This window comes from Pseudomonas sp. D(2018) (assembly GCF_005502555.1).
Lineage (GTDB): Bacteria > Pseudomonadota > Gammaproteobacteria > Pseudomonadales > Pseudomonadaceae > Metapseudomonas > Metapseudomonas resinovorans.
In genome coordinates this window covers 1-57,671 of sequence record NZ_SCOK01000008.1, presented here as the reverse complement: position 1 = coordinate 57,671, position 57,671 = coordinate 1, and the positions used below count along the sequence as shown (strand labels likewise).

Annotated in this window: 51 protein-coding genes and 2 pseudogenes (1 of these 53 running past the window's edge); 9 read left to right on the top strand and 44 right to left on the bottom strand. The window is 59.0% G+C overall.

Annotated features, from left to right (window positions below; all coding sequences use genetic code 11):
* The 5 genes from flgF to flgB form a co-directional block, all read right to left on the bottom strand.
* Positions 1–241: the 5' end (the start) of a flagellar basal-body rod protein FlgF gene (flgF, locus tag FFS60_RS07945; RefSeq protein ID WP_028626515.1), read on the bottom strand. The gene continues 503 nt to the left of window position 1, outside the view; the window shows 241 of its 744 coding nt (coding positions 1–241); its start codon is at positions 239–241; its stop codon lies beyond the left edge, outside the window.
* 361 nt (positions 242–602) lie between these two features.
* Positions 603–1,940 (bottom strand): flagellar hook protein FlgE, encoded by a 1,338-nt coding sequence (flgE, locus tag FFS60_RS07940; protein ID WP_028626514.1) that lies wholly within the window; start codon positions 1,938–1,940, stop codon positions 603–605.
* A 45-nt stretch (positions 1,941–1,985) separates the two neighbouring features.
* Positions 1,986–2,669, bottom strand: a complete 684-nt coding sequence (gene flgD, locus FFS60_RS07935; RefSeq protein ID WP_028626513.1) for a flagellar hook assembly protein FlgD — start codon at positions 2,667–2,669, stop codon at positions 1,986–1,988.
* A 16-nt stretch (positions 2,670–2,685) separates the two neighbouring features.
* Entirely contained in the window at positions 2,686–3,132 is a 447-nt protein-coding gene (flgC, locus tag FFS60_RS07930; RefSeq protein ID WP_028626512.1) for a flagellar basal body rod protein FlgC, read from the bottom strand.
* 14 nt (positions 3,133–3,146) lie between these two features.
* Positions 3,147–3,554, bottom strand: coding sequence for a flagellar basal body rod protein FlgB (gene flgB / locus FFS60_RS07925; RefSeq protein WP_137821659.1), 408 nt, complete (start codon positions 3,552–3,554; stop codon positions 3,147–3,149).
* 66 nt (positions 3,555–3,620) lie between these two features.
* Here flgB and FFS60_RS28645 point away from each other — a divergent pair, with 66 nt between their 5' ends.
* A complete protein-coding gene (locus tag FFS60_RS28645) occupies positions 3,621–3,785 on the top strand; it encodes a hypothetical protein (RefSeq protein ID WP_218570591.1) in 165 nt (54 codons plus the stop codon).
* 101 nt (positions 3,786–3,886) lie between these two features.
* Here the strand turns inward: FFS60_RS28645 and FFS60_RS07920 are convergent, their stop codons facing one another.
* The 11 genes from FFS60_RS07920 to FFS60_RS07870 form a co-directional block, all read right to left on the bottom strand.
* Positions 3,887–4,591: an NAD(P)H-dependent oxidoreductase gene (locus tag FFS60_RS07920; RefSeq protein ID WP_137821658.1), complete on the bottom strand. Its 705-nt coding sequence runs from the start codon at positions 4,589–4,591 to the stop codon at positions 3,887–3,889.
* Positions 4,592–4,680: 89 nt separating this feature from the next.
* A complete protein-coding gene (locus tag FFS60_RS07915) occupies positions 4,681–5,871 on the bottom strand; it encodes a pyridoxal phosphate-dependent aminotransferase (protein ID WP_137821657.1) in 1,191 nt (396 codons plus the stop codon).
* A gap of 21 nt (positions 5,872–5,892) precedes the next feature.
* Positions 5,893–7,503, bottom strand: a complete 1,611-nt coding sequence (locus FFS60_RS07910) for a 5-guanidino-2-oxopentanoate decarboxylase (RefSeq protein WP_028626508.1) — start codon at positions 7,501–7,503, stop codon at positions 5,893–5,895.
* Positions 7,504–7,608: 105 nt separating this feature from the next.
* Positions 7,609–9,696 carry an acetate--CoA ligase family protein gene (locus FFS60_RS07905; protein WP_137821656.1) on the bottom strand — a complete coding sequence of 696 codons (2,088 nt, stop codon included), beginning with the start codon at positions 9,694–9,696 and terminating at the stop codon, positions 7,609–7,611.
* A 13-nt stretch (positions 9,697–9,709) separates the two neighbouring features.
* Entirely contained in the window at positions 9,710–10,870 is a 1,161-nt protein-coding gene (locus FFS60_RS07900; protein WP_028626506.1) for an acyl-CoA dehydrogenase family protein, read from the bottom strand.
* Positions 10,871–10,898: 28 nt separating this feature from the next.
* Positions 10,899–11,681: an enoyl-CoA hydratase/isomerase family protein gene (locus FFS60_RS07895; protein ID WP_137821655.1), complete on the bottom strand. Its 783-nt coding sequence runs from the start codon at positions 11,679–11,681 to the stop codon at positions 10,899–10,901.
* A gap of 811 nt (positions 11,682–12,492) precedes the next feature.
* Entirely contained in the window at positions 12,493–13,890 is a 1,398-nt protein-coding gene (locus tag FFS60_RS07890) for an amino acid permease (protein ID WP_028626504.1), read from the bottom strand.
* A gap of 181 nt (positions 13,891–14,071) precedes the next feature.
* Positions 14,072–16,318 (bottom strand): ATP-binding protein, encoded by a 2,247-nt coding sequence (locus FFS60_RS07885; RefSeq protein ID WP_137821654.1) that lies wholly within the window; start codon positions 16,316–16,318, stop codon positions 14,072–14,074.
* Entirely contained in the window at positions 16,315–17,088 is a 774-nt protein-coding gene (locus tag FFS60_RS07880) for an ABC transporter substrate-binding protein (protein ID WP_137821653.1), read from the bottom strand. Before FFS60_RS07880 ends, FFS60_RS07885 begins: the two co-directional genes overlap by 4 nt.
* 4 nt (positions 17,089–17,092) lie before the next feature.
* Entirely contained in the window at positions 17,093–17,812 is a 720-nt protein-coding gene (locus tag FFS60_RS07875) for a response regulator (protein ID WP_028626501.1), read from the bottom strand.
* Positions 17,813–17,890: 78 nt separating this feature from the next.
* Complete coding sequence (locus FFS60_RS07870; RefSeq protein WP_028626500.1) at positions 17,891–18,541, bottom strand: TetR family transcriptional regulator C-terminal domain-containing protein; 651 nt, start codon at positions 18,539–18,541, stop codon at positions 17,891–17,893.
* Between the two features lie 150 nt (positions 18,542–18,691).
* On the opposite strand from FFS60_RS07870, the gene FFS60_RS07865 reads away from it, so the two are divergent.
* From FFS60_RS07865 to FFS60_RS07850, 4 genes are all read left to right on the top strand, one after another.
* On the top strand, positions 18,692–19,786 hold the full coding sequence (locus FFS60_RS07865; RefSeq protein ID WP_137821652.1) for a polyamine ABC transporter substrate-binding protein: 1,095 nt from the start codon (positions 18,692–18,694) through the stop codon (positions 19,784–19,786).
* Positions 19,787–19,817: 31 nt separating this feature from the next.
* Positions 19,818–21,236 carry an aminotransferase gene (locus FFS60_RS07860; protein ID WP_137821651.1) on the top strand — a complete coding sequence of 473 codons (1,419 nt, stop codon included), beginning with the start codon at positions 19,818–19,820 and terminating at the stop codon, positions 21,234–21,236.
* Between the two features lie 43 nt (positions 21,237–21,279).
* Complete coding sequence (locus FFS60_RS07855) at positions 21,280–22,131, top strand: LuxR C-terminal-related transcriptional regulator (RefSeq protein ID WP_137821650.1); 852 nt, start codon at positions 21,280–21,282, stop codon at positions 22,129–22,131.
* A gap of 86 nt (positions 22,132–22,217) precedes the next feature.
* Positions 22,218–22,643 carry an organic hydroperoxide resistance protein gene (locus FFS60_RS07850; RefSeq protein WP_137821649.1) on the top strand — a complete coding sequence of 142 codons (426 nt, stop codon included), beginning with the start codon at positions 22,218–22,220 and terminating at the stop codon, positions 22,641–22,643.
* Between the two features lie 75 nt (positions 22,644–22,718).
* On the opposite strand, the gene cheR is transcribed toward FFS60_RS07850, so the two are convergent.
* Both cheR and FFS60_RS07840 read right to left on the bottom strand, forming a co-directional pair.
* Positions 22,719–23,546 carry a protein-glutamate O-methyltransferase CheR gene (gene cheR, locus FFS60_RS07845; RefSeq protein WP_028626495.1) on the bottom strand — a complete coding sequence of 276 codons (828 nt, stop codon included), beginning with the start codon at positions 23,544–23,546 and terminating at the stop codon, positions 22,719–22,721.
* 45 nt (positions 23,547–23,591) lie between these two features.
* A complete protein-coding gene (locus FFS60_RS07840; protein ID WP_028626494.1) occupies positions 23,592–24,524 on the bottom strand; it encodes a chemotaxis protein CheV in 933 nt (310 codons plus the stop codon).
* 76 nt (positions 24,525–24,600) lie between these two features.
* Here FFS60_RS07840 and flgA point away from each other — a divergent pair, with 76 nt between their 5' ends.
* The 4 genes from flgA to FFS60_RS07820 all read left to right on the top strand — a co-directional run bounded on the left by flgA (position 24,601) and on the right by FFS60_RS07820 (position 27,185).
* Positions 24,601–25,362: a flagellar basal body P-ring formation chaperone FlgA gene (gene flgA / locus FFS60_RS07835; protein ID WP_137821648.1), complete on the top strand. Its 762-nt coding sequence runs from the start codon at positions 24,601–24,603 to the stop codon at positions 25,360–25,362.
* Between the two features lie 129 nt (positions 25,363–25,491).
* The gene (flgM, locus tag FFS60_RS07830; RefSeq protein ID WP_028626492.1) at positions 25,492–25,830 is read left to right on the top strand and encodes a flagellar biosynthesis anti-sigma factor FlgM; all 339 of its coding nucleotides are present in this window, start codon (positions 25,492–25,494) and stop codon (positions 25,828–25,830) included.
* Between the two features lie 48 nt (positions 25,831–25,878).
* A complete protein-coding gene (locus tag FFS60_RS07825; protein ID WP_137821647.1) occupies positions 25,879–26,346 on the top strand; it encodes a flagella synthesis protein FlgN in 468 nt (155 codons plus the stop codon).
* An 89-nt stretch (positions 26,347–26,435) separates the two neighbouring features.
* Positions 26,436–27,185 (top strand): flagellar brake protein, encoded by a 750-nt coding sequence (locus FFS60_RS07820; RefSeq protein ID WP_137821646.1) that lies wholly within the window; start codon positions 26,436–26,438, stop codon positions 27,183–27,185.
* Between the two features lie 68 nt (positions 27,186–27,253).
* Here the strand turns inward: FFS60_RS07820 and FFS60_RS07815 are convergent, their stop codons facing one another.
* The 26 genes and pseudogenes from FFS60_RS07815 to FFS60_RS07690 form a co-directional block, all read right to left on the bottom strand.
* The gene (locus FFS60_RS07815) at positions 27,254–27,874 is read right to left on the bottom strand and encodes a TIGR04282 family arsenosugar biosynthesis glycosyltransferase (protein WP_137821645.1); all 621 of its coding nucleotides are present in this window, start codon (positions 27,872–27,874) and stop codon (positions 27,254–27,256) included.
* A 99-nt stretch (positions 27,875–27,973) separates the two neighbouring features.
* Positions 27,974–29,302, bottom strand: a complete 1,329-nt coding sequence (locus FFS60_RS07810; protein ID WP_137821644.1) for an MFS transporter — start codon at positions 29,300–29,302, stop codon at positions 27,974–27,976.
* Between the two features lie 60 nt (positions 29,303–29,362).
* Positions 29,363–30,604 carry a glutamine synthetase family protein gene (locus FFS60_RS07805; protein WP_171016504.1) on the bottom strand — a complete coding sequence of 414 codons (1,242 nt, stop codon included), beginning with the start codon at positions 30,602–30,604 and terminating at the stop codon, positions 29,363–29,365.
* Between the two features lie 366 nt (positions 30,605–30,970).
* The gene (locus FFS60_RS07800; protein ID WP_137821642.1) at positions 30,971–32,977 is read right to left on the bottom strand and encodes a nucleoside-diphosphate sugar epimerase/dehydratase; all 2,007 of its coding nucleotides are present in this window, start codon (positions 32,975–32,977) and stop codon (positions 30,971–30,973) included.
* A 376-nt stretch (positions 32,978–33,353) separates the two neighbouring features.
* Complete coding sequence (locus FFS60_RS07795; RefSeq protein WP_137821641.1) at positions 33,354–34,364, bottom strand: glycosyltransferase family 4 protein; 1,011 nt, start codon at positions 34,362–34,364, stop codon at positions 33,354–33,356.
* Positions 34,361–35,323 (bottom strand): SDR family oxidoreductase, encoded by a 963-nt coding sequence (locus tag FFS60_RS07790; protein ID WP_137821640.1) that lies wholly within the window; start codon positions 35,321–35,323, stop codon positions 34,361–34,363. The genes FFS60_RS07795 and FFS60_RS07790 overlap by 4 nt, the downstream gene beginning before the upstream one ends.
* A gap of 19 nt (positions 35,324–35,342) precedes the next feature.
* The gene (wecB, locus tag FFS60_RS07785; protein ID WP_137821639.1) at positions 35,343–36,470 is read right to left on the bottom strand and encodes a non-hydrolyzing UDP-N-acetylglucosamine 2-epimerase; all 1,128 of its coding nucleotides are present in this window, start codon (positions 36,468–36,470) and stop codon (positions 35,343–35,345) included.
* Entirely contained in the window at positions 36,463–37,473 is a 1,011-nt protein-coding gene (locus FFS60_RS07780; protein WP_137821638.1) for a polysaccharide biosynthesis protein, read from the bottom strand. Before FFS60_RS07780 ends, wecB begins: the two co-directional genes overlap by 8 nt.
* A gap of 30 nt (positions 37,474–37,503) precedes the next feature.
* A complete protein-coding gene (locus FFS60_RS07775) occupies positions 37,504–38,361 on the bottom strand; it encodes an SDR family oxidoreductase (protein ID WP_137821637.1) in 858 nt (285 codons plus the stop codon).
* Positions 38,361–39,593 (bottom strand): glycosyltransferase family 4 protein, encoded by a 1,233-nt coding sequence (locus FFS60_RS07770; RefSeq protein ID WP_137821704.1) that lies wholly within the window; start codon positions 39,591–39,593, stop codon positions 38,361–38,363. The genes FFS60_RS07775 and FFS60_RS07770 overlap by 1 nt, the downstream gene beginning before the upstream one ends.
* Before the next feature lie 2 nt (positions 39,594–39,595).
* Complete coding sequence (locus FFS60_RS07765; RefSeq protein ID WP_137821636.1) at positions 39,596–40,861, bottom strand: glycosyltransferase family 4 protein; 1,266 nt, start codon at positions 40,859–40,861, stop codon at positions 39,596–39,598.
* A gap of 294 nt (positions 40,862–41,155) precedes the next feature.
* Entirely contained in the window at positions 41,156–42,241 is a 1,086-nt protein-coding gene (locus FFS60_RS07760) for an EpsG family protein (RefSeq protein WP_137821635.1), read from the bottom strand.
* 129 nt (positions 42,242–42,370) lie between these two features.
* Positions 42,371–43,786, bottom strand: coding sequence for an oligosaccharide flippase family protein (locus FFS60_RS07755; protein WP_137821634.1), 1,416 nt, complete (start codon positions 43,784–43,786; stop codon positions 42,371–42,373).
* Positions 43,783–44,913 carry a dTDP-4-amino-4,6-dideoxygalactose transaminase gene (rffA, locus tag FFS60_RS07750; protein WP_137821633.1) on the bottom strand — a complete coding sequence of 377 codons (1,131 nt, stop codon included), beginning with the start codon at positions 44,911–44,913 and terminating at the stop codon, positions 43,783–43,785. Before rffA ends, FFS60_RS07755 begins: the two co-directional genes overlap by 4 nt.
* On the bottom strand, positions 44,900–45,472 hold the full coding sequence (locus tag FFS60_RS07745) for an acyltransferase (RefSeq protein WP_137821632.1): 573 nt from the start codon (positions 45,470–45,472) through the stop codon (positions 44,900–44,902). The genes rffA and FFS60_RS07745 overlap by 14 nt, the downstream gene beginning before the upstream one ends.
* Positions 45,473–45,476: 4 nt before the next feature.
* Positions 45,477–46,502: a TDP-N-acetylfucosamine:lipid II N-acetylfucosaminyltransferase gene (locus FFS60_RS07740; protein ID WP_137821631.1), complete on the bottom strand. Its 1,026-nt coding sequence runs from the start codon at positions 46,500–46,502 to the stop codon at positions 45,477–45,479.
* Positions 46,499–47,362: a glucose-1-phosphate thymidylyltransferase RfbA gene (gene rfbA, locus FFS60_RS07735; RefSeq protein ID WP_137821630.1), complete on the bottom strand. Its 864-nt coding sequence runs from the start codon at positions 47,360–47,362 to the stop codon at positions 46,499–46,501. The genes FFS60_RS07740 and rfbA overlap by 4 nt, the downstream gene beginning before the upstream one ends.
* Before the next feature lie 13 nt (positions 47,363–47,375).
* On the bottom strand, positions 47,376–48,434 hold the full coding sequence (gene rfbB, locus FFS60_RS07730; protein WP_137821629.1) for a dTDP-glucose 4,6-dehydratase: 1,059 nt from the start codon (positions 48,432–48,434) through the stop codon (positions 47,376–47,378).
* Between the two features lie 4 nt (positions 48,435–48,438).
* The gene (locus tag FFS60_RS07725) at positions 48,439–49,551 is read right to left on the bottom strand and encodes a DegT/DnrJ/EryC1/StrS aminotransferase family protein (protein ID WP_137821628.1); all 1,113 of its coding nucleotides are present in this window, start codon (positions 49,549–49,551) and stop codon (positions 48,439–48,441) included.
* Positions 49,552–50,136, bottom strand: coding sequence for a UDP-2-acetamido-3-amino-2,3-dideoxy-D-glucuronate N-acetyltransferase (gene wbpD / locus FFS60_RS07720; protein WP_137821627.1), 585 nt, complete (start codon positions 50,134–50,136; stop codon positions 49,552–49,554).
* Positions 50,137–50,143: 7 nt separating this feature from the next.
* Positions 50,144–51,094 (bottom strand): UDP-N-acetyl-2-amino-2-deoxy-D-glucuronate oxidase, encoded by a 951-nt coding sequence (wbpB, locus tag FFS60_RS07715; RefSeq protein ID WP_137821626.1) that lies wholly within the window; start codon positions 51,092–51,094, stop codon positions 50,144–50,146.
* Between the two features lie 74 nt (positions 51,095–51,168).
* Entirely contained in the window at positions 51,169–52,473 is a 1,305-nt protein-coding gene (gene wbpA / locus FFS60_RS07710) for a UDP-N-acetyl-D-glucosamine 6-dehydrogenase (RefSeq protein WP_137821703.1), read from the bottom strand.
* 55 nt (positions 52,474–52,528) lie between these two features.
* A pseudogene (locus FFS60_RS07705) lies at positions 52,529–53,418 on the bottom strand (MBL fold metallo-hydrolase RNA specificity domain-containing protein).
* 225 nt (positions 53,419–53,643) lie between these two features.
* On the bottom strand, positions 53,644–54,942 hold the full coding sequence (locus FFS60_RS07700) for a Wzz/FepE/Etk N-terminal domain-containing protein (RefSeq protein ID WP_137821625.1): 1,299 nt from the start codon (positions 54,940–54,942) through the stop codon (positions 53,644–53,646).
* A 650-nt stretch (positions 54,943–55,592) separates the two neighbouring features.
* Positions 55,593–56,864 carry a Wzz/FepE/Etk N-terminal domain-containing protein gene (locus tag FFS60_RS07695; protein WP_137821624.1) on the bottom strand — a complete coding sequence of 424 codons (1,272 nt, stop codon included), beginning with the start codon at positions 56,862–56,864 and terminating at the stop codon, positions 55,593–55,595.
* A gap of 534 nt (positions 56,865–57,398) precedes the next feature.
* A pseudogene (locus FFS60_RS07690) lies at positions 57,399–57,671 on the bottom strand (calcium-binding protein); the annotation flags it as partial.

The window sequence follows — 57,671 nt, the reverse complement described above, 5'->3', positions numbered from 1 at the left end:
CCACATCCAGGTCACGACCGGTTTCCTGCAAGGCACCCGGGGTGAAGTCGGTACCCGGGCGCTCGGTCATGGCATAGACCCGCGACGGAAAGCTGTCACCAAACACCGGCATGGAGCGCGCCTGCTCGAAGTCGCGACGGAAACCGGTGGTGGAGATGTTCGCCAGGTTATTGGCATGAGCACGCTGGGCCAGGCTGTTCTGGCTGGCTCCGCTCATCGCGACGTAAAGCATCTTGTCCATGAATCTCTCCGAGTGGGCGTTGCCGCCCTTGGCTCTTTGCAGGCTATCCAGCAAGCGCCATGCCAAACTCGAATATCATTCACAAGATACTGAAATAAAAGGATTTTTCAGAAAATAAAAAGACCCTTTGCAGGGCCTTGTCAAAGCGCTGGCGGCCAGCGGCTGCCGCCAGCGGCAAGGGGATTTGCCGCCAGTAGGAGCGGGCTTGCCCGCGAATGGGCAAACCTTCTCCATAGTACGGATGAGCGCGCGAGCTAGAGCCAGGCTAGGCGAAAGTGGTCCGAGGAAGCGGAGTTTACGACTGTAAATGAGCATTCCTCGGATCACTTTCAACGACGCATGGCCGACGCGCAGCCGCTCATCAACGCAGGTTGATGATGGTCTGGGTCACGGCGTCCTCGGTCTGGATGGTCTTGGCATTGGCCTGGTAGTTGCGCTGGGCAACGATCAGGTTCACCAACTGATCCGACAGCTCGACGTTGGAGTCTTCCAGCGCGCCGGCCTGCAGGGCACCCAGTGTGCCGGAGCGCGGCGTGCCGACCACCGGCTCACCGGACTCGAAGGACTGCACCCAGCCCGTCTTGCCTACCGGGCTGAGCCCCTGGACGTTGGCGAAGTTGGCGAGGATCACCTGGCCCTGCACCTTGGACTGGCCGTTGGTGTAACGGGCGAAGATCACGCCGGTGTCGTCGATTTCCAGACCGGCCAGCTGGCCAGTGGTGTAGCCATCCTGGCTGATGCTGTTCACCGCAAAGGCGCTGGAGTACTGGGTGGAACCGCGGATGTCGACGCTGATGCCACCGGCGTTGGCAGTGGCGCCGTTGGCCGACCAGGTGGCCGGGGTACCGCCATCGGAAACCGCGGGCACCCAGTCGTCGAGGTTCATCAGGCCGGTGGCCGGGTCGTAGTTCAGCTCGCCGCCCGCAGCCATGCCGGCCGTGTTCAGGCTACCGTCGGCATTGAACTGCAGGTTGGTGGTGTGGGGATCGGTGCTGGTGGGGTCGGACGGATTCCGGCCATCCACGAGCACGGCCATGGTCCAGTCGTTGGTCACCGGCGGGGTGGCCGACGGATCGGAGTTGTTGATGAAGTACTGGGTCATGACGTGGGCATTGCCCTGGGAGTCATAGATGTTGACCGAGGTGGACGAGGTGTAGGTCGTCGGGTCGCTCGGGTCGAACGGGGTATTGGTCGGCGCCTTGGTGGTGGAGTTCAGGTTGAACTTCTGCTGGATCTCGGTAGTGGCCTTGGGGGCCTGGTTCCCGGTCTGGATCTGCAGGTCGCTGACCACGCCGTTCTGCACATTGCCGTTACCGTCGATACCGTAACCCTGCAGGCGGTAGCCGAAGTTGTTGACGATGTAGCCGTTGCGGTCGGTGCCGAAATAGCCGGCACGGGTGTAGCTGATCTCGCCGTTGTTGCTGGTCTGGAAGAAGCCGTTGCCGTTGATGGCCAGGTCCAGCGCGTTCTGGGTGTAGTTGATGTTGCCCTGGTTGAACAGCTGGGACACATCGCCAAGGGCCACACCGCTACCTTGGGCGTTCTTGCCGGTGCCGAGCACCGAGGCAGCGTAGACGTCGGCGAACTCCGCGCGGGACTGTTTGAAACCTGCAGTGCCCGCGTTGGCAATGTTGTTGCCGGTGACGTTGAGGTCGCTGGTCGCCGCCCGCAGGCCGCTGAGACCGATGTTGAACGCCATTTCTATCTCCTTTGCCGGTGCTTCCCGGCGCTCTGAACCGGGAAGTTATTGACCGATGACCTGGACCTTGGACAAGCCGACGCTGCCGATGCCGGCGAGGTTGAGCATCAGCTCGCCGCCGTTCTGCGACAGGGTGACGCTGTCGACGTTGGCCGGCAGCATGGTGTAGAGGGCCTTGGTTTCGCCGCCGTACTGAGCCTGCGCTTCGAACTTGTAGGTACCGGGCGGCATGACCTTGCCGCTGGAGTCCTTGCCGTCCCACATGAAGCTGACGCTGCCGGCAGGCTGCTCGCCCAGGTTGATGCGATTCACCAGGGTGCCGGCGGTGTCATAGACGTTGACCCAGACGTTACTGCTGGAAATGGGCAGGTTGGCGCTGGCCTTGAAGGTTTCGGCGGTGTCCACCACGGCCTTCTCGGACGGTACGATCACCTTGCGTCCCACCAGGGACGAGGCCTGCAGGGCCTGGGATGACTGATAGCCAGAGAGCAGCGAGCCCATGCTGGTGTTCAGTTTCTCGATGCCCTCTACCTGGCTGAACTGCGCCAGCTGCGCAATGAACTCACCATTTTCCTGGGGCGCCAGCGGGTCCTGGTTGTTCAACTGGGCGACCAGCAGCTCAAGGAATTCGTTCTTGCCAAGATCGTTGCTGGTCTTGGTTTCGTTCTTGATGGCGTATTGATCGAGAAAGGACTGGCCATCGGTGGACGATACGTTGCTGACACTCATGCGGGTTCGCTCCCTGTTACTGACCCAGGGTCAGCACTTTCTGCATCATCTGTTTGGCGGTGTTCATCATTTCCACGTTGGTCTGGAACGACCGGCTGGCGGAAATCATGTCGGCCATTTCTTCGACCACGTTCACGTTCGGGTAGTAGACGTAACCTTCCGCGTTGGCCGCCGGGTGGTTGGGCTCGTAGCGCGGCGTCAGGGTGCTCTGGTCTTCGACTACACCGAGGACTTGCACGCCGGCGCCGGACTGGTCCTGGTCGGCGAACAGCGAGCCGCGATCACCACCGCCCAGGCTGTCCTGGAACATGGTGGCGAACACCGGATGACGGGCGCGGTAGGTCTGGTCGAGGCTGGAGGAAACGGTCTCGGCGTTGGCAATGTTGCTGGAGATGGTGTTCAGCCGAGTGTTCTGCGCACTCATGCCGGTGCCGGCGATGTTGAAGATGCTGGACAGGGACATGGCTTGGCTCTCCGTTATTCGCCGCGCAGGGCGCCGATCAGCCCTTTGAATTTGCTGTTGAGTAAGGTGAAGCTGGCCTGGAACTGCATGGCGTTCTCGGTGTAGTTCGATTGCTCGAGCTGGGCGTCGACGGTGTTCTGGTCGACGGCGGCCTGGAACGGGATGCGGTACTTCAGCGAGGCATCCGCCAGATCGAAGCCTTCGGCGGCGATATGCCGTTCGTTGGTCCGGGCGGCCTGGAAGCCGCCCTGGGCAGCCTTCTCGGACTGCTGGGCCAACACGCTGGCGAAGTCGAGGTCACGAGCCTTGTAGTTCGGGGTATCGGCGTTGGCGATGTTGTTGGCCAGCACCTCGCCACGCTGAGCGCGGAAGCTGAGGGCTTGCTGATGGATGCCGAGGGCCTTTTCGAAACTGATGCTCATGTCCGGAACCTTTGCCAGTGGCAATCTGGGTTGCTTGCCTGACATTCAGCAAAGGCCGTGCCAAATATGTTTTTCCTTTATTTTCAATATTTTATGAAAATTTTGAGCGGCAAAAAGCGGCAATGGACGCTGGACGGGCGGCAAAGCGGCAAGGGCAACTTGCCGCTGGTTGCCGCTTTGCCGGGGGCATCCGGCGATAGAACAGGTAGGAGCGAGCTTGCTCGCGAATGATCGCGCCCGGGACTTTCGCGAGCAGAGCTCGCTCCTACAAAAAGAGCTCAGCGGAGAAAAAAGAAGGCCGCCCTCGGACGGCCTTGGTGCTCTCAGTGCTCTCAACGAGCCAGTGGATACAACCTGTCGTCGAACTGGTCCAGCCGCGGAAACTGAAGTGGCAGGTCCTGTTCCAGCCCCTGCAACCGGTCCTGATAGGCGCGCAGCAAGCCCTGGCGGGCATCGTTGCTGATATAGGGCACGTGCCAGGCCACGAAGGGTGGCAGGACGTCCAGGCCGACATACGCCAGGGTGCCACGCAGCAGGGGACGCAGCATGTCTTCCAGCGGACCATGGATGGCCCCCTCGCCGAACATGTGCTCGCGGCCGCCCAGGGTCAGGGTCACCAGTGCCTTCTTGCCGGCCAGGCCGCCCTGGTCGTAGAAGCGCTTGCCGCCGTAGCAGACGCCGGATACCAGCACCCGGTCGATCCAGCCCTTGAGGATGGCCGGGGTGGAGAACCAGTAGAGCGGGAAGTTGAGGATCAGCAGGTCGGCCCAGAGCAACTTCTCCAGCTCGCGCTGGATATCCGGCGAAATGTTGCCGGCCTTCACGCCTTCGCGCTGTTCCAGGGCATAGACCAGGTAATCAGGGTTTTGCCGCTCGCTGAAATCGGCGGCACTGGCTACCGGGTTCCATTCCAGGGCGTGGAGGTCGGATTGCCGGACTTCGTGTCCCTGCCCTTGCAGGGTTTCCACGGCCAGGTCGCGCAAGGCGCTGCAGAAGGACTGCGACTCGGGGTGGGCGTGGACGATCAGGATCTTCATGGGTGTTCCTTATGGGACGGTCCGTAGGTTGGCGCAGAGCGCAGCGAAGCCCAACAATCAGGGATTCGCCGCGCAACGCAAACCTTCATTCACGCGATTTCCAGTTGACCAATCAGTTCGGCCGCACAACGGGCAATGCGTCGGCAGGCCTCTTGCAGCGGCTCACTGCCCAGCACCAGCCCCAGGCGGATATGCCCGGCCGCGCTCGGCCCAAAGGCCTCGCCTGCCAGTACCGAAACCCCATGGTTGTCCAGCAGCCGGTCGGCGAAGTCTTGCGCAGACAACCCGGTCGGGCGGATATCCACCATCACGAACATGCCACCGTCCGGCTTCAGCGCGCGCAGGCCGGGGCAGCCTTCCAGGCTGGCGCACACCAGGTCACGGCGCTGGCGATAGGCCTCACGCATGGCGCCCAGCTCCGGCAAGCGAGCTTCCAGGGCAATGCAGGCAGCGTCCTGCACGAAGTCCGGCGAACCGTAGAGCATGCACAGGGCAAGGTTTTCCAGGTGCCCGGCCAACGCCTCTGATCCCACCACCCAGCCCACGCGCCAACCGGTCATGGCGTGGGACTTGGAGAGGCTGTTGATGGTCGCCGTACGCTCGGCCATGCCCGGCAGGCTGGCCGGGCTGATGTGCTCGCCTTCGAACAGCAGCTCGCTGTAGACCTCGTCGGAAATCATCCACAGGTCGTGAGCGATGCAGAGTTCAGCCAGGGCTTCCCAAGTGGTGCGCGGCAGGCTGGCGCCGGAAGGATTGTGCGGGCTGTTCAGGGCCAGGGCGCGGGTACGCGGCGTGATGACGGCGGCCACGTCCTCGGCCTGGATGCGAAAGCCGTTCTCCGAGCGCACCGGCACCGGGATCACCTTGGCGCCACAGGCGCCGAACACGGCTTCGTAGGTGACATACATGGGTTCGGCAACGATGACTTCGTCCCCCGGATTGAGCAGGCACTGCACCACGCAGTACAGCGCGCACTGGGCACCGGCCAGCACCACCACCTGGTCGGTGTCGACGTTTTGTCCGCTGCGCTGGTTGTGCCAGGCGGCGATGCGCTGGCGCAGGGCGAACTTGCCGCGTACGTCGGAATAGTGAGTGTTGCCGTTGAGCAGACTGTCGATGGCCGCCTGGACGATGGGCTGCGGTGTGTCGAAGTCAGGGTCGCCCACCGACAACAGGAGAATGTCGTCACCCCGGGCCTGGCGCTCCAGGGCACGGTAGTGAATGTTCCAGGCGGCTGCGCCGTCGCCGGCGATACGTTGGGTGAGGTCGGAAAAGCGCATGGATAGCTCCTTGGCCCGTGCTCAGCGAGCGCAGGCGTGTTTCAGTTCGATCAGGGTGATACCGGGATGGCCGAAGCCTGTGCGCAGGTCGCGTTCCAGTTCGTCGAGACTCTGTGGCTGCTGCACGGCGCAGCCGAAGGCGCGGGCCAGTCCGGCGAAATCCGGGTTGCGCGGCAGTACGCCCAGCGGCTCGATGTCCAGGGCCAGCATGTCGTCACGGATCTGGCCCAGTGCATCGTTGTTCCACAACAACACCACCAGCGGGCTGTCCAGTTCCTCCACGGCAGTGGCCAGTTCCTGGACGGTGTAGAGGAAACCACCGTCGCCCACCAGGACCAGGCCGGGCCGCGTCGGCGCGCCGAACTTGGCGCCGATACCAGCCGGTAATCCATAGCCGAGGGTGCCGTAGCCGGTGGGGTGCAGCCAGCTGCGCGGCGCCCGGCTGGCGAAGGCATAGTTGCCGGTGTAGGCCAGCTGGGTCATGTCGGTACTGATGAAGGCATTCGCCGGAAGCACAGCAGCAATGCGGTCGAGGATCGCCTGGTGGATAGCCTGCAGCGGTCCGTGCCCATTGCGAATTGCCTCGCGCAGCCGGTCGACGCGCGCCACGGCCGCCTCCCCTGCCCTGCCCGCCGCCGGCAGGTGGACCAGCAAGGCCTCCAGGGTCTGCCGGGCATCGCCCTTGAGCGCGACCGTGCAGGGATAGAAGTCGTTGAACTTGCGCGGGTCGATATCAACGCGGATCAGCTCGCCGGTGAGCGGCAGGCGCTCGCGCCAGAAGTCGGTGTCGGCCATCTCGGTGCCCACCGCCAGTACCACATCAGCCTCTGCGATCATTTCCCACCCCGGCGCCATGCAAAGGCTCGAGCCGGCGTTCAACGGTGCCTCAGGCGGTAGCAGCCCCTTGCCGGCAACGCTGGTAAAGACCGGCGCGGCCAAGCGCTCGCTGACGGCCTGGAGGGCATCGGCGCCCCCCAACGCACCGCCGCCCGCGATGATCATTGGCCGCTTCGCCGTAGCCAGTCGGTTCGCCGCCGCTTGCAGTGCATCGCCAGCGGGCAGCCCATGACCGGGTCGGCGGACCACTTCACTACTCCAATCCCTCGAGATAGGCGCCGCCAGCACGTCCAACGGAACCGAGATATGCACCGGGCGTGGACGTTCACCGTCGAATACGGCGAAGGCACGGGCCACCAGCTCTGGCAGGTCCTCGGGCGTCAAGGCCACGGCCGAGAAGGCTGTGATGGGCGCGGTAATGGCGCGCTGGTCCTGGGTTTCGTGCAGGCAGCCCCAGCCTTTGCCGAGGCTCGCCGTATGGTTGACGCTTGAGATCACCAGCATCGGGATCGAATCGGCGTAAGCCTGGCCAATCGGCGTGGCGGCGTTGGTCACGCCCGGGCCGGTGATGATGAAGCAGACCCCGGGCTTGCCGCTGACGCGGGCATAGCCATCGGCCATGAATCCGGCACCCTGCTCGTGACGGGTCAACACATGACGGATACCACTGCCGGGCAGGCCGCGGTACAACTCCAGGGTGTGCACGCCGGGAATACCGAACACGGTATCGACGCCGTAGTTGGCCAACAGACGGACCAGGGCCTGGCCGCCGGTGAGGGTGTTCTGGTGTTGCATGAGGTGTCTCCTCGAATCGATGCCAAGACCTGGAGGAGCCAGCGTGCTGGCGAAACTCTCGTGCTCAGTCGTTCGCGAGCAAGCTCGCTCCTACAGGGGGGGATGTCATTCCGCGATACGAATCAGTGCATCCACCGCCACGGCGCCGTCGACACTCACCAGCAGCGGATTGACGTCCAGCTCCAGCAACTGCCCCGCGTTCTCGCAGGCGTAATCGGCCACCGCGCGAATGGCGGCCACCAAAGCTTCCAGATCTGCCGCCGGGCGACCCCGGAAGCCGGTGAGCAACGGCGCACTGCGCAAGCTCAGCAGAGCATCCCGGATGGCCGCGTCATTGGTGGGAAGCAGCAGGCTGCGGCTGTCCTTGAGCAACTCCACCAGGACGCCGCCGGAACCGATCACCAGGGCCAGGCCGAAGCCTTGCTCGCGCTTGATGCCGACGATCAGCTCCGCCAATGGCGCCGTGGCCATACGCTCCAGCAGAACCTGGTCGAATACGACGCCCGGCGCATAGGCGGCAATGCGTTGCCGCATCTCGCCAAGGGCCTGCGTCAGCGCCTCGGCATTTTTCAGGTTGAGGGCCACGGCACCGGCTTCGGTCTTGTGCGGCAACTGCGCACTGACGGCCTTCAGCACCAACGGATAACCAAGCTGGTCGGCATCCTCCAGTGCCCGCTCCGGGGTACTGAGCAGCGCCTGCGGTACCGGCAGGCCAAAGGCGCGCAGAGCCTGTTTGGATTGCCACTCATCCCACAACTCGCCATCGGCCAGTGGCGATGGGCTCATCGGCACAAGGGCGGATTCGCCACGGGCCAAGAGCGCCTCGCGGCGCGGCCGGTAGGCGGCGATGCGACCCCATGCGGCGAGGCCATCCTCTACCCCTTGCAGCGCAGCGACGCCACGGGCGTGCAGGTAATCCCGGGCGGCTGCAGGTAGCAACTCGGGGAAGGCCGACGCGATGAAGCCGGTCTTGCCATGGCGCTCCAGGGCCTTGCAGTAGAGCTCCAGAAGCAGGTCACATTGCGGTCGTTCACCGGTTTCTTCACCGGGATAGTCCAGCACCAGCAGTGCCGCGTCGGCCGCGCTGCGCAGCGCGCTGTCGAGCATGTGCTCCAAGGCGTCGCCGTTACCCCAGATGGCCGTGGTGAAATCCAGCGGGTTGGCGATGTTGGCGTAGCTCGGCAGGGTCTGCGCCAGCGCGTGGTGCTGGCCAGCGTCCAGTTTCGGCAGGTGCAGGCCGTTGGCCTCGGCATAGTCGGCGATCAGCCCGGCATCGCCACCGGAACACGCCAGGGCGATAAGGCTGGGGCCGGCCGGCAGCGTGCCGCAGGCAGCGGCCTTGAGCGTTTCCATGAAACTTACCGGGCCGCTGACGCGGATCACTCCCAGGCGCTCGAACAGGCTGTCGTACAGCGCATCGGAACCGGCCAGGGAGCTGGTATGACTGAGCGCCAGTTCGGCGCCGATCTGCGACACACCCGTCTTCAGGGCGATGATCGGGACACCCTTCTCCAGCGCCTTGTGTGCCGCACGGGCGAAGCCCGGCACATTCTTCAGGCCTTCCAGGTGCAGGCCGATGGCCGTGACGCGCGGCTCGTCCAGCAGCACGTCCATCAGTTCCGCCACGCCCAGTTGGGCCTGGTTGCCCACCGAAGCCATATAGGCCACCGGCAACGAGCGGTCGCTCATGGACAGGTTGTAGGCGAAGTTGCCGCTCTGGGTGAGCACGGCCACCCCTTTCTCGACCTGCTTGCCGCCGTGGGCCACCGGCCAGAGGGCAGCGCCGTGCAGGTAGTCGAGCAGGCCGTAGCAGTTGGGCCCGAGCAGTGCCATCTCACCCGCTGCAGCCAGCAACTGCGCTTGCAGGGCCTGGCCTTCAGCGCCCGTTTCGGCAAAGCCGGAGGCATAGCAGATGGCGCCACCGGCACCCTTGGCCGCCAATGCGGCAACGCTTTCCAGGGTCTGTTCGCGGTTGGTGGCGATGAAGACCGCATCCGGTCCGCACGGCAGCTCGGCGACGGTGGAAACGCAGGGGACGCCTTCCAGCTCGGCATGCTGCGGATTGACCAGCCACATCTGGCCGGCAAAACCGCCTTCGGCACAACGCTTGAGGGCGCGGGCCATGCTGCGGCCGCCGACGAAGGCCAGGTGACGTGGCGCCAGCAGGCGCTTGAGGTTGTCTCGTTGAGTCATGCTCGGCCTCCGGTCAGCGCAGCAACGGCCGCAGCAGTTCGCGGGAAATGATGTGGCGCTGGATTTCCGAGGTGCCTTCCCAGATCCGCTCGATTCGCGCGTTGCGCCAAATACGTTCCACCGGGCCCTCATCCATCAGGCCCATGCCGCCAAAAATCTGCACCGTCTCGTCGGCTACCTTGCCCAGCACTTCGCTGGCGAACAGCTTGGCCATGCCGGCTTCGCCATCGGTCATAGTGCCCTGGTCCATCTTCCAGGCCGTGTGCAGGGTCATCAGCTCGGCCGCACGAATCTGCGTGGCCATGTCGGCGAGCTTGAAGGAAATGCCCTGGTAGCTGCCGATGGGCTGGCCGAACTGCTTGCGATCGGCGGCCCATTGCAGAGACAAGTCGAGGGCACGCTGGGCCTGGCCGACGCAGTTGGCGGCAACCATCACGCGGCCCGCAGTGAGCCAGGCGTTGGCCACTTCCCAACCCTTGCCGACTTCGCCGAGGACTTTGGAGGCTGGCACGCGGCAGTCATCGAAGAAGATTTCGTAGGTGTGGTAGCCCTTGTTGCTCACGCACCTCGGACCACGGCGCACGGTCATGCCCGGAGTCCCCTTGTCGACCAGGAAGGCCGTGACGGCGTTGCGCTTCTTGCCGTTGTGCTCGTAGGTATCGGTGACAGCGAAAACGATGGCGAAGTCCGCATGGCCGGCATGGCTGATGAAGTGCTTGCTGCCGTTCAGCACGAAGTCGTCGCCCTCGCGCACAGCGCGGGTCTTGATGGAGTTGGCATCGGAGCCGGCCCCCGGCTCGGTGAGGGCAAAGCAGTCGATTTTCTCGCCCTGGATGCTCGGCAACAGGTACTGCTGGATCTGCTCGCCCTTGCAGGCCATGAGGATCTTCGAGGGCCGCGCGACGAACACGTGCAGCGCCCAGGACACCTTGGACAGTTCACGCTCCACCAGGGCCTGGGACAGGTAATCCAGGCCACCGCCACCCACCTCTTCCGGCATGTTGAAGGCGTAGAAACCGGCAGCCAGCGCCTTGCCGCGAATTTCCGCGGCGAGCTCCGGAGACACGGCGTCCGCACGGTCCACAGCCTCTTCGTGGGGCAGCAGTTCCTTGTCGACGAAGGCACGCACCGCGTCGACGAGCATTTCCTGTTCCTGGGTCAATTGGAAGTTCATGGCTAGGTCCTTTGGCGGATTCGGCGCATCAGCGGCCGGTGAATTGGGGAGCGCGCTTTTCGGCAACAGCGCGCAGGGCTTCAGCCGCATCCTCGCTGCGACCGCAAAGCAGACCGGCGGCCAACTCGGCCTCCAGTTGCTGGGCCAGATTGCGGCTGGCGCCATCGCGAATCAGCGCCTTGGTCTGGGTGAACGCGAAGGTCGGTCCAGCTGCCAGGCGGGCGGCCAGTTCACCCGCGACTTCCTGAAGTCGCTCGTCGGCGCAGACTTCGCCCACCAGGCCGACGGCCAGGGCACGCTCGGCGCCCCAGAGTTCGTCGAGGAACAGCAGGCGCTTGGCCTGCTCGGCACCGATCAGGCGCGGCAGGTGCCAACTGGCACCCGCGTCGGGTGAATAGGCCATGCCGGTGTAGCCGGCCTTGAAGCGGGCCGAGGCGGCGGCGATACGGAAGTCGCAGCACAGGGTCAGGTCCATCCCCGCACCGACGGCCGTGCCGTTGATGGCGGCAATGGTGGGCTTGGCCAGACCGTGGAGGCGAGTCATCAGCGCGTGGGCGGTTTCAGTCCAGCCGTAGGTTTCCAGTGCGCCGCGGGCATCGGCTTCAGCCCACTCGGCAAGGTCCGCGCCCGCGCAGAAACTGCGCCCCGCCCCGCTCAGTACCACTACGCGCACCGCCGGATCAGCCTCGTGCGAATCCAGAAGCGCGTGCAGGGATTTCAGGGTGGGGATATCCAGCGCGTTGCGCTGTTGCGGGCGATTCAGGGTGATCCGGGCGATGCCGGCTTCGACCTGGCTGAGCAGGGTAGTCATGGGAGCCCTCGTCTTGTTGTCTTTGCAGGTGAGGCTGGGAAGCTGCAGAGATCCTAAACGAGTGTTCAGGAAGCCGGCAATCCTGCCCAAATGGGGTATGTAACGGAGAGGCTCACCGTCTATCAGATTGTTTTTAAAGGGATTTTCAAAAGAAGACAGAACCCGGGGCGAAGAGTTGTTACATCTTCGAACAACTCGAAACCCGGATTCCTGGGGAGGCAGACCGCTTCTTGATGCGGGATGGGAGGTGGTGAGGATACCTGTGGGAGCGAACGTAATGGCTATGTCTGCGTTAGCGATTGCAACGTTGAGTGAAGCGCTCTAGCGCGCACCTTCGAGGCTTCCGCGCCAGCCGGATACAACCCTCATCCGAACGCGGCCCGCCCCGGCCCCTCTCCCAAAGGCAGAGGGGTGACTCGCGCCGGCGAGGCACGAACCATCCTGAAGCCCACATGGGCCTGAAACCTGGCAGATGAGGTGGGGCAGCCGCAGCGCCCCTTCAGGAGGCCGAGCGGAATCGTTGTGTAGGGGGACGAGCGGCATGGATGCCGCGAGAGGCGTGTGGGGCCATGGATGGCCCCTCGCGCCGGGCCCCCGGAGCAACGATGGAGCAAGGGGAGTTTGGCGGAGCCAAACCCGGATGCAGGGGCAAGCCCTTTGGTTCCTTTCGGCGCTTGAGAAAGGGACTCGTCCGGGGGGACGAAACCAGAAACACCCGCCGAACTCGGCAATCGGCTTGGCTCAGGACGGTCTAGCAACGCTTAACGCAGACATAGCCAACGTAATCACGAATCAGGCCAGCACCGGGTCATCAGGCGGCTGGCGCAATCACCGCGCTGCGCTGGCGCTTGTACTGCAGGACGTAGTACGCCGCGTAGCAGACCCCGATGAAGCCGAAGCCCCAGTAGAGCGACGGGCGCTGGGTCGGGTCCATGGCCAGAAAGATGAACAGCGAACTGCACATCAGGATGCAGGCCAGCGGAATCAGCGGGAACAGGGGGGCGGCGTACTTGAGGTCCTGCACCGTGCCGCCTGACTTGTACAGTTCGCGACGGAAGCGGTACTGGGCCAGGGCGATGACGATCCAGGTCACGGTGCCGGCCATGCCGCTGATGGCCATCAGCACCATGAACAGGGTGTCGGCGGCGATAAAGCTGGTCAGCAGGGAAACCAGGGCGAAACAAAGGGTGACGGACAACGCATTGAGCGGCACGCCGCGCTTGCTGAGCCGGGCCAGGCCACGCGGCGCCATGCCGGTCTTGGACATCGCCCAGAGGATGCGAGTGGAGGCGTAGAGGCCGGAGTTGCCGACCGAGAGAATGGCGGTGAGGATGACGAAGTTCATCAAATCGGCAGCGAAGGGAATGCCGACCATATCGAACACCTGGACGAAGGGGCTTTCCATCAGTCCGGCCTCCTGCCAGGGCACGATGGCCGAGAGCACGACGATGGCCAGCACGTAGAAGATGAGTACGCGGAACACCACATTGCGCACGGCGCGGGGGATGCTCTTTTCCGGCTGGTCGGTTTCGCCGGCTGCCACGCCCATGATTTCGCAGCCCTGGAAGGCGTAGACCACCGCCATCATCACGGCGAACACGGCGGAAATTCCATTGGGGAACAGGCTGTCGCCGATCAGGTTGGAGAACATGGGAGCCGGCTCGCCGCTGGCCAGCGGCAGGCCACCGAAGATGGCGAGCAGGCCAACGATGATGAAACCGAGGATGGCCGCAACCTTGATTCCGGAGAACCAGTATTCGGCTTCACCAAAGGCACGAGTGGCCAGGGCGTTCAGGGAGAAGAGCACGGCCACGAAGAGCGCCGACCAGTACCAGATGGGGACATCGGGGAACCAGCGCGTCATCAGCATGCCGGCGGCGGTGAACTCCAGGCCGACGGTGGTGGCCCAGCTCATCCAGTAGACCCAGCCGATCATGAAGCCGGTGCCCGGCCCGATGTAACGGGTGGCGTGGGCCTGGAAGGAACCGGAAACCGGCATCTGCACCGACAACTCGCCCAGGCAGACCATCACCAGATACATGAGAACACCCGCCACCAGGTAGGCCAGCACGGCGCCAGCCGGACCTCCCTGGTTGATGATGACGCCCGAGCCCATGAACAGGCCGGTGCCGATCACGCCGCCCAGCGACAGCATGAAGATGTGACGGCTTTTCAGCGCGCGGGTGAGCTGGATGCGTTCTTCAGACATGCAGCACCTCCAGGTGGAGGCGACGACGGGAGAGGTGGGCTTTGCGGGTCATTATTCTTGTCTCCAATAGGCCACGGGGACCGCGTTGGACGCGGTTCGGACCGATTATTGGAACGACTTGTAAGACGCCGTTGAATACCGGGATCGAAGTTGTAAAAAGTCGTAAGGAATTTGTTCGATTTCAGCCGGCCGACTGCAACACCCCATCCAGGGCCCGAGCGGAGCGCGATAGCAGTGCTTCCAGGTTCGGCTTGAGTGCCGGCAAGGCCGTGCCGTCACCGGCCAGGGCGATCGCCTCCAACTGCCGCAAGCAGGCGGCCAGGGCGCGCAAACCCAGGGACTCGCTGCTGCCGGCCAGACGGTGGGCGAGGTGGCCGACTTCGGCGCAGTCCTGTGCGACCAGGGCGGCGAGCAGGCCGTCCCAATGCTCGTCGAGCATGCGCCGCAGCAATTCCAGCAGCCCCTGGAGCTTCTGCTCGCCGAGCAGGCTGCGGTGGGTGTCGAGCAATCGCCGATCCAGCAGTTCGGCATCGACCTCCTCCGCCGGCCGCGGCGCCTGTCCGGCCAAAGCACGGCGCAAGTCGTCGAGTTTCAGCGGCTTGGCCAGGGCGCCCTGCATGCCAGCGTCCAGGCAGCTGCGCACCAGCGCAGGTTGCTGGCTGGCGGTGAATGCGAGGATGCGGCTATCACGGTTGACCCCCTCCCCATCGCGTCGAATCAGCCGACACAGCTCGGTGCCCGCCATGCCCGGCAAGTGCAGGTCCAGCAGGATCAGGTCGAAGCGCCGCTGCCGACAAAGCGTCAGGGCCGGCGCGGCATCTTCCGCCAGGGTGACCCGGTGACCGTCGCGCTCGAGCAATCCACTCACCACTTCGCGGTTGAGGGCCACGTCCTCCACCACCAGCACGTCCAGCGAGCGACTCAGCGGTGCGACCGTCATTTCGCTGGATTGTCCTCGCGCGGCCCGCAAGGTCAGCTCGAACCAGAAGCAACTGCCCTCGCCTTCCTGGCTGTCCACGCCGATTCGCCCGCCCATCAGCTCCACCAGCCGCTTGCTGATGGCCAGGCCCAGGCCGGTGCCGCCATAGCGCTGGGCGACGGCCTCGCTGGCCTGGGTGAAGCGCTCGAAGATTTTCGCCTGCATGTCCGGGGCAATACCGATGCCGTCATCTGTGACGCTGATGCGCAAGCGCTGCGCACCCTCGAGATCCTCGAGCCACCGGACCTCCACGAGGATCTCCCCTTCCTCGGTGAACTTCACCGCGTTCGCCAACAGGTTACTCAGCACCTGACGCAAGAACTGCTCGGCGCCATGACACTGAGTCGCCACGTGCGCGTCGATACGCGAGCGCAGGATGGTGCCGTTGTCACTGGCCTTGGGTTCCAGCAGGGTCAGCACCTGGTCGAGCAGCGCCGCCAAGGAGAAGTCGACCAGCTCGGGGCGGCCTTCGCCCTCCTCCAGTCGCGCGAAATAAAGCACTTCGTTGAGTATCGCCAGCAGGCCTTCGGCGGCCTTGTGCAAAGCCTCCAGGCGCTTGCAGTCCCGCTCGCCCAGGGCCGCGCCGCGCAGCAGCTCTGCCATGCCCAGGATGCCGTTGAGCGGCGTGCGGATTTCATGACTCATGGTGGCAAGGAAGCGAGACTTGGCGAGGTTGGCCGCCTCGGCTTCCTCCTTGGCTCGCTGGAGGCTGGCGGTGCGCCGCTCCACCAGACCTTGCAGTGCGGCGCGGTCATCCTCGCGACGCCGGATGTCATCGAGGATCGCGCGACGCATCTCATCCAGGGCCTGGGCGACCGTGTCAATCTCATCGGCGCCGCGCCCGGCCCGGCGATCCAGGCGCAGCGCTTCGTACCAGTCACCAGCACCGATGCGTCGAGCGAAGTCTGCCATCACCCGCAAGTGGCGGGTGACGAGGCGGTGAAACAGAAACGACAGCGCCACCGCCAGGCCGCAGAGGAATGTCCCCATCCAGAGCACGCTGGTCAGGCCGGTGGCATACAGGCGCTGGTAGACGGCGCCGAGGTCGATGGCGACTTCCAGTTCTCCGAGCTGGCGCCGCTCGCCACTGGGCGGTTGGTAGGACAGCGGAAAGCGCTCGCGGCGAAGCGGTCCGGCGAGTGCGCTGGCGCCCTCCTGCAAGTCGAAGTCACTGCTGGTCAGGCGTACCAGGGCGATGTCGGGAAAGTCCGCCAGACCGCGCAGCTGCATCTTCAGTTGCTCCTGGTTGAGGTCCCAGAGGCTGCGTTCGAAGCTCGCCAGGTAACCGACACGGATCAACTCCAGGCGTGCTTCGATATCACGCATCTCGCGGCGATATTCCAGGTGCAGTTGCACGGCGCTGGCCACCAGCGTGAAACAAAGACTGAACAACAGGATGAACAGCAGGAGCCGACGCAACAGGCCATTGGTGGGTTTCAGGCCGGTCATCTAAGCGGCTCCGGCTGGGCGATCATGTCGCGGTAGGTGGCTTCGCTCTCCGCCAGCCAGCGCTCGATATCGCCGCGGTCGGTCAGGCGTTGCAGCTCGCGGTCGATGTCCGGCATGCGCCCGGCCAGGGGCGAATGCCGCGATACGCCCAGGCGTAAGTGGTCCACAGCCAAGGTCATGGGAAGTGCGCGGATGTCGCCACCTCCCGGCAAATGTTCGATGTACAGCAGGCCCGTGCGCCGCTCATGAGGGATGAAGTCGATGCGGCCACGAATCAGCTTGCCGAAGTTCTGCTGGCTATCGGAAACCCATTCGATGTTGCCGACACGGGCCACGGCCTGGTCGAAGGCTTCGCCGTAGCTTTCACCAAAAAGCAGGCCGCCGCGATAACGGGCAAGGTCTTCCAGCGTGTCTACCTGAAGCGGGCGCCGAGTGTTGTAGAAGACTGCAACTTCCTCGCGCAGGACCGGCACGTTGGCGAATAGCAGATCGCTGTCACGCTGTGGCGTGCGGTAGGCCAGCACCACATCCACGCGCCCCTGGGCGGCGTCCAGCAGGCAGCGTTTCCAGTTGCCCAGTACAACCATCTCCACGTCCAGGCCGAGGTTGGTGAACACGGCCTTCACCACGCTCGGTGCCAGGCCGCGTACCTGCTTACCGTCGCTCCAGGAGATAGGCGGGTAGACCGGATAGTCGCAGTAACGCACCGCAGGCGCGGCCTGGGCGGCGCCACAGAGCAGCAGGAAGGCCAGCGGCCAGAAGCGCAGCATGAGCTCAGGCAGCGCTGGCCGTGGCGGTGAACAGGTAGCCCGCGCCGTGGATGGTGATGATCAATTGGGGTTCGGCCGGGTCGTCGCGCAACTTGCGGCGCAGGCGGCCAACCAGCACGTCGATGGAGCGGTCGTTGGGCAACCACTCGCGGTTGCGGATCTGGTCCATCAACTGGTCGCGGCTGAGGGTGTGCCCGGCGTTACGCAGGAAGACGCTGAGTAGCTGGAACTCACCGTGGGTGAGCAGGGTTTCGCTGCCATCCTGGTCGATCAGGCGGCGCCGGTCGCTGTCCAGCCTCCAGTCGGAGAAGCGCTTCAACTGGCCATTGGCCGGTGCGGCGGGCTGCTGGGCATGGCGTACACGGCGCACCAGGTTCTTGGCGCGAGACACCAGTTCGCGGGGGTTCAGGGGTTTGACGACGTAATCGTCCGCGCCGCACTCCAGGCCGACGATTCGGTCGACTTCATCATTGCGGCCAGTGATCAGGATGATGCCGACCTCGGAGCGCACCCGCAGTTCGCGGGTGAGGGTCAGGCCATCCTTTCCGGGCAGTCGGATGTCGAGCATCACCAGGTCAACCGGCGCTTCCGCCAGGCAGGCTTCCGCCTGTTCGGCCGTGCTGGCGCAACGTACCTGGTAGCCCTCCTGGGCCAGGTAGGACTGGAGCAGTTCACGAATCAGCGGATCGTCGTCGACGATCAGCACACTGGGAGCCATTGCAATTGTCCTCCGCCTCCGCGTTCAGGCGGGGCGTTCTTATTGTTGGAGGTGGCTGGAGGTTATCGCCAGTTGAACGACCGATCAACAGACCCCGACGGGCCGCAGAAACCGCTGTACGCCGCCGGCCTGGAGGCCATCCACCCAGGCTTCGCAGATCAGCACACCCTGCTCCGGGGTGAAGGTTTGCGGATTCAGCCCGGACTCCAGCCAGAGGCCGTCGAGCAACGCACTCAGGCTGATGGCCGCCAATTCCGCATCGAATCCCTGCCAGCGCTCCTCTATCGCGAGTTCGCTGAGCGACTTGGCGAGGATGGCGCGGTACTCGCCATAGGACTGGTCATGGGCTGAGTTGATGGCCTGGGCGGTTTTCACCGCGCCCCAGAAGGCCAGCCAGGCCTCCAGCAGTTGTGGGTCCAGCAACTCCGCGGAAAAGGATGCCCGAAAGAACGCCGACAGCCGTGCTCGTGGACTGGGTTGGGCTTCGTCGATGGCATCACGGAGCAGTTTCATCACCCGCCCGGTCACGGCCAGGTACGCCTCGGCGACCAGTTCGTCCTTACCGGCGTAGTGGTGGTTGATCAGCCCGACGGAAACCCCGGCCTCGGCGCAGATCTTGCGAATCGACGCGCCCTGGAAGCCATGCCGCTTGAGACAAGTGAGGGTCGCTTCGATCAGGTGGGCCTTGCGCAACTCGGGGTCCAGACGGGAGTAGCGCACATCCTGGGTCGTCATGCCGAAAGCTCCTGTGGTGATACGGCGAATCTGAACGACTGTACAGGAGGAAGTGAATTGCACCTACCCGTTCGGGTTATGGCTGCATCCGGGCAACCGGCGGAGAGTAGCCCCAGGTGACCCGATAACGACAATACAGGCGGAACCGACATGCGCAAGACACTGGTTGCAGCACTTGGCACGACTCTCATCCTGTTGCCGGCCCTGAGCCCAGCGGACGATGGCAATACCCTGCGTCTATACAACTGGTCGGATTACATAGGCGAGCACACCCTCGCCGAGTTCGAGAAAGCCAGCGGCATCAGGGTGGTCTATGACACCTTCGATTCCTACGAGACGGTCCAGGGCAAGCTGCTGCCGGGTCGCTCCGGCTACGACCTGGTGGTGCTCAACGCCGCCTTGGTGCCACCGCTGCTCCAGGCCGGTGTGTTCCAGCCGCTGGACAAGAGTCGCCTGCCCAGCTGGGGCAACCTGGACCGTCAGGTACTGGCCAGCCTCGAGCACTTCGACCTGGGCGTGACCTACTCGGCGCCCTACACCTGGGGCAGTAACGGCATCACCTACAACGTGGACATGATCAAGGCGCGCATGCCCGATGCGCCCATTGGCTCCCTGGCGATGATCTTCGACCCCGAGGTGGTGTCGCGCTTCGCCGATTGCGGCGTGACCCTGATCGACTCGCCCACGGATGTTCTACCCCTCGCCCTGGCCTACCTCGGTCGCGACCCCAACAGCGCGGCCCCCGACGACCTCAAGGCCGCCCAGGACCTGCTGATGAAGGTGCGCCCCTATATCCGCAAGTTCGACTCCATGAGCTACCTCAACGGCCTGGCCAACGGCGACCAATGCATCGCCATGACCTGGTCCGGCGACTACGCCACGGCCCAGGCCCGCGCCACCGAAGCCGGCGCCAAGGTGAAGCTGGACTACTTCATCCCCAAGGAAGGCTCGCTGATCTGGTTCGATGACTTCTACATCCCCAAGGACGCGCCCCATGTGGAGAACGCCCACAAGTTCATCGAATACATGCTGCAGCCCAAGGTGATCGCCCAGGTCACCGACTACATCCGTTATGCCAACAGCAATGAGGCCGCCACTCCGCTGGTAGCCGCCGAGGTGCGCAACGACCCGGCGATCTACCCCGACGACGCGACCCGCGCCCGGCTCTTCACCCAGAAACCGCAGCCGCCCAAGGCCATGCGCCTGATCACCCGCACCTGGAATGCGGTCAAGACCGGCAAGTGATTTGAACTGCCCTGTATCAGAGGTAAAGAACATGAACACCCCAAACGCCGACTTCTTCGCCCAGTTCGACAATGAGCGCCTGGTGGCCGCCGACAAGGCGCACTACATGCACGGCTATCACGTCTTCGACGACCATCGGGAAAACGGTGCGCTGAACATCGCCGCCGGCAGCGGCGCCTATATTTTCGACACGGCCGGCAATCGCTACCTGGACGCCGTGGGCGGCATGTGGTGCACCAACATCGGCCTGGGCCGCGAGGAAATGGCCGAGGCCATCGCCGACCAGGTGCGCCGCCTGGCCTACTCAAATCCCTTCTGCGACATGGCCAACGTCACCGCCATCGAGCTTTGCGAAAAGCTCGCCGAACTGGCGCCCGGTGATCTCAACCACGTGTTCCTCACCACTGGTGGTTCCACTGCTGTGGATACCGCCTACCGTCTGGTGCAGTACTACCAGAATTGCCGTGGGCTGCCGGCGAAGAAGCACGTCATCACCCGGGTCAACGCTTACCACGGCTCCACCTACCTGACCATGTCCCTGGGCGGCAAGGCAGCGGACCGGCCGGCGGAGTTCGACTTCCTCAAGGATCGCATCCACCACATTTCCTGCCCCAATCCCTACCGCGCTCCAGAGGGCATGGACGAAGCGCAGTTCCTGGACTTCCTGGTGAACGAGTTCGAGGACAAGATACTCACCCTGGGCGCGGATCGGGTGGCGGCGTTCCTTGCCGAGCCGATCATGGGTTCAGGCGGTGTGATCATTCCGCCGGCCGGCTACCACAAGCGCATGTGGGAGGTCTGCCAACGCCACGACGTGCTCTATGTCTCGGACGAGGTGGTGACCTCCTTTGGCCGACTCGGCGCCTTCTTCGCCTCGGAGGATGTCTTCGGCGTAGTACCGGACATCATCACCACGGCCAAGGGCCTGACCTCCGGCTACCTGCCGCTGGGTGCCTGCATCTTCTCCGACCGCATCTGGCAGGTGATCGGCGAGCCGGGCAAGGGCCGTTGCTTCAGCCATGGGTTCACCTACAGCGGGCACCCGGTGAGCTGTGTCAGCGCGCTGAAGAACATCGAGATCATCCAGCGAGAAAACCTGCTGGCCCAGGTGAATGAAGTGGGCGCCTACCTGGAAGAGCGACTGCAAAGCCTGGCCGACCTGCCGCTGGTGGGCAGCGTGCGGTGCCAGAAACTGATGGCCTGCGTGGAGTTCGTCGCCGACAAGGCGAGCAAAACGCTGTTCCCCGATGAGCTGAACATCGGCGAGCAGATCCACCTGCGGGCACAGAAGCGCGGCCTGCTGGTCCGGCCGATCGTGCATCTGAACGTGATGTCGCCCCCGCTGACCATCACCCGCGCGCAGGTCGACGAAATCGTCGAAACGCTGCGCGAAGCCATCCTGGAAACCGCTGCCGACCTGCAGCGCAGCGGTGACTATGCGGGCCGATGACGACGTTTTGCAGCGGCCGGAGGGCGCCAGTAGACTGCCGGACATGACTGACAGCACTGCGCCCCAAACCCCGACCCTCGCCACCCTGCATGCCTGGCATGCAGGGTTGGCGCAGGCCATGCTCAATGTCGGCGAACCGACGTTCTGCGAACGCCTGGCCGACGCGCTGGATAGCCTGGTGCCCATCGAGTCGATACTGCTCGGGCTGGAATGCAAGGGCCTGCCACCTCGCCCGCTCTACCAGCGTGGCATCCCGACGGAATACCGCGAGGCGCTGATCGAGCGCTATTACGCCCGTGGCTACATGCTCGACCCCTTCTGCCTGGCCCTTGAGAACGGACTGGCGGAAGGCTTCTACCACCTCTCGGAAATCGCCCCGGACGACTTCTTCAACAGCGAGTACTACCGCACCTACTACCTCAAGTGCGGCTCGGTGGAAGACGCCCATTTCATCGTCGACCTCGGCGGCCAGCGCAAAGTCTCCCTCTGCGTCTACCAGGGCCGCAGCGGTGCATGCTTCAGCAGCGCCGAACTGGACCTGCTGCGGGCCGCAGAACCCCTGGTACGCGAGCTGATCCGCCAGTTCGACGAACGCGGCGGCCTGGCCCGCAGCCTGGACGGCCGAAGCCCAGAGCCGTTGCACAGCCCCATGCCCGCCGCGTTCAACCAGCAGATTCGCGCCGCATTCATGAACTTCGGCTGCGACCGCCTGACCGAGCGCGAACGGGAAATCGCCCACCTGCTACTGCGGGGCCACTCGGCCAAGTCCAGCGCCAAGGTGCTGGAGATATCCCCGGAAACGGTACGCATGCACCGCAAGAATCTCTACACAAAGCTGGAGATCGGCTCCCAGGCGGAGCTGTTCGCCCTGTTCATCGACTGGCTGACCAGCTGAAGGGCTGCCTTCAGTCAGACGGATGTGAGCAGGTCGAATCCTTTGACTAGGCTTGCTTGTCTCTGCCACCAATCCGGAGACCTCTCATGCCCATCGAGAAAGCCCTGTATACCGCCCACGCCGAAGCCTACGGCGGCCGTGAAGGCCGCGCCGTGTCCTCGGATGGCGTGCTGGATGTGAAATTGACTACGCCCAAGGAACTGGGCGGCCCCGGCGGTGATGGCACCAATCCCGAGCAATTGTTCGCCGCCGGCTATTCGGCATGCTTTCTCGGCGCCATCAAGTTCGTCGCCGGCAAGGAGAAGATCGCCCTGAGCGAGGACACCTCTATAGAAGGAGCGGTGGGAATCGGCACCTTGCCCACGGGCTTCGGCATCGAGGTCGAACTGAAGATCTCCCTGCCCGGGCTGGACAAGCAGGCGGCAAAGGAGCTGGTGGACAAGGCGCATATCGTTTGCCCGTACTCCAACGCAACGCGCGGGAATATCAACGTGACGCTGACCCTGGTGTGAGCCCCGTAGCCCGGATTGCATCCGGGCTACGTCAGCGGTGTACAAACGAAGAGGGAGGCCATTGGCCTCCCTCGTTCATTTCACCTTGTAGATGATCCCCGGACTGCACTGAACCATCTGGTAGTGGTCCGGCAAACCGTTGAGCGCCTCGGAGGCGCCGAGAAACAGATAGCCACCGGGCTTCAGGGTGGCATGGATGCGGGTGAGGATGTCCTTCTTCACGTCTGCGGAGAAGTAGATCAGCACGTTACGACAGAAAACGATGTCGAACTTGCCCAGCGCCGCATAGCTGTCCAGCAGGTTCAGCGGGCGGAACTCCACACGGCTGCGAATGGCCGGCTTCACCACCCAGCGCCCCGGCCCCTTCGGGTCGAAGTAGCGGGTCAGGCGCTCCTGTGACAGGCCACGGCCCATGGCCAGGCTGTCATATTCCCCCGCCTTGCAGGCAGCCAGCATGGAGCTGGACAGGTCGGTGGCGACGATGCGCGCCCCCGCCTTGAGCTGGCCAAGGTTGACTTTCTCGAACTCGTCGATCGACATGGAAATGGAGAAAGGTTCCTGCCCCGAAGAGCTGGCCGCCGACCAGATTCGCAGCGGCTGGTTCGGATTGGCCTTGATCAGCTCGGGCAACACCCGGCTTTTCAGCACCTCGAAGGGGTAGGTATCTCGAAACCAGAGGGTTTCGTTGGTCGTCATGGCATCGATGACCTGTTCACGCAGGCCACCGCGGGAGAATCCCTGAATGCGCTGGGTCAGTTCACCCAGGGTCTTGATGCCATTCTGCTCCATCAGCTTGTTCAGCCGGCTGGAAACCAGATACTGCTTGTTGCTGCCCAGCAGAATGCCGCAGGTCTTTTCCAGGAACACCCGGAACTGCTCGAACTCCACATTACCTGAAGACACTAAGGGCGCCTCACGAATCTATTTCCATGTCCGGGGGCCGAGCCATCAGCCCCCATCCGTTACCTTGATGCGTTCTACTACCCGTGCCGCCAGGTCGTCCGGCTTGAACTTGGCGAGGAAGTCGTCCGCACCCACCTTCTTCACCATCGCCTGGTTGAACACACCGGAAAGCGAAGTATGCAGGAGGATATGCAGCTTCTGCATGCGCGGATCGTTGCGGATTTCGGCCGTCAGGGTGTAGCCGTCCATCTCCGGCATCTCGATGTCGGAAACGATCATCAGCAGTTCCTGATCCGGCGCCTTGCCCTCCTCCACCATTTCACGCAGGTAGTTGTAGGCCTGGCGCCCGTCGTTCAGGGCCTTCACCTCGACGCCGACGGTTTCCAGGCAGCGGACCACCTGCTTGCGCGCAACGGAGGAGTCGTCGACGATCAGGACCCGCTTGCTGACGGCCTTGCTCTGGGTCTCGATGTCGATCACGCCTTCGGACACCACCTCGGAGGTAGGGGCCACTTCGGCGAGGATCTTCTCGACGTCGATGATTTCCACCAATTGCTTGTCGACCCGGGTAACCGCCGTCAGGTAATGATCGCGCCCGGTTCCCTTGGGTGGCGGATGGATCTCCTCCCAGTTCATGTTGACAATGCGCTCCACCGAACGCACCAGGAAACCCTGCACCTTGGTGTTGTATTCCGTGATGATGACGAAGCTGTTCTTCAGGTCATCCAGGCCTCTGCGCCCGGTCGCCATGGACAGGTCGAGAATCGGAATGGTACCCCCACGGATATTGGCGACCCCGCGTACCACCGGGCTGGACTTGGGCATCAGGGTGAGGCGGGGGCACTGCAGCACCTCCTTCACCTTGAACACGTTGATCCCGTAGAGCTGCGATCCGTCGAGACGGAACAGCAGCAGTTCCAGGCGGTTCTGCCCAACCAGTTGGGTACGCTGGTTAACCGAATCCAAAACTCCGGCCATGACCAGACTCCTATTACAAGCCATTGAACGCCCGCATCAGACTAGCAGGCGGCACGAGCCTTGCTTCTCAGTTTGCATGAACGCTATGACGACGCTTTTCCGACACCTGATGGCAAAACGCCGCAAATCACTTGCGGCTGTTTTACCCGCTTTGTGCTGTCTCGGCTACAGTCCGGCGTCGAGTGCAACGGTGACGTCGCCTGAGGTGCTTATCGGCACGGCCGAGGGCTTTCTTGAGTATGCGGTCGAAGAATATCTGCAACGGAGCAGTATCCAGGGCCGCAGCGAAATCCAGGTCAACCGCCTCGATCCGCGGCTGCGTCTCGCGGAGTGCGACAAGGATTTGACGAGCCAGCTGGAAAGCCCGGCACAGCCGCTGGGGCGCGTCACCGTTCGTATCCGTTGTGACGGCAGTTCGCCCTGGACCGTGTTCGTACCGGCCCAGGTGAAGCTGTATCGCGATGTGGTGGTGGTCACCCGGCCGTTGCGCCGCGGGGCACCCATCGGGCCCCAGGATGTGACGGTGGCTGAGCGCGACGTGGGTACCCTGAGCCAGGGATTCCTCAGCGATCCGGGACAGATCGTCGGCCAGAAGACCACCCGCACCCTGCTCCCCGACCAGGTACTGGCACCGCTTCACCTGCAGCAGGCCGAGGTGGTGAGCAAGGGCGATCAGGTGGTGATCAGCGCCCAAAGTCCGGCAATCAATGTCCGGATGCCCGGCGAGGCGCTGGCCAACGGTGCGCCGGGCGAGCAGATCCGGGTTCGCAACCTGAGTTCCGGCCGTGTGATCAGGGCACGCGTCAAGCGCCCGGGCCAGGTCGAAGTGGACATGTAGGCATGATTCCGCTGGCGCCAAAGTGGGCTGATTTCCTAAACTCAGCCAGTACAGAAGAATTTTCTAAAGTTATCCCGGACAGGGCCGATAAAACGGTAAGCGTCCAACTAGCGTCCGAGGTTCAGCATCATGGTTATCGACTTCAACCGGCTCAATAACGGCCCCACGCCCGCAAGCACGGGGCGTACCGGCAGCACCCAGGCCGGCAAGAGCGAAACCGTCACCAGCGGCCAGACTGCATCGACCCAGACTACCGGCGAGCAGGCTCCAGCTGCCAAGAGCGGCGAATCCGTGCAACTGAGCAGTGAAGCTCAGGTGTTGCAGAAAGCCGGTGAAAAACTGCGCGACCTGCCCGTTGTGGACAAGGAGCGTGTAGAAAAACTCAAGCAGGCCATTGCCGACGGCTCTTACCAGGTCGACAGCAAGCGCGTGGCCAGCAAGCTGCTGAACTTCGAATCCCAGCGCTAGTCCACGGGCAGCGCTGGGGAACTTGGACGCTAGGCCCCCAGAGCGCGTATGCACGACACCAACCTGCTTCAACTGTTCACCGACGATATCGGCCACGCCCAACGTTTGCTTGAGCTGATGGACGAAGAATTCCAGGCCATGGGCGAGCGCGATCTCGCCCGCCTCGAAAAGCTGCTTGCCGACAAGCAGCCTCTTCTCGCCCAACTCGACCAGCATGGCCGCCAACGCAGCCAGTTGCTGGCCAGCCTTCAACTCAGCGCCGACCGCGCCGGACTACAGAAACTCGCCGAACGCTCTGCCCTGGGCGCGGACCTGCTCGACCGCAGTGACGAGCTGGGCGAGCTACTGGAGCGCTGCAAGGCATCCAACGAGCGCAATGGCCGCCTGATCCGCGCCAACCGGGCATCAGTCAGCAGCATGCTTGGCATCCTCCGCGGCGGCGAAACGCCTAGCCTCTATGACAGCCGAGGGGCTGCCGCTAGAATCGGCCAGCAGCGCCCGCTCAGTCGGGCCTGACAGACACTACAAGAAAAGCACAAAGACATAGAGGCACGATGCCACTGCTCTTTGCGTGACCTGCTTTTGCGTTTGGAGAGACCTGGACCGTGTCCAACCCATTCCACGAAGAGAACGGCCCACAGCCCCCAAAAGTGCTCAAGGCACCGGTAGAAATCCTGGCCAACCTTCGTCTGCTGCAGCAACACCACGATCCGCTGATCATCACCTTCCATGACCGTAACCAGCGCTTCCAGAGCTATCTGGTGGACGTTGACCGCGACCGCGGCCTGATCGCCCTGGATGAACTGATCCCGAACGACGGCGAACGCTTCCTGAAGAACGGCGAGACCTTCCGGGTCGAAAGCTTCCATGAGGGCGTGCGAATCGCCTGGGAGACGCAGCAACCCGCCACCGTCGGCGAGTTCGAGGGTGACCGCTGCTACTGGTGCGCCCTGCCCGATGAAGTGACCTACCACCAGCGCCGCAACGCTTTCCGCGCGCCCCTCAAACAGAGCCAACTGGTTCCCGTCGAATTGGACGGCGACAAGATGTCGTCACCGGTCAAGGGTGTGATGCTGGATATCTCGGCCACTGGATGCAAGCTTCGCTTCGAAGGCGACCTGAATGGCCGCCTGCAACCCGGCCAGGTCTATGAGCGTTTCAGTGCGAAGATGCCGATCGGCCCGGTCACCACACCAGTCGAGCTGCGCCACCTGCATTTCGACGAGAAGCTCGGCATGAGTTTCGTTGGAATCCGTTTCCACAAGATGAGCGGCCTGGTGCAACGCAATGTCGAGCGCTTCGTCTACCAGCTGCAGCGCGAAGCCCGGCGGTTCGAGAAAGACGAACTTTTCTAACGATCGATCAGGCATGCCCGGCGGCCAGGTCTCAGCCCCTGGCCAGCTTCAATCGCATCCGCCGCCGCTCAGGCAACCCCGAGCTTGAATCCCAGCCGCCCCAGGCGCGGCAAATGTTCAGGGCTGTCCAACACCCAGAGCGAAGGCAACAGTCCGTGCCGCCAATCCAGCTCCTGCAGGCGCTCACAGGTCAAGGCCAGCACCTGGTCACTGCCCCAAGGCATGGCTTCGAACAGGCGCGGATCGATGCGGCGAAGGCCGAGCAGCACATAGCGTCCGTCCTCGGTCGGACCTAGCACCGCATGATGTTGATCCAGTGCCTCGCAGGCAGCTGAGAGGTAATCGGCATCCAGCATCGGGCAATGCTGGCCGATAAGCACCACGGCATCGTTCTCGGAGAGGCCCAGGGCAGCGATACGTCGCATTCGCTCCCCCAGATCACCGACCGGCTGGCCCACCACCATCCAATCATTGTCCTCGGCCAGGGCTTCCAGGGCCTCGTCCGGACCATCCTCGATCCAGAAGATCCGCTCGCTAAAGCCCATGGGCGGGAGATTGAGAACGCGTGCCACCAGTTGCCTGTGCAACCGGCTCACCCCCTCCTCCCCCAATTCCGGAACCAGTCGGGGATGGAGCTTGCCAGCCTGCTGGGCACTGGCCAGCAGATGCAGGGAGATGCTCAACGTCATGACCAGGTCCTCCTTGAAGTCCCGAGGCAGGCCTCGGGCTTGAAGCTCAGGTAGCCACACTGGTCAATAATTGGGCAAAAGCGATGTGGCGTTGGGCCACTATTTTTCCGGCTGCGGTTGCGCGGAGGCCTCCTCGGTTGGCTCCGTTGGCGGCGGGGGGATATCCCCGTTCTGCATCTGGTCGTGTACAGCCTTCTCGTCGACCCGTGGGTCCAGGGCCGCCACCAGAGGCGAACTGATCATGTTGTCCGGGGTCGGCACATGGTGCAGCGGCGCCTCGTCGACCCGGTGTAGCCCGGTAACGGCATCCGGTCGTACCCGCAACACCAGGATCGTGGCGCAGAAGCAGACGAACGCATAGAGCATATTGGGCCCCAACTGCTTCATCAGCGCGCCGGTCAACAGCGGGCCGATGCTCGCCCCCACACCGAAGGTGATCAGCAACATCGCCGTCAGCGACACTCGCCGCTCGGCTTCTATATGGTCGTTGGAGAACGCCACGGCGAGCGGGTACAGGCTGAACTGCAGCAGGCAGACCAGGAAACCTACCGGGAACAGCACCTCGAGGGGCGCCGTCGGCATGATCGCCAGGGGCAAGGCAGACACGGCGAGCAAGGCCGCCGTGCTGCGAATCAGCACCGCGCGATCATGACGGTCCGACAGCCAACCCAGCGGCCACTGTACGAGGAGCCCGGCCAGGATGCAGCTCCCCATGAACAGGCCGACCTGGTCGATAGGCAAGCCCTGGGCCGTGGCGTAGAGCGGCGCCAGGCCGTAGAAGGAACCGATAACCAGACCGGAAACCAGCACGGTGGTCATGGACTGCGGCACTCGCTTGATGAAAAAGCGCGGCTCCAGCGGTGCCGGATGCAGAGGTGCCGGGTGCAGCTTGCGGGTCAGCGCCACCGGCACCAGGCACAGGGCGAAGCACATGGCCACCAGCATCAGCAATTCCGGCCCGAGGCCAGGGTGCAGGACCAGCACCAGTTGTCCCAATACCAGGCCGAGGTAGGACGCCACCATGTAGCCGGCAAAAACCTGGCCACGCTGGCTCGCATCGGCCTGCTCGGTGAGCCAGCTCTCGATCACCATGTACTGGCACATCATTCCCAGACCCACCAGCATCCGCATGAACAACCAGGCCGGCAGGAGGTCGATCAGACCGTGCCCGAGTACGGCCGCCGTCACCACCCCGGCACAGGCCACGTAGGCGCGGATATGCCCGACCCGCGCGATCAGCCGATGCCCCAGCTTGCCGCCGAGGATCAGGCCGAAATAGTTGGCCGCCATCAAAGCGCCGACCCAGAGCCCGTCCACCTTGTCCGCGGCCAGGCGCAGACCCAGGTAGGTACTGAGCAGGCCGGAGCCGATCAGCATGAGCAGGGTGGCGAAATACAGTGCGCGAAACGACTTCCAGATCCGATGCATCGGCGCTCCAGGCGGCTCCTTGTACAGGGAGGGCCGCCCGATCGGACGGCCCTTGGGCGATCAGACCTGAGAGGCGAGGATGCGCCGTTCCCAGGGCGTGATCTCATCGAAGAAGCTGCTGAGCTCCATCGTCTTTGTAGCAATGTAGCCTTCGATGAACTCCTTGCCGAACAGTTCACGCGCCAGATCACTGCGTTTCAGACGCTCAATCGCAGCATGCAGGGTACAGGGCAGCAACAACTCGTCCGGCGCCTCGAATTCGCCCTGGATCGGCGCGCTCGGCTGCAATTGCTGCTCCATCCCGTAGAGCCCGGCCGCCAGGCTGGCCGCAATGGCCAAATAAGGGTTGGCGTCTGCGCCGGGCAAGCGGTTCTCCACCCTTCTGGCCACCGGCGCGCTGGCTGGAATACGCAGGCCCGCCGCCCGGTTGTCGTGGGACCAGCAGGCATTGTTGGGCGAAGCATAAGGGTGGCAAAGCCGCTGGTAGGAGTTCACGTTTGGCGCGAAGAGCGCGGTGAAATCCGCCATGGCCGCCTGCTGGCCACCGATGAAGTGGGCAAAGGCCGCGGTGGGCTCGCCCTGGGTATCGCTGAAGATGTTCGCCTCGTCGTCGAGCGTCACCACACTCTGGTGGATATGCATCGAACTGCCCGGCGTATGGGCCAATGGCTTGGCCATGCAGACCACCTGAATGCCGTGCTTGAGCGCGACCTCCCTGAGCAGGTGTTTGAACAGGAAAGTCTGATCCGCGAGCAGCAGCGGGTCGCCATGGAGGAAGTTGATCTCGAACTGGCTGACGCCCATCTCGTGCATGAATGTATCGCGGGGCATGCCGAAGGCCACCATGCCGCGATAGACCTCCTCGAAGAACGGCCTCAGGCCATTGTTGGAGGACACGCTGAAAGCCGAACAACCGATCTCACGACGTCCGTCCAGCCCGAGTGGCGGCTGGAAAGCCTCCGTCGGATTCGGGTTGGGCGCGAAGACAAAGAACTCCAGCTCGGTGGCGACCACGGGCTTCCAGCCGTGCTCGGCATAGCGCTCCACCACCTTGCGCAGCAGCCCTCGCGTGGACAACCCCGAAGGTCGGCCGTCCAGCTCCTGGGCATCGCAGATCGCCAAGGCGCGGGGCCGATCGGCCCAGGGCAGGCAATGGATCTGGCTAGGCTCCGCGACCAGGGCCAGGTCGCCGTCGTCGCTGCCATAGAAACGGGCCGGCGGGTAACCGCCCATGATGCACTGCAGGAGCACACCCCGCGCCAGCTGCAAGCGGCGCCCGGAGAGGAAACCCTCCCCCGTCATCACCTTGCCCCGCATCACCCCGTTAAGGTCGGGGGTGACGCACTCGATCTCTTCTACGCCGGCCAGTCGCTCGGCGAGCGGGCTGCGGACTTTGGTAGTCATGGTTACTGTCCTTGTGCACTACAGCCGCTCTGGATGGCGGCTTGTACAAAATACGCACCGGCTGTTCGAAATATCAAGCGCTGCAAAAAGCCACCTGAAGCCGTAGGACTCTTCCAATTCTGGTCGCGGTAGGAATGGCAAATAGAAGGGAGGAAATGTGCTCTACGCATAGGCAGATTTCTTGCCGTTTATGCTCTTGGCACAACACTTCCTAAAACTGCAGAACCCAACTTAGCCACTCCCTCGCTTCCAACGTACCAACGATCAGGGTTCGATCCGACGCTGCTGATGTATCCAGTCGACGATTTCCCCGTCCGGGGCATAACCGCTGACGGTCTCTCGCAGCAACTGACGCACTTTAGCGTAATCGTCCTGCTGAACGGCCTCGAGCAAGGCAGCCAACACTGTCTTGAGAGCATCCCAGGGTAGATGCTCCTCATTGGCCCGCATGATCATCGGATGATCGGTGGGGCTGACGTTATCGCCGATCAGCAACTCTTCATACAGCTTCTCGCCGGGGCGCAAGCCGCTGAACTCAATGGCGATATCCCCGTGAGGATTCTTTTCCGAACGCACACTGAGGCCGGAGAGATGAATCATCTTTTCCGCCAGGTCGAGAATCTTTACCGGCTCGGCCATATCCAACACGAACACATCCCCCCCCTGCCCCATCGAGCCGGCTTGAATCACCAACTGAGCGGCCTCGGGAATGGTCATGAAGTAACGGGTGATATTGGGATGCGTGACCGTCACCGGCCCACCGCGACGAATTTGCGCATAGAACCGCGGGATCACTGACCCTGAGGAACCCAGCACATTTCCGAATCGCACCATGGTGAAACGGGTCTTGTTGACTTGATGGACGGCATCCTTGTCTGAAAACAAGACTGGAGCCGTTTCCCGGCTCAATGCCTGCAAAACCATCTCAGCCAGGCGCTTGGTGCTGCCCATCACGTTGGTCGGCCGCACCGCTTTGTCGGTGGAGATCAGCACGAAGTGCTCAACGCCGGCCCTCACCGCAGCCTGAGCGGTGTACAGAGAGCCCATGACGTTGTTCAGTACCCCCTCGGCAATGTTGTGCTCCACCATTGGCACATGCTTGTATGCGGCGGCATGGTAGACAGTGTCCACCTTCCAAGTCCGCATAATGTCCAGCAACCGCTCTGGATTACGGATGGAGCCCAGGATTGGCACCAGCCGGAGCGGCAAGGACTCACGCTCGATCCGTTGTTCAAGCTCGGCATGAATGCTGTACAGATTGAACTCGCTGTGCTCAAACAGCAGCAGCGTTGTGGGCTCACTCGCCATGATCTGGCGGCACAACTCAGAACCGATCGAGCCGCCAGCGCCGGTGACCATAACGGTCTGACCACGAATGCAACGCTCGAACAACTCCTGTTGCGGCGGAACAGCATCACGCCCGAGCAAGTCAGTGATATCCACTTCCTGGATGTCATCGACCTTCACACGCCCGCTGGCCAGATCCATAAAGCCGGGCACACTGCGTACATGTAGAGGGAACTGTTCAAGGAGCCCTAGCACCTCACGCCGGCGCCCGCGAGAAATAGAGGGCATTGCCAGCAATATCTCCTGCGCACCCGTTTCCTCGATCATCTGTTGGATATGCTTGGGCTTGAACACCCTCAGCCCGGCAATTACTCGACCGGCGATGCCGCTGTCATCGTCTATGAACGCCACCGGACGCATCGCGCGCCCCATACGCAAGGCCCCTACCAATTGGTTACCGGCAGCCCCGGCACCATAGATCGCCACCTTAGGCAAACCGTCATCACGGCTCATAAAGGGCATCGGTTGGCTGGCTGAAAACCAATCGCCCATAAAGTACTGACGCATTACCAGACGTAACCCGCCAAGCATCACCAAACTCAACCACCAGTAATTGAACACCAGTGAGCGCGGCACAGCTATTGGTGCATCGCGGTACCAATACACGGCCAGGGCGAGTAACAAAGCAGACAGGGTGACAGCCTTGGCAATCGCGAGCAGCGCATCGTTACCGAAGTAGCGCATCACCGCCCGGTACATACCGAACCTCACGAACAGCGGGATGGCGATCAGCGGGGCAGCCACGAACAGCCAGAGGTGCCCTCCCCAGGGCTGAATCAGATTGTCGGTGCCCAGACGTACGACAAACGCCAGCCACAAAGCAGCCCACACCAGCGCCACATCCGCAGTCACCTGCAACAAGCGCTTGTAGCGACGCGGTAGCCGCAACAGCCCTCCGCGCAACTTATCAGCAGTCCTTAACACTAGAGCGTCCTCTAAATCTTTAACAATCCAATAAGTGGAGCTGCCGCAAGGCAATTAATCTTCAGCGCCAAACACTCAGCCACCCATGCTCGGCATCAGCACAGGGTGATGCCCCTGCAAGGACTCCATCCTACGCACAGTTGGCATTCGTAACACCTGGCAATGAACTCAACCGCTCCCTCTCGTCGGGAGAGGACCCTAGGTGAGAGGGATTCTACTGCCTGCTGCTGGATATCCTGGCATCCCTTGTCGGAGCTAGCTTGCTAGCGAATGCGGACCTTTTCGCCATCAAGAACCCGGCGTCCCCTCCTGGCTCTTACAGGCGCCGACGCCCGTGGGGTGTTGTCTAGAAACAACTAACGCGGACAGCGTGATTCTACTCCCGCTGCCCGGCCTTGAACCTTACCGCCAACCACACCAATGGCAGGTAAGCCACGAGCAATCCCAAGGCGCCGTCCACTCCACCCAACCCGACCCAAAGCGCAATCGGCAGCAGCCAGAAAAGGTTCAGCACCGCCACCGCCAGCGTCACCGGCAAGTGTTTGCCAAATTGGCGGGATGCGTACTGGTAAGCATGGCTGCGATGCGCCTCGTACACCTTGTCGCCCCGCAGAAGCCTGCGAAACAGTGTCCAGGTGGCATCGACGATGAACACCCCCAGGAGAATCAACCAACTCCACAGTAATTGTGGCGCCACCCAGGCCGCCTGCAGCGAGAGCACGCCCAGCGCAATACCGAGGAAGCCACTTCCGGCATCCCCCATGAAGATGCGCGCTGGTGGGAAATTCCAGAACAAGAAGCCCGCCACCGCTACCGCCAACGACAAAGGCGCTAGTGCCGCAATCCCCTCGCCTAGCAACAGATAGAGCAACGCGCCGCCCGAGCACACGCAGATCGCCTCGACACTGGCGATACCGTCGATGCCATCCATAAAGTTATACAGATTGAGCAGCCAGACCAGGTAGAAAGCTGCGAGCGCATAACCCAGCCACCCCAACTCCAGATCGAAGCCAAAGATCTTCAGCGGCGGCAAACCGCCCAGCCAGCCCAGTGCCCAGCCAGCGCCGATGAAATGCGCCAATAGCCGCCAGCGCGCAGCGATATGCCCATGGTCATCGAGAAATCCAACCAAGGCGATCCACGCCCCCGCCCCCAGCAACGCCCACATTACCGGCCATGCCAACACGCCGATCGACGCCAACAGCGGCAACGCCGCCAGAAAGCTGAGCACAATGGCCACCCCGCCCCCACGCGGCGTGGGCACCGAGTGCGAACTGCGTCCATTGGGAATATCCATCAAGCTGCGCGCCAAGGCATATCTGCGCAAGACACCCGTCAGGAAAAGAGAAACGCCGGCCATAGCCGGTAGCAGCCACCAGATGCTCATTGAGTTTGATGTTCCAGAAAATTCTCGGCCGTTTTGCGCAGCGCTGTATCAACGCTGACCGACGGTTCCCAACCCAATAACTCTCGTGTCTTGCTGATGTCGACCTGTAGCGAGCCGCACAACCGCTGGGAAAGCGCCTTCTTCCCCAGCATCGCCGCACCCGCTTCCAGCACCCAACTCGGCACCGGCAACAAACGGGCCGGCTTGCCCAAAGCGGTGCCCATTCTACGCAACAACTCAGTCGTCGAAAGATCCTCACCATCGCTTACCAGAAAGGTCTGGTTCGCTGCGGCAGGGTGATCGATACAGGTCACGATCAGATCGACCAGATTGTCCAAGGCCACCAGGCTGCGCCGGTTATGAATCGCCCCGAAAGGCAAAGGCACGCCCTTGTGCAACCAGCGCATCATGCTCAAGAAATTAGCCTTCACACCCGGCCCGTACACCAGCGTCGGGCGAATAATCACCACCTCCATCCCGGTTTCGGCTGCAATCGCGCGCAAACCCTGTTCAGCTTCCATCTTGGAAATGCCGTAAGGGTCCGCCGGTGCTGGTTGAGCATCGGCAGTGTAGGGCGTACCAACTGGCGTGCCTTCGCCATTGACCTTGATCGAGCTAATAAAGATGAAGCGGCGCACACCGGCGGCCGCGGCCTGACGAGCGAGGTTCAAGGTGCCGTCGACATTGACCTTGCGGAACTCGGCAAGTGGGTCGGACGACTGATCATGCATGACGTGGACGCGAGCGGCGCTGTGGATAACAGCATCTATGCCCTCCAGCGCTGTTCGCCAGTCGGTATCGGGCTCGAGCCCCGGAACCTGCAGGCACGTAACGGACTCGGGGAGCCCAGATACGGGCCTACGCAGTGCAGCGACCAGCTCCAGGTTAACCAGAGCCGACATCCTTTCCAGCAGTCCCCGGCCAACGAAACCGGTAGCGCCAGTCAACAAAACACGCATTGATATGCCTCGGGAATACTCAGGCTTTCGACCAGACAGTACGGTTGATGTAGTCGGTGTAACTGAGCACCACCCTGACCACCTGCTTGGATACCGGGCCGGCCTGGTAGTCCTTCACCACAGGGATCACGCGCCGGGCACGGTCATGCTGGCTGGTCACCACACGCACCGCATCCAGTACACGCTCCGTCTTCAGACCACTCATGATCAGCGTACCCTCATCCATGCCCTCTGGCCGCTCATGGGCATTGCGGATGGTGATCGCCGGCAGGTTCAGCAACGAAGCCTCTTCGGTAATGGTGCCGCTGTCGGATAGCACACAGAACGCCGACATCTGCAGCTTGATGTAGTCCAGCAAACCGAACGGTTTGACGAAGCGAATCAACGGGTGATCCAACGACTCGCCCAGTGCTTCCAGGCGTTTCCGGGTTCGGGGGTGCGTGGAGACGATGATCGGGTACCGGTACGTCTCGGCCAGCGCCCGCAGGGTCTCCAGCAAATCGCGCAAATTCTCGGGCGTATCGACGTTCTCTTCCCGATGGGTACTGACGATGAAGAACTTACCCTCCTCAAGCCCTTCGCGCTGCAGCACATCAGAGGCCTGGATACGCGGCATGTAGTAATCCAGCACTTCCTCCATGTGCGAACCGGTCTTGATGATGGTTTCCGGGCGAATCCCCTCTGCGATCAGGTAACGGCGCGCATGTTCGGTCAGAACCATATTGATATCGCTCAGATGGTCGAGAACCTTGCGATTCAACTCCTCCGGCACACGCTGATCGAAACAACGATTCCCCGCCTCCATGTGGAAGACGGGGATTTTCCGGCGCTTGGCCGCAATGACCGCCAAGCAGGTGTTGGTGTCGCCATACAGCAAGAGCGCATCGGGCTTTTCCAGCTCGAACACTTCATCGGCCTTAGCGATCACTTCGGCGATGGTCCTCGCCGCCGTATCGCCAGCAGCCCCCAGGAAGTGATCCGGCTTGCGAATCTCCAGATCATCGAAAAACACCTGGTTCAATTCGAAGTCGTAGTTCTGCCCCGAATGCACCAGCACATGCTGAACCTGCTTATCCAGCTCCGCGATCACGCGGCTCATCTTGATCAGCTCCGGGCGGGTGCCGACCAGCGTCATCACCTTAAGCATCGAGCTGCTCCTGAATGTAGTCCAGCTTGAGCAGTACATCCTTGATGCCTTGAATGCTCAGGCGCTCGGTATTATGTGAGGTGTAGTCGTCAAGTTCGGAAATATGCTGCTCGCCCTCGACGAAAAACTTCTTGTAGTTGAGGTCACGGTTATCCGCCGGAATTCGGTAATAACGGTCCATGTCCTCAGCCTTGGCCATTTCCTCACGGGAAATCAGCGACTCATAGAGCTTCTCGCCATGCCGAGTACCGATTACCTTCACCGGGTTGTTGCGGGAAAACAGCTCTTTGAGCGCCTGAGCAAGGTCCGCCACCGTCGAGGCGGGGGCCTTCTGCACAAAGATGTCGCCCTGTTCGGCATGCTCGAAGGCATGCAGGACCAGATCTACGGAATCTTCAAGCGACATCAAAAAGCGGGTCATGTTCGGATCGGTGACCGTCAGCGGCTCGCCGCTCTTGAGCTGGCTGATGAACAGAGGGATCACCGAGCCGCGCGAAGCCATCACGTTGCCGTAGCGGGTCGCACAGATAACCGGACCGGACTCTGGAATCATCCGCGACTTGGCGACCATGAGCTTTTCCGCCATGGCCTTGGAAATGCCCATGGCATTGATCGGATACACCGCCTTATCCGTGCTGAGCACCACCACGCGCTTGACGCCGGTGGCGATCGCCGCATTCAGCACATTTTCCGTGCCGATGACATTGGTACGGACCGCTTCCATGGGGTAGAACTCGCAGGAAGGCACCTGCTTCAGAGCCGCTGCATGAAAGATATAGTCAACACCGACCATGGCCTGGGAGACGCTGTCGTAATTGCGCACATCGCCGATATAGAACTTGACCTTGTCATTGGCCAGGGCGATGCGCATATCTTCCTGCTTCTTCTCGTCCCGGCTGAACACCCGGATTTCCTTGACATTGGTATCGAGGAAGCGCTTTAACACGGTATTACCGAAGGAGCCGGTACCGCCGGTGATCATCAAGACTTTGTCATCGAACATAAACAGTCACCACACTTGAAAATATAAAAATTAACGCTGGTCACGCATCATTTTGACCAGCTCGGGCCAAGCCGGGGGTAGGTAACCAGTGGCCTGACGGAAACGGGAAGAGTCCAACGAGCGATCGATACAGACTTGCTCATCTGGAGTGATCTGAATCTTGTGCCCATAGACCTCGGCCACCAGCCTGAGCAGCGACAGTTTGTCGATCGGCTCGACCGATACATGATAAAGACCATGCAGCTCGGGAGTCGGAATCACATAGTCCTTCATCACCCGAGCCAGTTCGACCGTGGGCAAGCCGGAGAATATGGCTTTTCTATAGCCCTTGACCGGACCAGTTTGTGAAAGAAACCAGTCGATCAACGAAAAGTTGGTGCCTAGCTCATGCCCGATGATGGAAGTACGCAGCGTAATCGCGTGCGGCACCTCATGCAGCTCGCCAATGAACTTCGACTTACCATAGAGATCTTCGGCATCCGACAGGTCGGCCTCGGTATACATCCCCTTACGGCCGGAGAACACACAATCCGTACTCACATGGATCAACCGCGCACCCGCCAACCCACAGAGTTTCGCCAACCGATGCGGCAGCATGGCGTTAATCGGCAAGGCCGAAAGCGGATCTTTTGCGTCGGCCAACTGCTTGATCAAACCGATGCAGTTGATGACGACATCGGGACGGGTACGCTCCAGCACACTGACCAGTCCATCCTGGTCGAGTACATCGACCCCAGTCAGCAGGCGTGCTCTGCTCTGCTCGGCGAAATACTGCAGCGCCCCAGCACTGCGCATTGTGCCCCAGACTTCATACGTCGGATCGTGGCTAAACGTTCTATATACGGCACCGCCCAGCATGCCGGTTATGCCCAACACCAATATGCGCATCAATATCGCCCCTTACCCTGAGCCTCAAGAATCTCCACCAGACGCGTCACCTGGCTGCTCATCTCGAAGTGTTCATTGAAATATGCCTTGCCCGCCAGTCCCATGGCTTGCAGCTCGGCAGCAGGTCGACTTTTCATGGAGCGGATCAATCCTGCCAACGCGGTAGGATCATCCGGCTCACAAGCCTCCCCCGCACCCGCCTCGGCGACGACCCGCGCCCCCTCGCCACGCAATGAAGCGATAACCGGTCGCCCAGCCGCAAGATAAGCCTGGATCTTGCTCGGTATCGTCTGGGCGAAGATTTCCTCATCCTTGAGCGACACCAGCAAGGCAGCTGCACGCTCGAAAATCTGCGGCATCGCCGCCATTGGAAAACGCCCAGGCAACAGCAAGTTATCCAACTGGTACGCCTGCTTCTGCGCCTGCAGCCAAGAGAGTCGGCTACCGCTACCGACGAGCACCAAACGAATCTCAGGATCGTCTTTCAACTGAATGGCTGCTTCGAGCAGCGTCTCGACAGCTTGGGCCGTTCCCAGATTACCCGCGAAAACAACACTGAAATGCTGCTCAAGCTCCCCGGCCAATTCGGGAGAAATCCTCTCCACAGCTTGGGCCGGCGCCTGTCCCCCCATTGAATTGGGGTAATAGATGATCTTTTCGCGCCGCGCATAGCGCGCCACGGGCTCGACGAATGCCCGGGATTGAACCAGCAAGGTATCGCACCCCGCATAAATCCCTCTGACGAGATAGCCAACCGCCTTGAGAAGATGTGGATGCCTGACGAACCCAGTGGCTGACAGACTCTCCGGCCACAGATCCTGAACCCATACAGCCAAGTGAGATTTCTTCAGCGATTTCAGAAGGATGGCCGGAATAACTTGAGTGATCGGGGACGGCGCAAAAACCAGTATGGCGTCGAACTCGCGCTTCCTCAGCAACCATGGAAAAAAAACAAGCCCGCAGAGAACAAACGAGAGGTAATTCAACATCAAATTGCCGGCACCGCCCTTGCCTCTTGGCCATAGCGGAACTCGGATCACTTCCACCGTATCCGCAAAAAGCTCATGCTGAATCCCACCCGCTCGATAACCAGGAAAAACCTCCCCGTCCGGGTAGTTTGGCTTGCCGGTGGCGACAACTACTTCATGCCCCTGCGCAACGAGCGTGCGCGCCACATCATTGATGATGAAGCTTTCAGGACTGAAATACTGAGAAAGTATAAGAATCTTCAAGGTCATTTCAAAATAGAGAGTATTTTTTCGTATTGAGATGCACGACTAAACTTTGATATATCATCTCGAGAATAAAGACCGGAAAAATCATGGTCTTTCAACTTTACAAGCTGCCTTACCACATCGTCTTCATTTTCGCTATCAGCACAAACACCAAATTCATGCTCTCTAACTAGCCTAGCACCTTCCATACCTCGCGGCGAAACACACAAAATTGGACGCCTAGCCGAAACATAATCAAAGAACTTACCCGTAACAATCTCCTCACTGTCTTTAACCTCCATATGAAACATCAATAAATAGTCCATTTCGGTCATTTTTTCTAAAGCTGAATCATGCGACAGACTCCCAAAAATTGAAACAAATGGAAAGTCATCCATATCCAAGCGAGAAAATCTGGCGGAACCATATAACTCAAGAATTATCTCAGTACCTGAAGCGCGCGCCTTCTCAATAGCTCTGATAATTGGTTCAATATTTCGGTAGCTATGCACCTCGTCATTAACAATTCCAAAATGTCCAATTCTCACAACCGACCCTGGGAGAGATTCAGGTTTTTCCAGTGCAATAGGCTCCCTCGGAAAGCCATTCATAACAAGGACGCCTTTACTTGAAATCCCATCAGCACACAGGTTAGTTAATTTTTCAAAAATAGGAGAGGAAGCATATGTTATATAATTCACCGAGTTAACTATGCGCCTTTCCATCCAGCAAGAAATTTTATTTCCGACGAAAGTTTTTTTTCTAAAGGTCACCCTCGAATTCCAACTATCACGGTAGTCAGCGACGACATTTACCCCCTTCCCAAACCGTGCTTTAAGCAAAAGACCAACCAACTGAATACTATGAGGGGGAGAGGATACGAAAACATTCTTAATGTTTTTATCAACAACCAACCGGGAAACCGCCTTAAGATATTTGAAGACTACAAATATCCCGGGATCAGGAATCATCAACTCCTCAAAAAACGCACGAGTCTTGACCATAAAACGCATCCGCCACGAAACTCTGCGCCCCCCACTCGAAGCAGACTCCTTGATACCACTCTGTATAAATTTTTTAACCGGATCCCGCAAATAAATAACTTCAACATTCCCTGAAAACGCAGGAAAACCTAAAGCTCCATAGTGCGCACCATCAGAAGTAACCACATAAACTTTGAAGCCATTCTTGCTCAAATAGTCGATTAAATACCAAACCCTAGCCACTCCACCCACTGCAGGCGTGTATGGCACAAAATGCTGACAAATAACAACTATACTATTCATAAGCAACCCACGCTAATATTTCTAAAATTCCTACAAAATCAACATCACAGCCAGAAAGCCAGAAAGCCAGAAAAACCTGCCAATCATAATCCACTCAAATTATGCGCCTCCCACCCCTAGAGAAAAATAAGTAGCTGTCAATTGCAAAGCATGACAGCGACCTCTCTCTGCCGGTCCTGCCCCCATATAAAGAAGGACATAAGAACCTTTGGTCATCCCCGTCAAAATTTACACTCACCCACAGAGAAATCCATTCAACTGCGCAGAAACCTATCAAAGCACGGAACAAAATTTTCAAGGAACAAGAGACTCACCAACGTCCTCATCAGCCCAATAAAATTCATAGGGAATATAGGTAGAGTGCAGTGAGTTTTCCAGATCGTCCCCCGCCGCTATTCTCTTCTCAAGCACCGAAACCTCATTGACAAGCCCATACATAAATATGGAAAAAACCAAGAAAACGGGAGCCCAGAAAAACAAATAATTCAATCTGGATGTCCTTGTGGACAGCTCCTCCAGAAGAAAGTAAAAATAAAGAAGCAACCCAATAGTCACAAGCCTATAGCCAATAGGATAAAATTCGTTAACAACCAAAGAAAGCAAAAGAAGACATGAAACCCATAGAAAAACAAAAGACACCTTACGCAAAACAAAAATCGAGACGAGAGTATTAATAAAAAACAGCGTTCCAGCCAAAGACACACCTGTCGAGCGCCCCGACATATAACTCTCGTAAGAGTGGTACTTTGCCACAAAAAAATCCAGATAATTATAAATAGCAAGCAACCCGACCAACAAAAAAACAGCAAGCACTAGAAAATACCTCAAACTCATACGAGTGAAAAACAGAGGATAAAAGAACAATACTGAAAAATGGAAACCAGGCGCTAACATTGCCGCAATCACCTTAATTCTATTTGACTCACTTGTAAGGGACACCAAAAGCAACATTGCTGCAATCGCCGCCCTCGTGATATTAAAATGAAAATTCAGATAGAAAATTAAAACATAACAAAAAAGAAACAAGTATTTACTACCACTCCTCTTATAAACCAACCATAGAAGCCATACCTGAAAAACAGACATCATTAAAAGATACAAAAATTTATTATCTATCACATTGCTATGCAGCGTAAGCAAAAGTACAAAAACAGGCTCCATCTTGGTTAAGTAATCACTTACCACCTCAGGACTCTTAAACTGCTCATAAAATAAAAAATATGAGATCGTATCAGACCCGACAAGCCCTCGCAGCCCCGCAAAACCAATTAAAAAGACGAATACAATATAAACAATTACCCTCGACTGATGAACTGGCACCCTGCTAGCAAAAAATATCAGGCCGGATAAAAAACAGAAGAAACACAAATAAACAAACATAGATAATCCGCTATAGAAACAATCTAAGGCAATACATTCCAAACACTAACTATGCACAAACATCCCGCACAAAACAATTGTCAACCACAGCGACATAGTCAAACTTGAGCATCAGTCGGAGCTCAACACTTAAGCCGTAGAATTGGATCTCGTCAGCTTCATGAAAACCACTTTAATAAGTTTCTTATTAACAATTCCGTTTATCAGCAACAGCAAAAACCAAGAAAAAACAAATCCCAAGTAGAGATCGTGTCCCATCAAAACGAAGAGCACTGAAATGACCAAGCAAGCCAGTGTCATCGAGTATAGCCTCAAGCGAGGTATTGGCCGCCATACCCGGCACGAAAACTCCGTGCGACAGAAAAAAAACGCCCAGAACGCAAAGGCTGTCGATATGGCTGCGCCTGCCGCCCCATAAGTAGGGACAAGCAAGTAGTTTCCTACGAAATTTACCAAGACTGCGATAATCGAAGCCATCATTGCATAGCTGCTTTTCCGCGCAATACCCAGTCCGACTCCTGTTGCTTCCGAAAGGGTGTAGAACAACGGATAAGCCATGCAGGCCACCAGAATATATTGAACGCTTGCGTACGAGGGTGGTAACAAATAGGTGATGATCCAGGAAAAGAGTCCGGCCAGCGAGAATAGGGTAACCACGGCAACCAATACGTACTCCGTAACCTGGTCGATCTTTTCCGTATTGATGCCTTCTGCAGCCCATTTGTAGACAGTAGGTGCCCAGACGGTCGAGAAGATGCTCTGAAAAATGACAGCGGCCGCGGCAAAGCTGGATGCCACTGAATAGATACCCAACTCTTCGAAGCTGGAGAGGCTACGCAAAAAAACCTTGTCCATAGCCGTCACCCCCCAGAAGGCGGCTCCGCCCATTATCAGAGGCGCGCCAAAACGCAGCATGGCTTTCAGCTTTTCTGTATCTACTTTCTGACTTAATGCTGCCAACCACTCCTGGCGGGTATTCCAGCCATAAATCAGAGTAACAGCCGCAACTGACAGCGCCTGAGCTATTACTAGATAGAGAAGATCAAAGCCAAATGAAAAGAGGATGTAAATTCCGATGACAGAAAGAAAAAGAAGCTTTGGTAAGACTTGGCTCATCGAAAATGCCAAGCCCCTTTCCTGCATGCGCAAGATCAAGGACAAGAAACGCGAGACAAATGCGGCCAGCCAGCACAATGCGACCAGAACGCTGATCAGCGCACTGTCCACGGAAAAAAGAGCTTTGGAAATAAAACCAGGCACTACAAAGCAACACGCCAAGCCCATAACAAGTAGTAGCAATCCCGGCAACAAGGCAGCCTTGAACAGCGCGGGCTTATGTCCCGATTCGTGGTAGTCACGTACATACGCCTGATCCAGCCCTAGACTGAATAGCAGGACGCAGAAACTGGAAACTACCTGTAGCATGGCGATTCGGCCGATATCCTCAGCCGAATAGAACCAGGTAATGATCGGTAGCGTGATAAAGCCTAAAGCTGCCCCCCCGATGGGACCAACGGCAAAAGAGGCAACTTTTTTTACGTTCAAGCGAAAAACTCTAGGACCGAGTCAACAACCTGTTCTCTTTCACACTCTTGCATACCATACCAGATAGGCAGACGAATCAAACGCTCACTGTCCTTGGTTGTATAGCGATCCTCACCGTGGAACCGACTGAACTGCGGGCCAGCAATAGCTGAATGAAGCGGGACATAATGAAAAACACTATATACCCCACATCTTTTCAAACTATCAAGCAAGAGCGTTCGCTCATCAAGGTTGCTGACCTTTAAATAGAACATGTGTGCATTTTGAACACAACCTTCCGGTATTGACGGTAGCGTGATTTTTCCATCGATGGCTAATGGAAGTAGTGCCTCGTAATATGCATTCCAAAGTTTCAAACGGTTCTGATTGATCTCCTCAGCCTTCTCTAGTTGCCCCCACAGGAAAGCTGCCTGAATATCACAGGGCAGATAGCTGCTACCGATATCAACCCAACTGTACTTGTCCACCATCCCACGAAAAAACTGGCTGCGATTAGTGCCTTTCTCTCGGATTATTTCGGCGCGATTTACGAAGCGCTCATCGTTAATGATCAGCAACCCACCCTCACCGCCACTGGTGTAGTTCTTGGTTTCGTGGAAGCTGAAGGCCCCCATATGGCCGATACTGCCCAAAGGGCGACCTTTGTATGTGGCCATCATGCCTTGGGCAGCATCTTCAATGACAAAAAGCTGGTGACGGGAGGCAATCTCCATTATGGCGTCCATCTCACAGGCAACGCCTGCATAATGGACAGGAACGATGGCTTTGGTCTTAGATGTAATCGCCGCTTCGATCAGGCTTTCATCAATATTCATGGTATCCGGGCGGATATCGACGAAAACGATCTTCGCGCCACGCAAGACAAAGGCATTGGCTGTACTGACAAAGGTGTAGCTTGGCATGATGATTTCATCACCAGCTTGCACATCGATAAGTAACGCTGCCATCTCTAGCGCGTGGGTGCAGGAGGGCGTCAGAAGTGCTTTTTTGCATCCTAACTTTTCCTCAAACCATGTCTGGCAGCGCCTGCTGAACTCCCCATCACCCGAGATCTTCGGGCTGCGCATCGCAGCAAGAACATACTGTTCTTCGTTACCAGTGTAGGGCGGTTTGTTAAACGGAATCATTGGAAATCTCTTCTAGAAATTTTTGTTCCAGCGCAAGTAGATCTTGCTTTCTTTCCTTGACCCTGCGTGCCGGATTGCCTACATAGACGCCCCACGGCAGGGTGCTTTTATTGACCAATGTCATAGCTCCAACAGAGCAACCTTCAGCAACATGAACCCCTGGAAATATTATAGAACCCGCGCCAACAATCACGTGCTTACCGAACATTACCTCTTCGAAAATCTCCCTCTTAAATTTACGAGGAATTAAAGAGTTCGTCAGTGTTTCGCCGCTGTAATCATCCGACTGAGAAAAAACTTTCACACCGTATGCCAGCGTACAGAAATCAGAAAAAAATATACCTGGAACTCCACCAGCCACCAGACACATTGGTGTTATGTGGCAGAATGCACCAATTCTAACCTTACCTGATATGACACAAAAATCATCGATCCTAGAGTTATCTCCAACCTCAATTTGATCGGCGTTATAGATGCTTGCCTTATCACTTATTTTGACATTTATACCAAGACGTCGAAAACCCATCTGCTTGAGCTGCTCATCTGAGTAGTAAGCCATGAATTTACCCCTCAAATATTTGACTTAGCTGATCAACTATTATTTTTTCGGAAAAATTATTTCTAATCGCCGCACGATTAGACTTAACAAAATGCTCATCCATTGAACTCAGGTCAAGCTCTGAACTCTCATAGATTTTCACCCCTATTTTCCTGAACATTGCCCACGGAGTGATATCACTTCTCATGTAAACTTTCTTACCCATCCCCAAGAGGGTAATAATATTTCCCATCGCTTGCTGGCGCTTGTGATTGAAAATAGCAATATCAACCTTTCCGAGAAAATCCAGATACTGATCGAATGGCATAAAATCAGTCAATGGTTTGAATTTATCCCCAAATCTTTCCTTACCCACCCTTATCACAGATTGGGCATACTCAGTATTACCATAGGAAAGAGGGGCATAAATTACGATATCCTCATCACGAAACGGAGTAAGCCTCTCAAGAATCTCGAGGTGATTATTGCTTGAGTCTGCCGAGTTGCCGACCTGAATATTGATTGTCCTGTGCGACTCGCTTTTTATAGCGTACTCTCGATATATATTACTTGTATACATAAGGCATCGACAATGCTTGCCTGTAGCCCCATACCAATTACGCGCCAACTCCACATCACCTTCGACATAGGTAATCAAACAGCCCATGCGTTTAATTACAGGATGGCGAAAGAACTCTTTTAGCCTCCACTTCCAGCTACGCGGACTCAGTTCATAGGCGTATAAATCGCCCCCCCACATCATCCAGTAGCATTTTCTTAAAAGCCAAGGCTGCAGAGCCAGCAGAGTTACTACATAAAAATCAAACAGACCATGAATAATTATTTTATCCGCACGATATACAGCCCGAATAAAATCCAAAACCCAGACCACTCCTACCGAAGCCTTGTTATTTATTGTAAAGTCTTTCGGCCATTCATTTACCGGCACGTGACTCAATATAGAATGCTGTGCTGGCTCAAACTCTTTCTCTATGAGTTTAAAGAACGATTTTGTGAATGTCTGAGGATCAGCAATATGAAGAATTTTCATTTTATTAGGGAGAGAAGGTATTGACCGTAGCCGTTCTTGCTTAAGGCTTTACCGATTTGCTGCAAGTCGTCGGCACTTAGCCAACCGTTATAAAAAGCGATCTCTTCGAGGCAAGCCACTTTATAGCCTTGGCGCTTCTCGATGGTTTCGACAAAGTGAGCAGCTTCCAGCAGGCTTTCATGGGTACCGGTATCGAGCCAGGCGAAGCCGCGCCCAAGCACCTGGACGTTGAGATCGCCACGCTCCAGGTAGGCCTGGTTGATGCTAGTAATTTCCAGTTCACCACGATCGGAGGGTTTTACCTGCTTGGCGATCTCGACTACGTCATTGTCATAGAAATACAGGCCAGTCACTGCAAAGTGGGATTTGGGCTTGAGGGGCTTTTCTTCGATGGAAACGGCGCGATTATCGGCATCGAACTCGACCACACCAAACCGCTCCGGATCCTTGACCTGATAGCCAAATACAGTGGCACCAGTCTCGCGCTGAGTTGCATTGCGCAGCATGGGGCTAAAGCCTTGGCCATAGAAAATGTTGTCGCCCAGCACCAAGCAGACCGAATCACCCCCGATGAACTCTTCGCCAATGATGAAAGCTTGCGCCAGTCCATCGGGGCTGGGTTGTACGGCGTAGCTAAGCCGAATACCGAACTCGCGACCATCGCCTAGCAGACGCTGAAAACCACCGATGTCGTCCGGGGTACTGATCAACAGGATGTCACGGATGCCGGCGAGCATAAGCACCGACAGCGGGTAATACACCATGGGCTTGTCGTAGATCGGCAGTAGCTGCTTGGACACACCCTTGGTAATAGGGTAAAGCCGGGTGCCCGAGCCACCGGCGAGGATAATGCCTTTCATATATTGCCAGTCCTTATGCCGGGGAGCCGAGGCGTTCGCGTTGAGAACTGCCGTCTTGCACGCGGCGACACCATTCCAGATTTCTCAGGTACCACTCGACAGTCTTGCGGATACCGGATTCGAAGGTTTCCTCTGGCGTCCAACCCAGTTCTCGCTGGATCTTGCTGGCGTCGATGGCGTAACGCAGATCGTGGCCAGGGCGATCCTGAACGTGCGTGATCAGTAAGGCATGCGGGCGGTGCGGCGAGTCAGGACACAATTCATCGAGTAATTCACAGAGGGTATGCACGACCTCGATGTTCTGCTTCTCGTTGTGGCCACCAATATTGTATGTCTCCCCCACTTTGCCCTCGGTCACCACTCTGTACAAGGCACGGGCGTGGTCCTCCACATAGAGCCAGTCGCGCACCTGATTACCTGTGCCGTAAACCGGCAGCGGCTTGCCGTCCAGGGCGTTGAGGATCATCAGCGGGATGAGTTTTTCGGGGAAGTGATACGGCCCGTAGTTGTTCGAGCAGTTGGTAACCAACGTCGGCAGGCCATAGGTACGACGCCAAGCGCGCACCAGGTGATCGGAACTGGCCTTGCTCGCCGAGTAGGGCGAGCTAGGGGCGTAAGGAGTGGTTTCAGTGAACAGCTCTTCTGGAGCCTCCAGATCGCCATACACCTCGTCGGTGGAGATGTGATGGAATCGGAAGGCTGCCCTGCGCAGATCATTCATCCCTAGCCAGTACTGACGGGCCACTTCCAACAATATGTAGGTGCCAACGATATTAGTCTCAATGAACGCCGCTGGGCCGTCGATGGAGCGATCCACATGGGACTCAGCCGCCAAATGCATGACCGCATCTGGTTGATGCTCGCGGAACACTCGCTCTACTTCAGCACGGTCACAGATATCCACTTTTTCGAAAGTGTAACGCTCGCTGCCACTGACTTCAGACAACGATTCGAGATTGCCGGCATAGGTCAATTTGTCGAGGTTAACCACACTGTCGTCCGTGTTACGGATAATGTGGCGGATGACTGCCGAACCAATGAAACCGGCGCCACCGGTTACGATAATTTTCATTCTACTAAACCAGGCTCTGCACGATTCTCTGGATCACTTCAGCATCCATATACGGATGCATTGGCAAACTCATCACCTGTTCTGCCACCTCATCACCTACCGGTAAACGAGCTGTCCTATCAGCCACCGCTGGCTGTTTATTCAATGGAATAGGGTAATGCACTGCGGTGGGAATGCCGGCCCTGTTCAGTTTTTCCTGAACTGACTCACGATCATGGACACGAACGGTGTACTGGGCGTAAGCGCTGGTGTTGTGTGGTTCGATGTGGGGGATGGCAATGACGCCAGAAGCACCGCTCGCAGCGAAAGCATCACCCCCATTGGCGAGCAGTAGCTCGCTGTAGCGGGCAGCGACCTGCCCGCGCAGGGTGACTTCTTCTTCGAAGATATCCAGCTTAGGCAGCAAAATGGCAGCCTGCAGGGTATCGAGACGGCTGTTCACACCCACTCGGATGTGGTGATAGCGGCGATCCTGGCCGTGACGGGCAATCTGACGCAGAATCGTTGCCAACTCCTCGTCGTTGGTGAAAATGGCCCCGCCATCGCCATAGCAACCCAAGGGCTTGCTAGGGAAGAAGCTGGTGCAAGCGATAGTGGTCAGGTTGCAGGAGCGCATGCCCTTGTAGGTGGCCCCAAAGCTCTGTGCAGCATCCTCAATCACCGGAATGCCGTATTTGGCAGCAATAGCGTTGATAGCATCGAAATCGGCACACTGGCCATACAATGACACAGGGATAATCGCCTTGGTACGCGGCGTGATGGCGGCTTCCAGCAAATTCGGATCGAGATTGTAGGTGCGCAGGTCGATATCCACATACACCGGCTTCGCCCCCAGCAGGGCCACCGTTTCAGCCGTAGCAATGTAAGTGAAGCCGGGGGTGATGACTTCGTCGCCTGGACCAATCCCTAAAGCCATCTGAGCGATCTGCAAGGCATCTGTTCCGTTGGCACAGGTGATGCAGTATTTAGCGCCGGTAAAGGCAGCGAGTTTTTCTTCAAGCTCGACGACTTCCGGACCAAGGATGTACTGGCCGTGGGCCAAGACGCGCTGGATGCCGGCGTCGATTTGCTCCTTGATACGCGCTTGCTGTGTTTTGAGGTCAATAAATTCAATCATTTATCGCGCGTCCACTTTGCTCAAGGCTTTGCCGTTCAGTACATAGCAAGCACCAACATGCGGACAGGTTACCGCCCCCTGCCCCTCCAACGGCAAGTCGAGTTGTTCACCGAACTCACTCATCCAACCGATTTGTCGAGCAGGTACACCGACCATCAGCGCGTAGGCAGGTACATCTTTATTAACAACCGCTCCCGCACCAACAAAAGCGAACTCACCAATCGTCACGCCACAGATAATGGTGCAGTTGGCTCCCAAAGTAGCGCCGCGCTTGATCAAGGTGTCGCGATACTCACTTTTGCGCTCAATTAGCGAGCGAGGATTGTAGACATTGGTGAAGACCATGCTCGGCCCACAGAACACGCCGTCTTCCAAGGTGACGTTGTCGTACACCGAGACATTGTTCTGGATCTTGCAGTTGTCACCGACCACAACCTTATTGCCGACGAATACGTTCTGACCAAGCGATACGCCTTTGCCAATGCGTGCCCCGCTACAGACGTGAACAAAATGCCAGACCCGTGAACCTTCACCGATCTGTGCGCCATCGTCGATGATGGCGGAAGGATGCACCTGATAGCTCATGGATGCCTCAGCGGCTCAGGGTTTTGAGGAACGGGTGGCCTTCATCGTTCTGCACACCGGCAATAGCAGCGGAGCGAATGGTATCCACGGTCTCGACACAGTGGCGAGCGTCCTCTATGCCATAGCCACGCCCAGCAAGAATTTCCTGATAACTGGTGGTGTGAAGATCGGTGAAACCTTCGGAAAACTCTAACTCCTCGCCATTGACGGTGATCGAGCGGTAGGTCGGTTTCTTGCCTTTGACCGCATCCGGCAGATCGTTTGCGTCAATAGAGAGAAACCAGCGCACCCGCGCTTTTTCGTATTCGAGATAACCCGCTGCCTTGTACTCATTGGTGAAGTGCACGACGTTGCGCTGCAGCTTGCCAAAGATGAAGTGAAGCATGTCATAGAAATGCACACCGATATTGGTGGCCACGCCGAAGGACTTGCGCGGGTCGCCTTTCCAGCTTTCCATGTACCACTTACCGCGCGAGGTAATGTAAGTCAGCTCTACATCGTATTTGTGCTCGCTGGCTTCACGAGCTACTTTATCCTTAAGTTCGAGGATTGCCTGGTGATGGCGCAGTTGCAGGATGTTGTAAACGCGCTTTCCGGTTTCCTTTTCGACCAAGGCCAACTCATCGAGTATCTCTGGGGTAGGCACCAGCGGTTTTTCACAAATCACATCACATCCCAAACGCAAACCTGCCGCGATATGCGCATGGTGCAGGTAGTTGGGCGAGCAGACAGCTACATAGTCCAGCGCTGTAGCTGGATCGCGCTTCAACACCCAGGCATGCTCGATAAAGCGCTCGAACTCGGTGAAAAACTCGCTCTGCGGCGAGATGCTGTCGATGATGCCGACCGAATCGTTAATGTCATAGGCGGACACCAACTCATTACCGGTGTCTTTGATGGCGCGCATATGGCGGGGAGCGATATAGCCGGCAGCGCCGATCAGAGCGAATTTTTTCATAATTATCCTTTGTGAAACACTACAACCCGGAGTCCCTTGACAGGAATTACCGGGTATTCGTAGACAGCGAGTAATCAGGCTTTGATGATGTGAGCCTGCGGAGTACGGTATTTACCGCGGCTGTCGACAACCAGACGAGCGTGCTGCTTGATCAGTTCGTAGTCGAATTTGTCGTGATCGGTGGCCAGTACCACGGCGTCGAAACTCGTCAAATTTTCCGCAGTCAACGGTTCGCTCGACAGATTGAAGTGGTGCTCACGCATTTTCGGGAAGACTGGTACATGAGGGTCGCTGTAGGCCACCACGCTGCCTTTTGCTTCGAGCAGCTCCATGATCTCCACAGAAGGTGACTCGCGCATATCGTCCACATTCTTTTTGTAGGCGATACCGAGAACCAGCACCTTGCTACCTTTCAATGCTTTGCCATTGTCATTGAGGCCATCCATCAACTTGCTGACAACGTATTCAGGCATGGCCTGATTGACCTCTCCAGAGAGTTCGATAAAGCGCGTGTGCAGCCCATATTCACGAGCCTTCCAAGTCAAGTAGAAGGGATCGATAGGAATGCAATGACCGCCCAAGCCGGGACCTGGATAATAAGGGGTGAAACCGAATGGTTTGGTAGCAGCTGCATCGACCACCTCGAAGATATCGATGCCCATACGGTCGGCGACGACTTTCATCTCGTTGACCAGTCCGATATTCACTGCCCGATGGATATTTTCCAGCAGCTTGGTCATTTCCGCTGCCTTGGTGGAACTGACCGGTACGACCTTATCGATAGCATGCTCATAGAGCGCAACACCGACCTCGAGGCAGGCTGGCGTATGACCACCGATCACTTTCGGGATGGTACGGGTTTCGAAGTCGGGGTTGCCCGGGTCTTCGCGTTCCGGGGAGTAGACAAGGAAGATGCTCTCACCGACACGCAGGCCACCTTCTTCGACGCGGGGTAGCAGCTCTTCTTCAGTAGTTCCCGGGTAGGTAGTGCTTTCCAGCGAGACCACTTGCCCTTCCCGCAGGTAAGGCTTGATGGCATCGGTGGTATTGATCACAAAGCTCATGTCCGGCTCGCGGTATTTGTTCAGCGGCGTCGGCACACAGAGGATGAGCGCATCACACTCGCTGGCGCGATGAAATTCGGCGGTCGCCTCAAAACCACTCTGACGGGCACTGGCAATTTTTTCACTCGGAATGTGCTCGATATAGCTTTGGCCGGTATTCAGCTTGGAAACCTTGCCTTCATCGATATCGATGCCCAGCACGCGGAAGCCGATGGCGTTGTAACGCAGCATCAGAGGAAGGCCGACATAGCCTAGGCCGACAATGCCGATGATGGCTTCTTTGCTCTTGAATTTGGCGATGCTCGCCTGCTTCATGCCTGACATCAGGTAAAACTCCGGTTGGATTTTCGTCTCGATATTGATCGAGTCTTCAGCTTGGGATGGTTACCTGCAAAGGCAACCTTTTATTCGCATAGGCACCTTGAAGGCGCTTGGCCGGTATGTTTCTCGCGGCCGGCTCGCCATGCACAATCCTCACCTCGGACAGCCACTCACGCATTCGCGTAAAAAAATACATCCGCCCCTTCTGGTCCGCATGGGCCGAATAGCCGCCTATAGTATGGATTTGAGCGCGAATGTCACAGCGTTGCCCGTCCAAATCTGCATTGCCGCCACGCGGACCGTAGGCTTGGATGGTCCGGCCCGCACTGCCTCGGGGCTGGTAGCCGACGAAGAGGACGTAGTGCCGCGGGTCGGACAGCATGGATTTCAGGCAATTGACAATTCGACCGCTCGTGCACATCCCGTTCCCTGCTATGACGATGGCCAGACGAGCGGTTTCCGCCAGGTCGCGGACCATCGCCAAGTGTGCCTCATGGCTATCGACGGTTAGCAACTGCTCAAAGTCCAGCGGTTTGCGACCTTGTTTCACTTGCTGGAGCGCTTCGTTATCCCAGAAGGGCTTGAAGTCGCGGTAGACCTGTTTCTGGTCGCGACTGAAGCCGAGCTTGAAAGCGTCTTCCAGCACGATGGGCTACAGCTTGGCAGAGGGTTCGCCACAGAAGAACGACCCCTTGCTACAGACGGCCAACAGGTAGGAGATGCCCCGACGCGATCGATGTGCAGATGGGTGGCGACCAGGGCCTTGATCGTGTCCATGAGAAAGTCGATAGCCAGGCGATCAGCGCCGGATTTGCCTTCAGGCGAAGTTTCCGCGCCCTGGAATAGGCCGCAGTGGATCAGCAGACCGTGCCGGGCATCCATCTGCAGTTGGTGACAGGAGCCGGTGACGCCTTGATGGGGGATATCGGGGTAAACCATGTGGTCTATCTGTGTTAGTCCGTTAACGATGCCGACAGGTAGAACTGCCGGGGCTATTCCTTGCTTTTGGCCACGTGTTGACCTCAAAAGCGGGTAGAATCTGCTTGCTTATGAATCTGTGTGGAGTGCGCGCTACGCGCAACGCTTGGATTTCGGGCCATGGTGCGCACGGCGCACCCTACAACAGATCGCCAGCAAGCAGACTCCTACAGCTAATGTGCCGACTCAAGCCGCATGCGTCAGAGCGAGAGCTTCGGGTTTACGGCGCAGCATATTGCGCAGAAGGGCGATGAACAGGCCGAGCATGCCGCCGAGCACCACGCCTAATGCCAGGATCAGCGCTTTCTTGGGCTTGATCGGCTTCAGGGGTTCCACGGCGACCTGATCGATCGATACCAGCTTGAGATCGGCTACGTCGAAGTTGAGGTTGCGCAAACGTGCCGCCTCCTCACGCCAGATGGCCAAGTCCTTGAGGAACAGGTCTTCGTTTTCACGCTGGTTGAGCACTTCGACCTGGCGGTTGCGCGCCAGCAGTTGCAGCTCCTTGGCGATCTGCGCGATGCGCGGCTCAGTGAAGTCGTCGGAGCGGCGCTGGAGCAAGGCGTTGCGCTCGGCCTCCAGGGCCTCGCTGCCCATAAAGTAGAGCGGTATCTGCTGGTTATTGACCTCGGTGCGGATCACACTGCCTTGCGCTACGCGCTCACCCTCGCCCAATGCGGAAGGTGTGGTGGGCTTGCCGATACCCAGCGCCTTGGCAATGCGGATCGCTTCATCCAATTGGGTGATGCGGTTGTCACGGCTGGCCTTGAGCTGTTGGCGCAAAGCCTTGAGTTCATCTTGCAGCTTCGCACGCTTGAGGCTGTCGGCCTCGAGTAAGGCGGCGATCTTGACTTCCTTGCTCGCTGCGTAGTTGGCGCGGGCCGCGGCGATCTTCAATTCGAGCTGATTCAGGCGGTTCTGGATCAGCGCTTGCAGATCGGCGGCGATCCGCCCGCGCTCCGCCTGTATGGCATGCTCGACCAGGCCATTGACCAAGGCTACGCCATCGACGCCCTCCGGGTAGGTCAGTTGAACGCCAACATAGGCGCTCAGGTTGTCGGTCTTTCTCGGGTCAGGCTGGAGCATCTTGAACGCCACCCGATTGAAGCTTTCGAAGGTTTGCTCGAGGCTGCGATTGGGTTGGCGTAGGGCCTCGAACAGCCCCAAGTTGGCACGAAAGAACGCCAGGCGACTGTCATAGGACTCCAGAGTTGCACCAACGCGTCGCATGGCTTGTGCCGGCTTCAGCTCGTAAACGCCAGTGCGGTTCAAAGCATCGAGATCCTTGATCGACGCCGGGCGCAGCACAGTTTGCACCTGGTATTCAGGTGTGGCGAGGAAGGCATAGGCGGCCGCTGCCATAGCAACCAGCAAAGTCACCAGGCCAACGAGCAGCTTCTGCTCCCAGAGCGAATGAATTAATGCGGCCAGATCGATTTCGTCGCTCAAGGCCTGTTGTGCGGCGGGAGGAGAGATTGCATTCACAGTTAAGATCCATCTTTCAAAAAAGGTAATTCTGGGCGGCCAACTAGTGTGCTTTCTCGCAATGATCCATTGCTCAAGCAGCGGCGGCTGAACTGCGTAGGGTGCGCTGTGCGCACCACTGGCAATCGGGTGCCTGGTGTGTACGGCGCACCCAACGAGCGGGCGTCACCTCAACGGCAGTTTTGAGACAACACACAGGCGGACAACGGTCCTTGGAGTTTCTTGCCTTCCCTTTTAGCCTAACGCTGTTCGCTCTAGAGCTGCAGGGCGTTAGGCGTATTGATGCGCCCAGCAGCAGAGATTGGCCGGCATTTTGCCTGCAATGTAGGACATTACAAGTCCTTACAATCAATTTGCAGTTGCTGACAGACGAGCGGGAACTTTTCTACATGCATCATGGTCGCTACGCGCCGTGTATTGACCTCTGGCTCCGTCGGTGCACAGCAAGGCTCGATATGCGCGCCGCGGATGGTGAATGCATTGGCCGCGGGGAGCGCTGCCTGGAGGGCGGGGTGATCCCGACTTGTGGGAGGCCCAACCTTTCTGTTGGGGCTTCAGCCGCGATGCTTTCAGCGCATTGAAGGTCAATCGTGGCTGAAGCCCCCCACGCAAGCCTAGCGTTGAACCGATCTATCATGGTTGACGCGACACTACGGTGTTTCCCGCGCGCGGGGGCGTAACAGATTGCGCAGCAATGCCACGAGGACACCGAGCATCAGGCCGGCGACGCCGCCCAGCCCGAGCACCATCGCTTTCTTCGGCTTGACCGCGGAGAGCGGTTCGAGTGCCAGCTGGTCCACCCTGACCAATTGCAGGGTACTGGTATCGAACTTGATCCCCTTGAGTTGAGCCGCCTCCTGGCGCCATTCCGCCAGGCTCTTGAGGTACAGGTCTTCGTTCTTGCGCTGTTCGAGGACTTCTACCTGCCGGTTGTGGCTCAACAGGGTCAGTTCCTTCTCGATCTCGGCTATCCGAGGTTCGCTGAAGTCGTCGGAACTACGTTCGCTCAGGGCCTGCCGCTCGGCCTTCAAGGCATCTACTCCCATGAAGTACAGCGGAATGTCCCGACTGTTGACTTCGGTGCGGACGACTTGTCCCTGGCGCTGCGCGTCGGCCATGGCCGAGGGGGTGGTGGGTTTGCGGATACCCAGCGACTCGGCTATCTGCATGGCTTCGTCGAGGCTTTTGATGCGGTTCTCCCGACGTGTCTTCAACTCGCTGCGCAGCGCTCGCAGCTCGTCCTTCAATTGCGCCCTGCGCAAGGCATCCTGCTCGAGCAGGCCAGCGATTTGCGCCTGCTTGCTCGCCTCATAGCTTGCCCGAGCAGCCCCGATCTTTTGCTCGAGGGCAAACAAGCGGTTGGCTATCAACACTTTCAGGTCTGTGGCTATGCGCGCCCGCTCCGTTTCCTGCACGGCGGCAACCAGCCCATTGACCACCGCCACCCCATCGACACCCTTGGGATAGGTCAGCGATATACCGACGAACTCGCTCAGGCTATTGGATTTCTTCGGGTCGACCTGCAACATAGTGAACGCAGAGCGGTTGAACGCTTCAAAGACCTGTTCCAGCGAACGTCCAGGCTCCACCAGCCCAGTGAATAGCTGCTGGTTGTCGCGGAAGAACTCGAGGCGGCTCTCGTAGGAAGAGAGCCCCGCCCCAACACGGCTCAATGCTTCGGCCGGGGTCAACTCATAGACGCCGGTGCCATTCAACTCATCGAGACTGCCCCGATCCACCGGACGCAACACGCTCTGCACCTGGTACTGCGGCGTGGCCAGGAAGGCATAGGCAGCCGCCCCCAAGGTGACCAGGCAGGTAATGGCGAGAATCAGGTACTTCTGCTGAAACAGCGATCGAAGGAGCTCGCCCAGATCGATTTCATCATTGCTATAGCTGGGTTGCTGCGGTTGGTTAGGCATAGGTTGGTTGGGATCCGTCTAAACAAAGGTCTATCGCCTGATGTGCGATCACTTTCAAGTTCCTCCTTGAGCACACTGCCCCCTCTTGGGCAGGCAATAGCAGGCACATCCCTTGCGCCCAGCGGGGTGTGACAGTCGTTTGGCCGCTTTGTTCGCCGCCCCGCCGCTAATCCTGGGTTGCCGCACCCAATCAATTATTTTTCTCATTTTATACGAAGCCGCGTGCTGCCTCGACGTGCGCCATTGCGACTGTAGCCTCAACGGTATAGGCAACTAGGGTGCTGACTGGATTTGTAGGGCTCCTATATAAAAGCCAAGCGCGCCGTATTCCTGTAGGAGTCACGCCCCGCGGCAAATGCAGCCGGTACGGCTGCCCGGCGCCCGTCACACCGCAGCGCTTCGTTGGCAAGCCGGCTCCTGCACAGGCACACGGTCGCCACAACCGAACCCTCAGAAACAAAAATGCAGCATGGGGCGACGCGTCGCCCCATGCTGCAGTTGCTGATGCCTCGTTCCGATTTGCTGGCGGCCTCCTTATACCGCCAGGGTAAAGTCTGTTTGGGTGATAGTGGTGGCATCGTTGATGCCAACCAGGCGGATGGAGCCGCCACCGACCGACACCAAGGTATCCGCGCCGACATCGGCGATGGTCACGTTGGCGGCGAAGTTCGCAGCGCTCACGCCCAGTGCGGCAATATTGAGCAGGTCCTGGCCTCCGGTTGGATTGGCATCGAAGCCTTGGATCGAGTCGTTGCCGAAGCCTGCGGCGAACATGAAGGTGTCATTGCCCGCACCTCCGATCAGGAT

Coding starts and splice junctions, on each gene's coding strand:
- flgE (WP_028626514.1), bottom strand. CDS start 1,940: ATGGCGTTCAACATCGGTCTCAGCGGCCTGCGGGCGGCGACCAGCGAC.
- flgD (WP_028626513.1), bottom strand. CDS start 2,669: ATGAGTGTCAGCAACGTATCGTCCACCGATGGCCAGTCCTTTCTCGAT.
- flgC (WP_028626512.1), bottom strand. CDS start 3,132: ATGTCCCTGTCCAGCATCTTCAACATCGCCGGCACCGGCATGAGTGCG.
- flgB (WP_137821659.1), bottom strand. CDS start 3,554: ATGAGCATCAGTTTCGAAAAGGCCCTCGGCATCCATCAGCAAGCCCTC.
- FFS60_RS28645 (WP_218570591.1), top strand. CDS start 3,621: ATGTTTTTCCTTTATTTTCAATATTTTATGAAAATTTTGAGCGGCAAA.
- FFS60_RS07920 (WP_137821658.1), bottom strand. CDS start 4,591: ATGAAGATCCTGATCGTCCACGCCCACCCCGAGTCGCAGTCCTTCTGC.
- FFS60_RS07915 (WP_137821657.1), bottom strand. CDS start 5,871: ATGCGCTTTTCCGACCTCACCCAACGTATCGCCGGCGACGGCGCAGCC.
- FFS60_RS07910 (WP_028626508.1), bottom strand. CDS start 7,503: ATGCAACACCAGAACACCCTCACCGGCGGCCAGGCCCTGGTCCGTCTG.
- FFS60_RS07905 (WP_137821656.1), bottom strand. CDS start 9,696: ATGACTCAACGAGACAACCTCAAGCGCCTGCTGGCGCCACGTCACCTG.
- FFS60_RS07900 (WP_028626506.1), bottom strand. CDS start 10,870: ATGAACTTCCAATTGACCCAGGAACAGGAAATGCTCGTCGACGCGGTG.
- FFS60_RS07895 (WP_137821655.1), bottom strand. CDS start 11,681: ATGACTACCCTGCTCAGCCAGGTCGAAGCCGGCATCGCCCGGATCACC.
- FFS60_RS07890 (WP_028626504.1), bottom strand. CDS start 13,890: ATGTCTGAAGAACGCATCCAGCTCACCCGCGCGCTGAAAAGCCGTCAC.
- FFS60_RS07885 (WP_137821654.1), bottom strand. CDS start 16,318: ATGACCGGCCTGAAACCCACCAATGGCCTGTTGCGTCGGCTCCTGCTG.
- FFS60_RS07880 (WP_137821653.1), bottom strand. CDS start 17,088: ATGCTGCGCTTCTGGCCGCTGGCCTTCCTGCTGCTCTGTGGCGCCGCC.
- FFS60_RS07870 (WP_028626500.1), bottom strand. CDS start 18,541: ATGACGACCCAGGATGTGCGCTACTCCCGTCTGGACCCCGAGTTGCGC.
- FFS60_RS07865 (WP_137821652.1), top strand. CDS start 18,692: ATGCGCAAGACACTGGTTGCAGCACTTGGCACGACTCTCATCCTGTTG.
- FFS60_RS07860 (WP_137821651.1), top strand. CDS start 19,818: ATGAACACCCCAAACGCCGACTTCTTCGCCCAGTTCGACAATGAGCGC.
- FFS60_RS07855 (WP_137821650.1), top strand. CDS start 21,280: ATGACTGACAGCACTGCGCCCCAAACCCCGACCCTCGCCACCCTGCAT.
- FFS60_RS07850 (WP_137821649.1), top strand. CDS start 22,218: ATGCCCATCGAGAAAGCCCTGTATACCGCCCACGCCGAAGCCTACGGC.
- FFS60_RS07840 (WP_028626494.1), bottom strand. CDS start 24,524: ATGGCCGGAGTTTTGGATTCGGTTAACCAGCGTACCCAACTGGTTGGG.
- flgA (WP_137821648.1), top strand. CDS start 24,601: ATGAACGCTATGACGACGCTTTTCCGACACCTGATGGCAAAACGCCGC.
- flgM (WP_028626492.1), top strand. CDS start 25,492: ATGGTTATCGACTTCAACCGGCTCAATAACGGCCCCACGCCCGCAAGC.
- FFS60_RS07825 (WP_137821647.1), top strand. CDS start 25,879: ATGCACGACACCAACCTGCTTCAACTGTTCACCGACGATATCGGCCAC.
- FFS60_RS07815 (WP_137821645.1), bottom strand. CDS start 27,874: ATGACGTTGAGCATCTCCCTGCATCTGCTGGCCAGTGCCCAGCAGGCT.
- FFS60_RS07810 (WP_137821644.1), bottom strand. CDS start 29,302: ATGCATCGGATCTGGAAGTCGTTTCGCGCACTGTATTTCGCCACCCTG.
- FFS60_RS07805 (WP_171016504.1), bottom strand. CDS start 30,604: ATGACGGGGGAGGGTTTCCTCTCCGGGCGCCGCTTGCAGCTGGCGCGG.
- FFS60_RS07795 (WP_137821641.1), bottom strand. CDS start 34,364: ATGAGCATCTGGTGGCTGCTACCGGCTATGGCCGGCGTTTCTCTTTTC.
- FFS60_RS07790 (WP_137821640.1), bottom strand. CDS start 35,323: ATGCGTGTTTTGTTGACTGGCGCTACCGGTTTCGTTGGCCGGGGACTG.
- wecB (WP_137821639.1), bottom strand. CDS start 36,470: ATGCTTAAGGTGATGACGCTGGTCGGCACCCGCCCGGAGCTGATCAAG.
- FFS60_RS07780 (WP_137821638.1), bottom strand. CDS start 37,473: ATGTTCGATGACAAAGTCTTGATGATCACCGGCGGTACCGGCTCCTTC.
- FFS60_RS07775 (WP_137821637.1), bottom strand. CDS start 38,361: ATGCGCATATTGGTGTTGGGCATAACCGGCATGCTGGGCGGTGCCGTA.
- FFS60_RS07765 (WP_137821636.1), bottom strand. CDS start 40,861: ATGAATAGTATAGTTGTTATTTGTCAGCATTTTGTGCCATACACGCCT.
- FFS60_RS07760 (WP_137821635.1), bottom strand. CDS start 42,241: ATGTTTGTTTATTTGTGTTTCTTCTGTTTTTTATCCGGCCTGATATTT.
- rffA (WP_137821633.1), bottom strand. CDS start 44,913: ATGATTCCGTTTAACAAACCGCCCTACACTGGTAACGAAGAACAGTAT.
- FFS60_RS07745 (WP_137821632.1), bottom strand. CDS start 45,472: ATGGCTTACTACTCAGATGAGCAGCTCAAGCAGATGGGTTTTCGACGT.
- FFS60_RS07740 (WP_137821631.1), bottom strand. CDS start 46,502: ATGAAAATTCTTCATATTGCTGATCCTCAGACATTCACAAAATCGTTC.
- rfbA (WP_137821630.1), bottom strand. CDS start 47,362: ATGAAAGGCATTATCCTCGCCGGTGGCTCGGGCACCCGGCTTTACCCT.
- rfbB (WP_137821629.1), bottom strand. CDS start 48,434: ATGAAAATTATCGTAACCGGTGGCGCCGGTTTCATTGGTTCGGCAGTC.
- FFS60_RS07725 (WP_137821628.1), bottom strand. CDS start 49,551: ATGATTGAATTTATTGACCTCAAAACACAGCAAGCGCGTATCAAGGAG.
- wbpD (WP_137821627.1), bottom strand. CDS start 50,136: ATGAGCTATCAGGTGCATCCTTCCGCCATCATCGACGATGGCGCACAG.
- wbpB (WP_137821626.1), bottom strand. CDS start 51,094: ATGAAAAAATTCGCTCTGATCGGCGCTGCCGGCTATATCGCTCCCCGC.
- wbpA (WP_137821703.1), bottom strand. CDS start 52,473: ATGAAGCAGGCGAGCATCGCCAAATTCAAGAGCAAAGAAGCCATCATC.
- FFS60_RS07695 (WP_137821624.1), bottom strand. CDS start 56,864: ATGCCTAACCAACCGCAGCAACCCAGCTATAGCAATGATGAAATCGAT.